The 57,671-nt window shown below is 39.3% G+C and carries 47 protein-coding genes and 1 tRNA gene (2 of these 48 cut by a window edge); 25 read left to right on the top strand and 23 right to left on the bottom strand.

Annotated features, from left to right (window positions below):
• The 3 genes in view from ACXIUD_RS11535 to ACXIUD_RS11525 are tightly spaced (at most 55 nt apart) and all read right to left on the bottom strand, a layout consistent with a single transcriptional unit that may run on beyond the window.
• Positions 1-55, bottom strand: partial view of an ABC transporter ATP-binding protein gene (locus ACXIUD_RS11535; protein ID WP_458052793.1) — the 5' end (the start) only. Its footprint begins 578 nt before the window's first position; the window shows 55 of its 633 coding nt (coding positions 1-55); it begins with the start codon at positions 53-55; its stop codon lies beyond the left edge, outside the window.
• A gap of 2 nt (positions 56-57) precedes the next feature.
• Positions 58-1,236 (bottom strand): ATP-binding protein, encoded by a 1,179-nt coding sequence (locus ACXIUD_RS11530; protein WP_458052792.1) that lies wholly within the window; start codon positions 1,234-1,236, stop codon positions 58-60.
• Positions 1,237-1,291: 55 nt separating this feature from the next.
• Positions 1,292-4,720: an ATP-binding protein gene (locus tag ACXIUD_RS11525; RefSeq protein WP_458052791.1), complete on the bottom strand. Its 3,429-nt coding sequence runs from the start codon at positions 4,718-4,720 to the stop codon at positions 1,292-1,294.
• Positions 4,721-4,851: 131 nt separating this feature from the next.
• On the opposite strand from ACXIUD_RS11525, the gene sucD reads away from it, so the two are divergent.
• From sucD to ACXIUD_RS11505, 4 genes are all read left to right on the top strand, one after another.
• Positions 4,852-5,733, top strand: coding sequence for a succinate--CoA ligase subunit alpha (sucD, locus tag ACXIUD_RS11520; RefSeq protein ID WP_458052790.1), 882 nt, complete (start codon positions 4,852-4,854; stop codon positions 5,731-5,733).
• Between the two features lie 112 nt (positions 5,734-5,845).
• Entirely contained in the window at positions 5,846-6,226 is a 381-nt protein-coding gene (locus ACXIUD_RS11515) for a hypothetical protein (RefSeq protein ID WP_458052789.1), read from the top strand.
• A 71-nt stretch (positions 6,227-6,297) separates the two neighbouring features.
• Positions 6,298-6,837: a menaquinone-dependent protoporphyrinogen IX dehydrogenase gene (gene hemG / locus ACXIUD_RS11510; RefSeq protein ID WP_458052788.1), complete on the top strand. Its 540-nt coding sequence runs from the start codon at positions 6,298-6,300 to the stop codon at positions 6,835-6,837.
• Between the two features lie 79 nt (positions 6,838-6,916).
• Complete coding sequence (locus ACXIUD_RS11505) at positions 6,917-7,315, top strand: hypothetical protein (protein WP_458052787.1); 399 nt, start codon at positions 6,917-6,919, stop codon at positions 7,313-7,315.
• A gap of 59 nt (positions 7,316-7,374) precedes the next feature.
• Here the strand turns inward: ACXIUD_RS11505 and ACXIUD_RS11500 are convergent, their stop codons facing one another.
• The 4 genes from ACXIUD_RS11500 to tsaD all read right to left on the bottom strand — a co-directional run bounded on the left by ACXIUD_RS11500 (position 7,375) and on the right by tsaD (position 11,626).
• Positions 7,375-9,258, bottom strand: coding sequence for an amidophosphoribosyltransferase (locus ACXIUD_RS11500; RefSeq protein ID WP_458052786.1), 1,884 nt, complete (start codon positions 9,256-9,258; stop codon positions 7,375-7,377).
• A 134-nt stretch (positions 9,259-9,392) separates the two neighbouring features.
• A complete protein-coding gene (locus ACXIUD_RS11495; protein ID WP_458052785.1) occupies positions 9,393-9,905 on the bottom strand; it encodes an HNH endonuclease in 513 nt (170 codons plus the stop codon).
• Positions 9,906-9,961: 56 nt separating this feature from the next.
• Entirely contained in the window at positions 9,962-10,429 is a 468-nt protein-coding gene (gene smpB, locus ACXIUD_RS11490) for an SsrA-binding protein (protein WP_458052784.1), read from the bottom strand.
• A 192-nt stretch (positions 10,430-10,621) separates the two neighbouring features.
• Positions 10,622-11,626 carry a tRNA (adenosine(37)-N6)-threonylcarbamoyltransferase complex transferase subunit TsaD gene (gene tsaD / locus ACXIUD_RS11485; RefSeq protein ID WP_458052783.1) on the bottom strand — a complete coding sequence of 335 codons (1,005 nt, stop codon included), beginning with the start codon at positions 11,624-11,626 and terminating at the stop codon, positions 10,622-10,624.
• Between the two features lie 106 nt (positions 11,627-11,732).
• Between tsaD and ACXIUD_RS11480 the strand changes: the two genes are divergently transcribed.
• From ACXIUD_RS11480 to ACXIUD_RS11465, 4 genes are read left to right on the top strand one after another with little or no spacing between them, the layout of a single operon-like run.
• Complete coding sequence (locus ACXIUD_RS11480) at positions 11,733-16,301, top strand: translocation/assembly module TamB domain-containing protein (protein ID WP_458052782.1); 4,569 nt, start codon at positions 11,733-11,735, stop codon at positions 16,299-16,301.
• An 11-nt stretch (positions 16,302-16,312) separates the two neighbouring features.
• Positions 16,313-17,614, top strand: coding sequence for a cryptochrome/photolyase family protein (locus ACXIUD_RS11475; RefSeq protein ID WP_458052781.1), 1,302 nt, complete (start codon positions 16,313-16,315; stop codon positions 17,612-17,614).
• On the top strand, positions 17,611-18,555 hold the full coding sequence (locus ACXIUD_RS11470; protein ID WP_458052780.1) for a Smr/MutS family protein: 945 nt from the start codon (positions 17,611-17,613) through the stop codon (positions 18,553-18,555). Before ACXIUD_RS11475 ends, ACXIUD_RS11470 begins: the two co-directional genes overlap by 4 nt.
• 3 nt (positions 18,556-18,558) lie before the next feature.
• Entirely contained in the window at positions 18,559-19,392 is an 834-nt protein-coding gene (locus tag ACXIUD_RS11465; protein WP_458052779.1) for a hypothetical protein, read from the top strand.
• A gap of 2 nt (positions 19,393-19,394) precedes the next feature.
• Here ACXIUD_RS11465 and ACXIUD_RS11460 read toward each other — a convergent pair whose 3' ends face one another.
• Positions 19,395-20,543, bottom strand: coding sequence for a cystathionine gamma-synthase (locus ACXIUD_RS11460; protein WP_458052778.1), 1,149 nt, complete (start codon positions 20,541-20,543; stop codon positions 19,395-19,397).
• 78 nt (positions 20,544-20,621) lie between these two features.
• On the opposite strand from ACXIUD_RS11460, the gene ACXIUD_RS11455 reads away from it, so the two are divergent.
• Complete coding sequence (locus ACXIUD_RS11455) at positions 20,622-21,317, top strand: VTT domain-containing protein (RefSeq protein WP_458052777.1); 696 nt, start codon at positions 20,622-20,624, stop codon at positions 21,315-21,317.
• A gap of 6 nt (positions 21,318-21,323) precedes the next feature.
• Here ACXIUD_RS11455 and porU2 read toward each other — a convergent pair whose 3' ends face one another.
• Positions 21,324-26,354: a putative type IX secretion system sortase PorU2 gene (gene porU2, locus ACXIUD_RS11450; RefSeq protein ID WP_458052776.1), complete on the bottom strand. Its 5,031-nt coding sequence runs from the start codon at positions 26,352-26,354 to the stop codon at positions 21,324-21,326.
• Between the two features lie 3 nt (positions 26,355-26,357).
• Complete coding sequence (locus ACXIUD_RS11445; RefSeq protein WP_458052775.1) at positions 26,358-27,470, bottom strand: putative type IX sorting system protein PorV2; 1,113 nt, start codon at positions 27,468-27,470, stop codon at positions 26,358-26,360.
• Positions 27,471-27,834: 364 nt separating this feature from the next.
• On the opposite strand from ACXIUD_RS11445, the gene ACXIUD_RS11440 reads away from it, so the two are divergent.
• The 3 genes from ACXIUD_RS11440 (at position 27,835) to ACXIUD_RS11430 (ending at position 31,621) form a co-directional block, all read left to right on the top strand.
• A complete protein-coding gene (locus ACXIUD_RS11440; RefSeq protein ID WP_458052774.1) occupies positions 27,835-28,188 on the top strand; it encodes a PadR family transcriptional regulator in 354 nt (117 codons plus the stop codon).
• Entirely contained in the window at positions 28,185-30,101 is a 1,917-nt protein-coding gene (locus tag ACXIUD_RS11435) for a PspC domain-containing protein (protein WP_458052773.1), read from the top strand. Before ACXIUD_RS11440 ends, ACXIUD_RS11435 begins: the two co-directional genes overlap by 4 nt.
• 119 nt (positions 30,102-30,220) lie before the next feature.
• Positions 30,221-31,621, top strand: coding sequence for an MBL fold metallo-hydrolase RNA specificity domain-containing protein (locus ACXIUD_RS11430; RefSeq protein WP_458052772.1), 1,401 nt, complete (start codon positions 30,221-30,223; stop codon positions 31,619-31,621).
• A 13-nt stretch (positions 31,622-31,634) separates the two neighbouring features.
• Here the strand turns inward: ACXIUD_RS11430 and ACXIUD_RS11425 are convergent, their stop codons facing one another.
• Positions 31,635-32,561 carry a LysR family transcriptional regulator gene (locus tag ACXIUD_RS11425; protein ID WP_458052771.1) on the bottom strand — a complete coding sequence of 309 codons (927 nt, stop codon included), beginning with the start codon at positions 32,559-32,561 and terminating at the stop codon, positions 31,635-31,637.
• A 133-nt stretch (positions 32,562-32,694) separates the two neighbouring features.
• Between ACXIUD_RS11425 and ACXIUD_RS11420 the strand changes: the two genes are divergently transcribed.
• Positions 32,695-33,648 (top strand): sodium-dependent bicarbonate transport family permease, encoded by a 954-nt coding sequence (locus ACXIUD_RS11420; protein ID WP_458052770.1) that lies wholly within the window; start codon positions 32,695-32,697, stop codon positions 33,646-33,648.
• Between the two features lie 107 nt (positions 33,649-33,755).
• Here the strand turns inward: ACXIUD_RS11420 and ACXIUD_RS11415 are convergent, their stop codons facing one another.
• The gene (locus tag ACXIUD_RS11415) at positions 33,756-34,628 is read right to left on the bottom strand and encodes an SDR family oxidoreductase (protein ID WP_458052769.1); all 873 of its coding nucleotides are present in this window, start codon (positions 34,626-34,628) and stop codon (positions 33,756-33,758) included.
• Positions 34,629-34,756: 128 nt separating this feature from the next.
• Between ACXIUD_RS11415 and ACXIUD_RS11410 the strand changes: the two genes are divergently transcribed.
• A complete protein-coding gene (locus ACXIUD_RS11410; RefSeq protein WP_458052768.1) occupies positions 34,757-35,572 on the top strand; it encodes a hypothetical protein in 816 nt (271 codons plus the stop codon).
• A 55-nt stretch (positions 35,573-35,627) separates the two neighbouring features.
• Here the strand turns inward: ACXIUD_RS11410 and ahcY are convergent, their stop codons facing one another.
• Together ahcY and ACXIUD_RS11400 are read right to left on the bottom strand one after the other, a co-directional pair.
• Positions 35,628-36,947: an adenosylhomocysteinase gene (gene ahcY / locus ACXIUD_RS11405; protein WP_458052767.1), complete on the bottom strand. Its 1,320-nt coding sequence runs from the start codon at positions 36,945-36,947 to the stop codon at positions 35,628-35,630.
• 76 nt (positions 36,948-37,023) lie between these two features.
• Positions 37,024-37,782 carry a biotin--[acetyl-CoA-carboxylase] ligase gene (locus tag ACXIUD_RS11400; protein WP_458052766.1) on the bottom strand — a complete coding sequence of 253 codons (759 nt, stop codon included), beginning with the start codon at positions 37,780-37,782 and terminating at the stop codon, positions 37,024-37,026.
• 88 nt (positions 37,783-37,870) lie between these two features.
• Between ACXIUD_RS11400 and rsfS the strand changes: the two genes are divergently transcribed.
• From rsfS to ACXIUD_RS11380, 4 genes are all read left to right on the top strand, one after another.
• Entirely contained in the window at positions 37,871-38,230 is a 360-nt protein-coding gene (rsfS, locus tag ACXIUD_RS11395) for a ribosome silencing factor (protein ID WP_458052765.1), read from the top strand.
• 52 nt (positions 38,231-38,282) lie between these two features.
• Positions 38,283-40,334 (top strand): ATP-dependent zinc metalloprotease FtsH, encoded by a 2,052-nt coding sequence (gene ftsH / locus ACXIUD_RS11390; RefSeq protein WP_458052764.1) that lies wholly within the window; start codon positions 38,283-38,285, stop codon positions 40,332-40,334.
• Positions 40,335-40,431: 97 nt separating this feature from the next.
• Positions 40,432-41,193: a UDP-2,3-diacylglucosamine diphosphatase gene (locus ACXIUD_RS11385; protein WP_458052763.1), complete on the top strand. Its 762-nt coding sequence runs from the start codon at positions 40,432-40,434 to the stop codon at positions 41,191-41,193.
• Positions 41,190-42,029 (top strand): hypothetical protein, encoded by an 840-nt coding sequence (locus ACXIUD_RS11380; RefSeq protein ID WP_458052762.1) that lies wholly within the window; start codon positions 41,190-41,192, stop codon positions 42,027-42,029. Before ACXIUD_RS11385 ends, ACXIUD_RS11380 begins: the two co-directional genes overlap by 4 nt.
• 32 nt (positions 42,030-42,061) lie before the next feature.
• Here the strand turns inward: ACXIUD_RS11380 and ACXIUD_RS11375 are convergent, their stop codons facing one another.
• Positions 42,062-42,490, bottom strand: a complete 429-nt coding sequence (locus ACXIUD_RS11375) for an FKBP-type peptidyl-prolyl cis-trans isomerase (RefSeq protein ID WP_458052761.1) — start codon at positions 42,488-42,490, stop codon at positions 42,062-42,064.
• Positions 42,491-42,705: 215 nt separating this feature from the next.
• Here ACXIUD_RS11375 and ACXIUD_RS11370 point away from each other — a divergent pair, with 215 nt between their 5' ends.
• Both ACXIUD_RS11370 and ACXIUD_RS11365 read left to right on the top strand, forming a co-directional pair.
• The gene (locus ACXIUD_RS11370; protein WP_458052760.1) at positions 42,706-44,088 is read left to right on the top strand and encodes a sigma-54-dependent transcriptional regulator; all 1,383 of its coding nucleotides are present in this window, start codon (positions 42,706-42,708) and stop codon (positions 44,086-44,088) included.
• Positions 44,078-45,421, top strand: a complete 1,344-nt coding sequence (locus tag ACXIUD_RS11365; protein ID WP_458052759.1) for a sensor histidine kinase — start codon at positions 44,078-44,080, stop codon at positions 45,419-45,421. The genes ACXIUD_RS11370 and ACXIUD_RS11365 overlap by 11 nt, the downstream gene beginning before the upstream one ends.
• Here ACXIUD_RS11365 and ACXIUD_RS11360 read toward each other — a convergent pair whose 3' ends face one another.
• Positions 45,422-45,877 (bottom strand): hypothetical protein, encoded by a 456-nt coding sequence (locus ACXIUD_RS11360; RefSeq protein ID WP_458052758.1) that lies wholly within the window; start codon positions 45,875-45,877, stop codon positions 45,422-45,424.
• A gap of 225 nt (positions 45,878-46,102) precedes the next feature.
• On the opposite strand from ACXIUD_RS11360, the gene ACXIUD_RS11355 reads away from it, so the two are divergent.
• The 4 genes from ACXIUD_RS11355 (at position 46,103) to ACXIUD_RS11340 (ending at position 51,442) form a co-directional block, all read left to right on the top strand.
• Positions 46,103-46,966, top strand: a complete 864-nt coding sequence (locus tag ACXIUD_RS11355) for a UDP-2,3-diacylglucosamine diphosphatase (RefSeq protein ID WP_458052757.1) — start codon at positions 46,103-46,105, stop codon at positions 46,964-46,966.
• A gap of 6 nt (positions 46,967-46,972) precedes the next feature.
• The gene (locus ACXIUD_RS11350) at positions 46,973-48,061 is read left to right on the top strand and encodes a glycosyltransferase family protein (protein WP_458052756.1); all 1,089 of its coding nucleotides are present in this window, start codon (positions 46,973-46,975) and stop codon (positions 48,059-48,061) included.
• A 134-nt stretch (positions 48,062-48,195) separates the two neighbouring features.
• Positions 48,196-50,871 carry an MGH1-like glycoside hydrolase domain-containing protein gene (locus ACXIUD_RS11345; protein WP_458052755.1) on the top strand — a complete coding sequence of 892 codons (2,676 nt, stop codon included), beginning with the start codon at positions 48,196-48,198 and terminating at the stop codon, positions 50,869-50,871.
• Entirely contained in the window at positions 50,846-51,442 is a 597-nt protein-coding gene (locus ACXIUD_RS11340) for a ribonuclease HII (RefSeq protein ID WP_458052754.1), read from the top strand. The genes ACXIUD_RS11345 and ACXIUD_RS11340 overlap by 26 nt, the downstream gene beginning before the upstream one ends.
• Here the strand turns inward: ACXIUD_RS11340 and ACXIUD_RS11335 are convergent.
• The 6 genes from ACXIUD_RS11335 to lepA form a co-directional block, all read right to left on the bottom strand.
• Positions 51,439-51,978, bottom strand: a complete 540-nt coding sequence (locus ACXIUD_RS11335) for a DsrE family protein (RefSeq protein ID WP_458052753.1) — start codon at positions 51,976-51,978, stop codon at positions 51,439-51,441. The two genes, ACXIUD_RS11340 and ACXIUD_RS11335, sit on opposite strands and share 4 nt — an antisense overlap.
• Before the next feature lie 42 nt (positions 51,979-52,020).
• A complete protein-coding gene (locus ACXIUD_RS11330) occupies positions 52,021-53,361 on the bottom strand; it encodes a hypothetical protein (protein WP_458052752.1) in 1,341 nt (446 codons plus the stop codon).
• A gap of 73 nt (positions 53,362-53,434) precedes the next feature.
• Positions 53,435-53,518, bottom strand: a tRNA-Leu gene (locus tag ACXIUD_RS11325).
• Between the two features lie 76 nt (positions 53,519-53,594).
• Positions 53,595-54,482, bottom strand: coding sequence for a bifunctional 5,10-methylenetetrahydrofolate dehydrogenase/5,10-methenyltetrahydrofolate cyclohydrolase (locus ACXIUD_RS11320; protein WP_458052751.1), 888 nt, complete (start codon positions 54,480-54,482; stop codon positions 53,595-53,597).
• 132 nt (positions 54,483-54,614) lie between these two features.
• Positions 54,615-54,980, bottom strand: a complete 366-nt coding sequence (locus ACXIUD_RS11315) for a four helix bundle protein (RefSeq protein ID WP_458052750.1) — start codon at positions 54,978-54,980, stop codon at positions 54,615-54,617.
• Between the two features lie 147 nt (positions 54,981-55,127).
• Positions 55,128-56,921 (bottom strand): translation elongation factor 4, encoded by a 1,794-nt coding sequence (gene lepA, locus ACXIUD_RS11310; protein WP_458052749.1) that lies wholly within the window; start codon positions 56,919-56,921, stop codon positions 55,128-55,130.
• 97 nt (positions 56,922-57,018) lie between these two features.
• On the opposite strand from lepA, the gene ACXIUD_RS11305 reads away from it, so the two are divergent.
• On the top strand, positions 57,019-57,549 hold the full coding sequence (locus ACXIUD_RS11305) for a DUF4924 family protein (RefSeq protein ID WP_458052748.1): 531 nt from the start codon (positions 57,019-57,021) through the stop codon (positions 57,547-57,549).
• 76 nt (positions 57,550-57,625) lie between these two features.
• Here the strand turns inward: ACXIUD_RS11305 and ACXIUD_RS11300 are convergent, their stop codons facing one another.
• A protein-coding gene (locus ACXIUD_RS11300; protein WP_458052747.1) for an AAA domain-containing protein crosses the window boundary here: on the bottom strand, positions 57,626-57,671 show its end. 1,880 nt of this gene lie beyond the right edge of the window; 46 of the gene's 1,926 nt are visible here — the last part of the coding sequence; the start codon falls outside the window, past its right edge; its stop codon occupies positions 57,626-57,628.

Raw genomic sequence — 57,671 nt, 5'->3', positions numbered from 1 at the left:
TGTCAAATGGTTGTGATGTGTCGTACTTGAATGCTACATTCTGTAAGTTTAACATGCTTATCGTTTTAATGGCAAGGTCACGAGGAAGGTTGTACCTTGGTTAGTTTTGCTGACAAAAGTAATATCGCCATGCAAAACCTCCACGCATTTTTTGACGATGGACAGCCCAAGCCCAGATCCTTCGATGATCCCAACGTTTTTTGCTCTAAAGAAACGGTCGAATAGCTGACTATGTTCACTTTCAGGGATACCAATTCCTTGATCTTTCACTTCTGCCTTCAAACAATCATCTTCTTGCCAAACATTAAACTCCACAGTTTTACCATCTTTGGAGTATTTTATTGCGTTGGAAAGGAGATTTTCAAAAATCTGATACAATAAGTCCGGGTCAGAAGTAATGGTCTTTGGAAGCTTGGTGAAATTCGTAACTAACTTCACATCATGCTCCGCCCCCGCTTTGACGACATCTACTACCTCATTCAATAAAGCCGCCAAAAACATCTTTTGTGGCTTATAATCAATTTTGTTGGCATCTGCCTTTCCAAAAAACAATACAGATGTTAGTAAGCTATTGAGATTCCTAACGGAGTTTTCAATCTTGTCCGCATGCTTTGTAATTTTCGCCTTAAAGGGATGTTCCTTTTCCGCATACTTCTGCAAAAGCTGGGCAGAACTCAAAATTGAAGTAAGGGGTGTTTTAAAACCATGCGATACATTCAATACTATACGGGATTTCAACTCACCGATTTCTCGTTCCTTTTCTAAGGCTCTCGTCAATTCTTTATTGGCTTCAGCCAGATCTTTGGTACGCTGGCGAACCTTCTCTTCCAACTCGTTATTTAGTTTTTGGAGTTCTTTTTCTTTGCGGTCTTTAAAAATAGCCAATTCAATCACCATGTTGAGTTCACGGATATTGAATGGTTTAATAACATAAGCGGAAGGATTCGTACCTACCACCTTGTTGAGCGTATCTGCATCAGAACTCGCACTGAGATACACTACGGGAATATCGTATTTATCATTGATAATCTCTGTGGTACGAATACCGTCTAATTCTCCCGCCAAGTTGATATCCATCATGACAATATCCGCTTGATTATTTTCCAAAATATCCAACGCATACTCCCCCGTCTCCGAAATGGCGATGATTTGATGGTTATTTTTTTCCAAAGCCTTTTTGAGGAGTAATGCAGATACATGATCATCCTCAACAATTAGTATTTTTAAAGGAAACATAGCGTTGTTCAAATTGAGATGTGCAAATTACAAGTTTTGATGATATTAAAAAACACTAGTCTTTATCTAAAGGAATACTGACTTGCACCCGGGTACCTTCTCCTTTTTTACTTTCAAACTCAATACTTCCTCCCATCAGTGTAATCAAACTCTTGGTTATAGTCAATCCCAAACCGGTGCCTTCGTACTGCCTTAGGTAACCGTCACTTTCTTGTTCAAAGGGTTGAAACATCCGTTTCATATATTCCTCACTCATACCAATCCCTTGATCTTCAACACGTAAGACCAAGAACATATCTTGTTTTGAAACCTTAACAGTAATTAGACCATTATTAGAATATTTGATAGCATTTCCGACTAAATTATTTAGAATCATCTCAACATACCGTTGATCAATCATCCCAACAAAAGGCTGTTGTTCATAGTTAGCCGTTAACAAAACCCCCTTTTTAACTGCTATAGCTTTGAGTGGCATCAGTACTTTCGCAACAAAATCATTGATATTTGTTTTCTGATACTTCACTTCCATCTTGTTTGCCTCAATTTTGGAAAGGTCCAAAATACTGTTGATTGTATGAAGAAGTCGTTCTCCAGACTCTAAGATGATTTCCAATTGATCCACCAATTCTTTTTCATCCGGACGTTGGAGCATGATATGCTCTGCTGTGCCCAAAATACCATTGAGTGGAGTTCTGATTTCATGGCTCATATTGGAAAGGAAACTAGTTTTTAAGCGATTAGCTTCTTCAGCCTTTTCCTTAGCCGCCTGTAGTCTTTGTTCTTGCTCATGTTGCTCTGTGATATCGGTAAAGACTGAAAGAAAAACCTTCTTACCATTAAACTCGGATTTCAATTCCGTTGAAAAATAGTCAATCACTTTCAAGCCTGTATTAAAAGGCATAGCAATCTCCATATTAAAGGTTGTAGAGCCCTGTTTAATAATTAAGCTCTCAATTTCTTTACGCTTTTCTTCGTAGAAATTTGGATCTGAAAACACATCCCACAAATGGATTTCTTCCAAAACTTTTTCTGGTATACCTACCATTTTGGATAAAGCTGGGTTTACTGCAATGATTTTTCCATCTTCTGTACTCAAGGAAAGCCCATCTTTGGAGCTCAGCCACACATTTTTAAATTGATCTTCTGTCACAGAAGCTTCATAAATTTTTTCGTCAATGGCCTGTTTTAAAATACCTTTTTCCTTAAGCTGAGTCATTAGCGTACTCACCAGATACCCAATTAAAAAGAAAATAAGCAAAACTGTCAAAATAAACCATAAGCGAAGATAAACTGGCTTGAGTATCTCAAACTGATTGGAAGAAACCACGGGTGTTTCTATTTGATTGCCCAAACTGACTTTCATATGAAAGCGGTAATTACCCGGCGGAAGATTACTGAATGTAATGGAATTTGTTCTAGGATTGATTATCTGAATCCAGTCGTCATGAAAACCTTCCAAGTAGTAATACACAATGTAATCCAAGCTTTGTAAAAATGATGGGGCCAAATATTTCACCTCTATAAAATTGGTCGTAGAAGACACTTGCAGGATCTCTTGATTATCTTCATCCGAGTTCAGTACCGCAAGCGAAGTGATTTCGATATAGGGGGGAGGTAAGTTGATTATTTCCTCGGCAGGATTATACAAGGTCAAGCCTTTATGAGTACCTATCAGCAGTTGGCCATTCGGCGATTTTTGTAAAGCTCCCCTATTGATCTCTGAACCAGCCACTCCACTTTTTTCGGTGAAATTTTTAATTATCTCGTCATCAATCAAGAATAACCCCTTATCAGTACCTGCCCAAACCCTTCCTTTATCATCGCGGCGCAACGCATATACTGGCCTTGAGATTGTTTGCCCCATACGCTCGTAATCATTCAATTCTCCATTGCTGAATACTTTAAGCCCCTTTTCTGTACCGATAAGAATCTCATTATCTAATTCCAAATAATCAAACCCTACAATAAACAGGTGATGAGGTGTGATTCGAATAGAGTCATCCGTATAAAGATTACCGCCTAGCAACACCATCAAGCGGTCATCTGATAGCTTTCCGATTTTACGTACATAAAACTCTTTTAATCGACTGATATCTCTCCAGTTTTCTGTTAAATCGTACTTAAACAACTCATTTATTGGATCTTGAATACCTGTCAAAAAAACTTTGTTTTTAGCACTGATGTAAAGAGAATCTCCAATTGGAAATACTCCAATGATTTCTTCTTTGGAAGGTGTGTTGAAAAACTGTACAGTTTTATTTTTTATAGTAAACTTCCCCACTCCTTGCTGATTACCTGAAATCCACACTTGACCTAACCTATCCGAAGTAATATTAGTGATTCGGGTTTTCGGTTGACTGAATAAATCGGGAAAATGTTGAATGGTGTGGACTTGATTTCCTTCCCAAAGTTGCAGACCATTATTAAATCCAAGAAGGTATTGATCGTCATCCAGAACATGTATAGCCGTAATTTCATCATCAATAAACTCCCTCCTATTGTAATTGAGAAACATTAATGAAGAGACATTAACAAGCCCTCTTGTGGATGCAATCCAAATGATTCCTTCTCTATCCACCATTGCTGATGATAAACTATAAGAACGTAAATTCTGGATTGCCTCAATTTTTAATCTTTGGCCTGATACAGGATTATATTGCATCAATTGGGAGTTAAAAAAAAAGTAAACCTTCCTGTTATGAACCTGTAAATACGAAAAATCTATATGCGTATACTTTGGCTCTTCAAACCCGTCTGTTAGTATCTCATCTACTTTATTTAAGGCTTTCCCTTTAGCCAAAAAATTCCTGCCGAGAAAAAAATAGGTTTCATTATCCTTAGCAACATGGTAAATCCGACCATTTTCAAAGGGATTTTGTATTTCATAAAAGACAGGAGCTCCATCTTTTATTGAAACGATGCTATTTTCAAAAAACAACAACATTTCCTCTGACTCTTCGAAAAAAGTGAAATACATGCCTACCTCCCGGAGCGGCAGATCGTAAGATAACCACTTAGCTTCTCTTCTTTCTTGAATGTATAACTTTTCTTCGTCCAGAAAAACAAGCTTTTTTTCTTTGCCCTGTCCAAAAACTACTAAACGTTTGTACAATTCACTGGATTGGGCAACAATATCTGATGGCAACTCTAACTCCCTCCAATTCAGTTGATCATAAAAAAATACTTTTGCTGACTTGTTATGGTTAAACAGCCAAATCCAACCATCTCGATCCAAAAACATTCCCACATCATTGCTCAGGACTGATTGAACAGGGGTAGGAATCGGAAAAGTTGTAAAACCATCCGAATAATGAACTCCCATTGAGGTGTTGAACCACATTCTTCCTTTGGTGTCTTGTAGCAAACCTCGGATGGTTTCGGATGGCAAATCTACCCCTCTAATCTGCTGATTAAAGGTAAATGACTGTGCATAGAGCCCAAGACCCCAGAAAATAAAGCAAGAAAATAGAAAATAAAACCGCATGGTTAGCCTGGATTACCGACTAAATTAGAAAAAGTTATGGGAAGTGGAAATTAAATAGATAATGTTTATCATTTCTTTTTGCAGTAGGCGGTATTCTTTTAATTTTGTGGCAAACTAAAAATTAACCGTAGATGAGTGTTTTAGTCAACAAGAATTCAAAAGTGATCGTGCAAGGCTTTACCGGTTCGGAAGGTTCTTTTCACGCACAGCAAATGATAGAATATGGCACCAACTTAGTAGGTGGCGTTACTCCAGGTAAAGGTGGGACTACCCACTTGGAAAAACCTGTGTTTAATTCTGTAGAAGAGGCTGTTCAAAAAACAGGAGCAGACACTTCCATCATTTTTGTTCCACCGGCTTTTGCAGCGGATGCCATCATGGAAGCAGCTGAGGCAGGTATCAAAGTTATCATTGCCATCACTGAAGGTATTCCTGTGGCTGACATGATGAAAGCAAAACCTTACATCAAAGAAAGAGGGGCTACTCTTATCGGACCTAACTGTCCAGGCGTAATCACTCCTGGAGAAGCGAAAGTGGGTATCATGCCAGGTTTTGTGTTCAAGCAAGGAAGAGTAGGAATCGTTTCCAAATCTGGAACGTTGACTTACGAAGCTGCTGACCAAATCGCAAAGGCTGGATTGGGTGTGTCAACAGCAATCGGTATCGGTGGTGACCCTATCATTGGTACATCTACCAAAGATGCTGTACAGCTATTAATGGAAGATCCTGAAACAGATGCTATCGTAATGATCGGTGAGATTGGCGGTAACTACGAAGCGGAAGCTGCGAAATGGATCCGTGAAAATGGTAACAAAAAACCAGTAGTAGGATTTATCGCTGGACAGACCGCGCCTCCAGGACGTAGAATGGGCCATGCCGGTGCAATCATCGGTGGAGCAGACGATACTGCGGCTGCAAAGATGCGTATCATGGCTGAAAACGGAATTCATGTAGCAGAATCTCCAGCTGAGATCGGTGCTGTTATGGCAAAGGTCTTAGGAGTAGAAGCTTAATTGCGTAGCTAATATCCTCAAGGAATCTCCCTGAAAGAATTATATAAAACCCGAGGAATGTCTTCGGGTTTTTTCTTACTAAAAAAATTCACAAATACCCAATACATCCATCATGTTTCAAGAACCTGCTAATTTCAAAGAAAACGACCATTTCTTTTTTCAAGCAAACCAAAAGCTAGAAATTGAATGCAATGCTCCCAAGGACAAAGAAGGCGTATTTAAAATAATCGAATTGCGAAATGGATCTGTTAATCTAGTCTATATTGGTTATACCAAATACAATGGACTTTACGATGAAATTGTCAATGGGCTACATTACACCAAAGAATCTAGAAGCAAAGCATTAAAGACTCAACTAACCAAAGATAGAGCGGACGCAGTGGACATCTATTGGTATGTGACTGACAATAGAGATAATCCTAAAAAACAGGCCGAAGAAATGCTGGAGGATTTTAGTTCATTCACCGGTCAAATGCCAAAATGGAATAAATGATACGGGAGTTCACTTAATGATACTGCCCATTTTGTTTACGATGATGTCAATGTTAAAAAAAAGGTAAAAGCATGCGGACTTCAACTTGCATTATCTATTCATCTGTCGACGGACAAACCAAGAAAATCTGCGACCGTATACATGACATCTTAAAGGATTTGGGAGAATCAACCGTGATTATATCTTCGACTAACTTAGATCAGCCGGAATTTCTCCTTCAACAAGCAGATAAAATCATTTTAGCATCAAGCATCCGATATGGTAAACACCATAAGGAAATTACTGATATCATCCACCATAACTATGATTTGCTTAATTCCAAGACTTCTGCTTTTATTTCCGTGAATTTGGTGGCACGGAAACAAGAAAAGGCAAGCTTCAACACCAATCCTTATGTGTTCAAGTTTCTTCAATCCATCCCTTGGAAACCCTCGATTACGGCTGTTTTTGCGGGTAAATTAAATTACCCAATGTATAATTTCTGGGACCGCTTACTTATCCGAATGATCATGAAACTAACCAAAGGCCCTACAGATCCCAATACTGTTATCGAATACACCGATTGGTCAGCAGTAGAGGATTTTGCGAAAAAGTGGCATCAACTGAAATAAGTGATTAATTTCAACAGGATAGTTTGCGGTTTTGGATACTTTTTATAATTTAGTTTGATACACTATCTTTAAAAAACTTATGCGGACTTTTTATACAGAACATGGTAAAATAGTCTTTGAATCTGATAGAATTTTGATTGAGGATAATGCAAAGAAAGAAAAAATCTCTCAGATGTTTATTGGTTTTACCGGCTTCTTAGTTGGCATCTCTCAAATATACAGTTCTTTTCAAGGTGAAGGTTGGTTTTGGTTTGGAGTTGGAATATGCATTATAAATGGAGGATTGATAATTGCCTATTTTTTCCGCTCAATTGCTCCTGAAATTCCATTTTCCCAAATCAAATCAATAAAAGTAAAAAACAGGCTTGGGATTTATCACCTAGATATCAAGCTGCAAAATATGAAATCTAGGCATGTTAATGGAAGCTTCAGTCACGAGACTTTGCAACAATACATTTCTGAAGTATTTCCAAAATAAAAGCCTTTCTTCCAATTAGATAATAGAAGAAAGGCCATAATTCATACGTGGTAGTGTACTTAATAGGCTCGAACCACTTTTCCTTCCATATAGTTGACAAAAGCACGGTTAACGACTCGCATACCACCGGAAGTAGGGAAGTCACCTGTAAAGTACCAATCGCCCAAATGGTCAGGGATACATTTATTCAAGCTTTCGACGGTCTGATACAAAACCTTAACCTCGGCACGGATTTCAGAAGTTGTGATAATTTCGGCTATTTTATCGGAGATTTCCTGGTCGCTAAATGATTCATAAATCTCCTTCACAAAGTTTTCGTCGGTATTTTGATGCGAAGCACACTTATCGTACACCCGATCCATTATGTCCTCCATTCCACGCTCTTTCAACAAGGCAACTGCCGCTCTGAAAGCAATGAAATCTTTCATTTTGGACATATCAATCCCATAGCAGTCAGGATACCTAATCTGTGGAGCAGATGAAACGATTACAATTCGCTTAGGATTTAATTTATCCAAGGTAGTCAGGATACTTTTTTCAAGTGTTGTACCTCGCACAATAGAATCATCTATGACCACCAAGGTATCAATCCCGGCCCTTACGACCTCATAGGTTGTATCATATACGTTTGCCACCATCGCATCCCGATCTGAATCATTGGTGATGAAGGTTCTCAACTTCACATCCTTGCTGACCAACTTCTCCACGCGTGGGCGAAAATTCAACAATTCTTCCAAATCCTCCAGATGAGGTTTCCCTTCCAATAAAATTTCTTTCCGTTTGGCGGCCAAATAATCCTCCAAGCCTTCTATCATACCCAAAAAAGCTGTTTCAGCTGTATTAGGAATGTAAGAAAACACGGTGTTTTTCAAATCAAAATCAATGGCTTTCAACACCTGTGGGATCAAGGCTTTGCCTAACAGCTTCCGCTCACGGTAAATATCCGGATCTGTTCCTCGGGAGAAATAGATACGCTCAAAACTACAAGACTTACGCTCACGGGCAGGCAAAATCTCATGCTCCCCAAATGACCCATCTTTATTGATTACCAAAGCATGCCCTGGCTGAATTTCTTTAATTTCATTGTAAGCAACATTAAATGCTGACTTGATCGCTGGCTTTTCAGAAGCAACAACCACAAACTCTTCATCAGCAAAGTAATAGGCTGGACGAATACCCGAAGGATCACGCACCACAAAGCTACTGCCATTACCTATCAATCCGGCCATGGCATATCCCCCATCAAAATCCCTACAAGACCTGCGAAGAATTCTAGCTACATCCAATTCATTTTCAATAATATGCGTCAGCTGCTCGTTGGTATATTCGTGTTTGTATTTGTCAAAAATCCGTTGGTTTTCCTCATCCAAAAAGTGTCCGATTTTTTCCATGACTGTCACGGTATCGGTTTTTTCCTTAGGGTGCTGTCCCAATTCTACCAACTTCCCAAAAAGTTCCTCTACATTGGTCATGTTGAAATTTCCAGCCATGACTAAGTTTCTACTTCTCCAGTTATTTTGCTTCAAAAATGGATGGCATGTTTCTATGCTGTTTTCACCGTGAGTTCCGTAGCGAAGATGCCCTAACCAAACTTCTCCTGTAAAAGCAATATTTTCCTTCAACCACGCTGCATCCAAGATGCCTTTCTCCCCTGCCTGCTTTTTCGCTTTTTTATACTTCTTTTGGATTTTTTCGAAGATATCGTTGACTGCTTGAGGCTCGATCGAACGGTAGCGACTGATGTAGCGCGTCCCTGGAGAAGTGTTGATTTTGATATTGGCCACACCTGCACCATCCTGTCCCCGGTTGATTTGCTTTTGCATCAACACGTATAATTTGTTGGGGATAAAAAGGGGCGAACCGTACTTATCTAGGTAATATTGAGGGTCTTTCCTCAATCGAATCATGGCAATACCACACTCATGCTTGATTTGATCACTCATTTGATTTGGGCGAAATATCCTGGAAAGTGCAAAGGTAGCTCTTTTTTAGAAGTTTATAGAAGCTTTAAAAAATTGATTTCACATTTATTTCGCTAAACAAGTGGAATCTACATAAACCCTATTCATACGACAATTTACACCTTGACCACCTTGACATCCAAAAAAGGCATCCACTCTTCCGCATTACGCATGGCATATTCTGCTAAATAAAAGCTCAAGTTTGGTTTAAATGGCTGAGAACGCAATTTCAAACCGGATTGTTCAGGTGATTTATCTCCTTTGTAGACATTACAGCGATTGCAGGCTGTAATCAAGTTCGTCCAACTTGTTTTTCCTCCTTTTGATTTAGGGATGATATGGTCAATAGTCAGGTTTTTGGTGGATCCACAATATTGACACTCGTTTCCATCTCTTTTGAATAAATTATTCCTATTCAACAGAACACTTTTAAATGGAATGTTTTTGTATTCATTCAAGCGAATGACAGCAGGATATTTAAATTCTTGGCTGACAGTACGGATCGATAATTTATCAAAATGGCTTAATGTAGTCACCTTATCCAAAAATGAAAGAACAAGTGCTTTCTGCACCGTGACTACGCCCACGGGACTATGATCTAAATTCAACACCAAAACTCGTTTTTCCATTACCCACTAATATAAAATCTTTGTGTGGAAAAACCTGTTGTTCAAACGGAATGTTTTTAAAACTTCATTCTTTCTAGCTCTCGTTTGGTGTCTTTTGCCTTGATAGACTCGCGTTTGTCATGTATTTTTTTACCTCTTGCCAAGGCGATTTCCATCTTTGCAAGTCCTTTGTCATTGATAAAGATTCGAATGGGAATAATAGACAAGCCTTTTTCCGAAAATTTACCTTCAATTTTATCCAATTCCTGTTTATTGAGTAAAAGTTTGCGTTCGCGTACCGCATCGTGGTTGTAGCTTGCTGCCATGGAATACGGGGCAATGTGCATTTGCTTGATAAACAACTCGCCTCTTCTAAAATAACAATAAGCTTCTGTCAGAGACACCTTACCTTCACGGATGGATTTGATCTCTGTCCCCTTCAACTGAATGCCTGCCACATATTTATCAATAAATTCAAACTCAAAACTGGCTTTCTTATTTTTGATATTGATGATCTTCTCGAATCTATTTTTCTTTGTTGTCATCTGTTCTTATTATCTATTCCCTGAGTTAAAACTCAGGGCTATTCATTTTTTGAATCCTTCCCATGGGCTTGAAACCTTAAACTATCGATTTTACAACTGGATTAAAACCCAGGATATATCTCGATTCTTGTGTCTTGACTCTTGTGTCTTGTGTCTAACTTCTAGTATCTCGTCTCTCGCTTCCCGCATCTATCAAATCTTCATCCTAGCCTCGGGCACTACATCTAACCCCACAAACTCTCCTTTAAGATATTTGTAATGTGCTGCCATCGCAATCATAGCCGCATTATCGGTGCAGTATTCGAATTTTGGCACATAAACTTTCCAATGATGCTTTTGAGCTAAGAATTCTAATTCATTTCGTAAACCACTGTTGGCAGAAACACCACCTGCTATGGCAATTTCCCTGATTTTATACTGATTAGCCGCTTTTTTTAGTTTTTGCATCAGCATTTTGATTAAGGTATATTGGACTGATGCGGCTATATCTGCCAAGTTTTCTTCTATAAACTGCGGATTTTCTTTTAACCGATCTCTGAGAAAGTAAAGCACCGCAGTTTTAATACCTGAAAAAGAAAAATTCAATCCAGGCATATCAGATACAGGAAATTCAAAAGCTCTCGAATTACCTTCTTTGGCGTATTTATCGATCAAAGGACCTCCTGGATAGGGTAGTCCCATAAGTTTGGCTGTCTTATCGAAAGCCTCCCCTACTGCATCATCTGTAGTCTCTCCAATGACCTCCATATCCAAGTAGTCTCTCACTAAGACCAATTGGGTATGCCCACCACTGACCGTCAAACAAATAAATGGGAATTTTGGCTTGGGATCTTCGATAAAATGAGCCAAAATATGCGCTTGCATGTGATTGATGTCAATCAAAGGAATATTTAAAGCAAAAGCCATTGCTTTGGCAAATGAGACTCCTACCATCAGAGACCCCATCAGTCCAGGACCTCTGGTGAAAGCCACAGCAGATAACTCTTCTTTGGCTATACCCGAAGACTCTATAGCTTCATGAATGACTGGAATCAAGTGCTGCTGATGAGCACGGGAAGCCAACTCAGGAACAACCCCACCATATTTTTCATGGACAGATTGCGTTGCGATTATATTATTAAGTACTTTGCCATCAGAAATAATAGCTGCGGACGTTTCATCACAGGATGATTCGATGGCGAGAATAGTTATTTTCATTTGAGATTGACCCTTGGAAAAGAAGCCGAAAGTTACGGAATTTTTATGGAAAGCCTTGAAGCTACTGACAAGGCTAATGGTCTTTTTTGTATTACTGTTAATTCTCATGGCTGGACTTTTACAAATTCCCGCTGTACAAACAAGAATTTCAACGGTACTCACCAATTACTTGAGTGAAAAAACAGGATTTGAAACCAGCATTGACAGGGTAAAAATCCGTTGGTGGGATGCAGTAAGTTTGGAGGAGGTGCGGGTACTTGACCATCACGACAGCTTGATGATTGATCTCCGGGAAGTATATGTTGACTTTTCGGTCAAAGGACTTTTAGATCGCAAAAATCCTGCTGTAGACCAAATAAAAATGCAGGAGGGAAATGTGCGTCTACTTTTTCACCCCGAGGAGTCCTACCTGAACATTGTTGAATTCATCGCAAGAATAAACAATCTGTTCCCAGGTGCTCCACGAGACCCTAAGCAAGAACCTATTCGCTTTAGTATAGAAAATATCAATTTCAAGCAAACATCCCTTGATATTCTAAACTATGGTGCTACACCCGTAACAAGCGGATTTGATTACAATAACCTCAACTTCCGCAGTTTGACAGCTGATGCAGACAATTTTTACAGCAAAGGACCTGAAATTGGATTTCAACTGAATTACCTCCGAGGTTTAGAGACCAACTCAGGCTTGGAGTTTCAGCAATTGAGAACCATTTTCACGTACACTCCTACCTTTATGGAGTTTGAACACCTCTACTTTCGCTCCAACCAAACAGAAATTAAGGAGTACTTGCGGTTTGACTATGAATCCTTGCAGGACCTTTCAGATTTCACTAAAAAAGTTCAATTAACGGCACGTTTGGATGAAAGCATTTTGCACTTGCGGGACTTGAGAGTCTTTGCTCCTACCTTACCCGAAATTGACGATAAAATTACCTTAAGTGGAGAAATTGGAGGTACGGTAGAAAAATTATTCTCCGAACAACTTCTGATTAGATTTGGCCAACGAAGCGCCCTATTTGGTAAGTTTGACATTGATGGACTGCCTTACCTAGACCAAACATTTTTTAAAATGTCCCTGATGAACTCTATCCTGAACAGCGCAGATCTTGCACCCTATATCAGCGAGGAAGGAAGACAAGAGTTAAATAAATTTCGGGATATCAGATTTGACACTGATTTTTCAGGCTATTTGGACTTTTTCACAGCTAACGGAAATTTCCGAACAGCAATAGGAACACTTATCGGCCGCTTGAACTTTAGAAAAGTAAACAATGAACCCACCTATAATGGACGTGTGGAACTTAGAAACCTAGATATGGGAATTCTCTTGGAAGATAGGGAACGGTTTCAAAAAGTAAATCTCACAGGAAATATCAGGGGAAGAGGGCTAACACTTGCCAATGCACTATTGGAAGTAGATGCCAACATCCGCAATGCCGGAATCAATGGATATAACTACGTCAATATTCAAACCGCCGCGACGTATGGACGTGACCTTTTCAAAGGAACTCTCAAAGTAAACGATCCTAATCTTAAGGCCTCTTTTGATGGAGTTCTAGATTTGCGACAACAAAAAGACTCTATACAACTTCAAGTAAAAATAGATACTGCCTATCTGAAAGAGTTAAATTTTGTGGATAAGGAGACTTTTATCAGTGGAGAAATAGAAATGGACACCAAGGGTATTACCTTGGACGACATTGAAGGAATTGCCCGATTCAAAAATGTAAACCTCAGCTATGAAGGGAGAAACCTCTATATCGACAATTTCTTTTTCCAGTCCCTTTTTACAGAATCCTCCCGATTAATATCCCTTAATTCCGATTTATTGGTCGCCAGTATCAATGGTAACTTTAAGGTGGAACAACTCATCGAAGATGTGCAGGATCTGAGCTCGGAGTATTGGGCTATCCTGAGCAATGCTACCGATAAAATTGTGTTTCAAGACAAAAAGGAAATAGATCCTTACAACATTGATATCAACCTTAACTTCATTGATATCAATCCAATCATCAACTTATTAGAACCCAGAATATCGATTTCTAAAAACACCTTGATTGAAGGGGCATTCTATCAAACTCCTGACAATACCATCCTGAATTTCTTCTCCAGTATTGATTCCATTTACTATCAGGAAAATTTCTTTTTCAACAATAATCTAGACTTCAATACTTCCAAATTGGTAAATTCTTCGGATGTCTTGGCATCCTTTTATATTTATTCCAAAACCCAACAGCTACGATCAGGATTAACCTTTGACAACTTAGCTATAGAGGCTATTTGGGATGAAAATCAGGTGGATCTATCCTACAGCCAAGATCAATTGCAGTCTGGAAGTTACATCCGAATCGAGAATGAAATCACCATCTTCCCTGACCACACAGAGATTGTATTTTCCCCATCCGAATTAAAAATTTTAGATAAAATCTGGAGATTTGACCCTAATAATCAGATTTTCATTACTGGAAACAATATCTTAGTAGATAACCTAAAACTCTTTAATCAAGCACAGTTCATTTCCTTGGCTGGACAAATTTCTGCATCCAACCCTGAGGCTGTTTTAGGTCTCGATATTAATCAATTGAATCTGGATTTTTTCAATACCTTGAGCACAAAAGACTTCCAAGGCATTGCCAATGGGCAGTTTGCACTGAGTAATTTTTATCAATCCTTACTTGTAGTGGGTGAGCTCCGAATAGATGAGATGCTTATCAATAATTTCTTGATAGGTGATATCTTGGCTTCCACCTATTCCGCGGAGAACAATATCAATTTAGAGATTGAAAATATCCGAAACGGTCAAAAAGTAATAGAGATCAAGGGATACCTAGGAAACAATGAGGAAAATCAAAACATAGGATTGAATGCGAGTTTAAAAGATGCAAATCTTTCAATCATAGAGCCCTTTCTGTCAGACTATATAACTCAAATTGACGGTACAGTCACCGGGGACTTCAGTATTGAAGGCTCTTTGAACTTTCCTGTAATTAATGGAACAGGAAGAGTGAATGAGGGAAAACTGCTCATCAATTACCTAAATACCTATTATACTATTGACGGGAATTTACTTTCTACCTTAAATGAAATCAGCTTTCGGGAGCTTGTAATTCAAGACGTCAATGGAAACCGAGCACGGATGAGAGGTGGAATTTCTCATGACTATTTTTCAGATTTCATCCTCGATATCCGATCAAATCTTGAAAACTTCCAAGTTTTGAATACCAGTATTCGAGATAATGATCTGTTTTATGGAACTGCCTATGCCACTGGGACCTTGGAGATTTTCGGAGCTGCCAATAACCTGGATATTGTAGCAAGAGCCACCTCACAGCCCAATACGAGAATATTTATTCCATTTGGGACATCATCTACACAAGCACAAGAAGATTTCATCACCATTATCAATGTTCGGGATTCAAGCAGAGTGGCTGCTTCTTTTGAAGATAGCATCGAAAAACTGGCAATTAATAATGTCCGGATGAATTTTGTTTTGGACCTTACCCCGGATGCTTATGCAGAAATATCCATTGACCCAAGAACTGGGGAAAGTATTCAAGGCCGTGGGCGTGGAGTATTGACCTTGAATATTGATACCCAAGGAAACTTCTCCATGAATGGAAATTATGAAATTACTGAAGCACGCTACAATTTTTCACTATATAATATCATCAACAAAGAATTTATCGTGCAGCCTGGCGGTAGAATCTCTTGGTTTGGGGATCCGTTTGAGGGAATCATGGATATCAAAGCCTACTACCAGGAATCTGTCTCCCTTCAAAATCTCCAAAATAATCCCAATGCAACCATCGACGATCCGCAAATGCGCAGAAGATGGCCTTTACGAGTCCTGATGGATTTGCAAGGGAATTTACTTTCTCCGGAGATTACTTTCAACTTTGACTTTGGACAGTTCCCAACTGAGGGTAATATCCAAACCTACATCTCGGCATTTCAAAACCGTATTGCCAATGATGAGCAAGAGAAAAACAGACAGGTGTTCTCTGTCATCATGATGCGCTCCCTCTCTCCAGAAGGGCAATTCTCTGGTGTTTCCAACATTGCCACCTCCAACTTGAGCCAATTACTTTCTTCCCAACTCAACTCATTTATCGCTCAGGTAGATCAAAATCTAGAAGTAGATATTGATTTGGCCAATCTCGATCAAAGCGCTTTGGAAACTTTCCAATTACGGGTAGCTTATACCTTCTTGGATGGTAGACTTCGGGTGACAAGGGATGGAGGATTTACGGATCTTCAGGGAAATGCTGACTTGAATAGCATCGCCGGAGACTGGCAAGCTGAATACTTGCTAACTGAAGACGGACGCTATCGTATGCGCATTTACAACCGCAATAATTTCAATACATTCACCTCACTTTCCCTTGCTAGAAACGTGGCTACTTACGGTGTTTCTCTGTCACAAAACCTTTCATTCAACTCTTTCTCTGAACTGATCAATAGAATCAGAAATAGAAGATCATCCTTAGATTTGATCAATGATTCTGATGATTTCCTGAGAGAGGAATATAGAGAGGGATGGACAGAAATTCCCTTGGAAAACTTAGAGAAAAAACTTCAGGAATCTGAAATAAAAAACACACTTCGTTCAGATTTCTACAGAAAAGAAGATGATCATGCAAACATTTTTGGAAGCTATCATCTTCTACAATGAAAATAGCTATCATGGAAAAAGTAAGCATATTCTGGTTTAGAAGAGACCTTAGATTAGAAGACAACAGAGGCTTATATCATGCCTACACTCAAGAAAAGAATGTATTGCCTCTATTTATTTTTGATCGGGAAATCTTAGACGATTTGGAGGATAAAACCGACGCTCGTGTAAGCTTTATCCACCAACAGATCCACAGACTTTCTAAGGAGCTGAGCACATTCGGAAGCTCCATCCTCGTCAAATATGGTAAGCCTCTTGAGGTTTACAAAGAATTGTTGAAGACATATGATATCGTAAATGTCTATACCAATAGGGATTATGAGCCCTATGGCATCACTAGAGATTTGGAAGTCAAAAAACTGCTGGATACCAAAGGCATTCAATTCTTGGATTTCAAAGACCAAGTCATTTTCGAGAAAGAGGAAATCGTCAATGGGAGCGGTGATTTCTACAAAGTATTCACCCCATATAGCCGGGTATGGTTGGATAAATTCCAAAAGGCCACATTGCAATTAGTGTCCTTAAATCCTTCCAAAAATACCTTTTTTCAAACCTCAACACTACCTATCCCTAGTTTGGAAGATATGGGATTTCAAGCTAGCCCCATTCAAATCCCCCCTTTGGAAATCAATCAGGCTTTGATCCAAAAATATGATCAAGTTAGGAACTTTCCCGCAATCAATGGAACCACTCGGTTGGGCATTCACCTTCGATTTGGTACTATCTCTGTGCGAAAATTAGCTCTTGAAGCAAGTAAATTGAATGCCACCTATCTTAATGAATTGATTTGGAGAGAGTTTTATATGATGATTTTATATCATAACCCCCAAGTGGTGGATAAAGCATTTAAACCTGCTTACGATGAAATTCCTTGGCGAAACAGTGAGGAAGATTTTCAAAAATGGTGTGATGGAAAAACAGGATTTCCCATTGTAGATGCGGGTATGCGCGAATTGAACGCTACAGGATACATGCATAACCGTGTTAGAATGATTGTTGCGAGTTTCCTTACAAAGCATTTACTGATTGATTGGAGATGGGGAGAAGCATATTTTGCAAAAAAACTCTTAGATTTCGAACTCTCTTCCAATAATGGGGGCTGGCAATGGGCTGCTGGTACAGGTACTGATGCCCAACCATACTTCAGAGTTTTTAACCCTGAGTCCCAAACAGAGAAATTTGACAAAGAATTAAAATACATAAAAAAGTGGGTGCCTGAATATGGAACCTCGGCATATCCCAAGCCTATGGTAGATCATAAATTTGCACGTGAACGGGCAATCAGCACATACAAAGAGGCATTAAATTCATGAATATAGGCGATAAAGTCCGCTTACTCCACGGAAACGAAGAAGGGGTAATTACCAAAATATCAGGTTCTAAAGTAGAAATTGAAATTGAAGATGGTTTCAGAATCCCCGCGCTCAAAAATGAGGTGGTGGTAATTTCGGCATCGGAGAGGATTCTTTTTGGCGAAAAAGAAGCAGATATCCCAGTAATTTCTGAAAAGCAGCAAGCAGTCAGTAGCAAAGACTCTGGGGTCTTTTTAAGTTACATACCACTGAATGACCAAGCGCATGCAGTATATATTTCCAATAATTCCTCCAAGAATTACCTAGTAGTGATCTCTGAAGTTTTTGGCAGTAATTCTCAGACTATTGTGGCAGACACGCTCCTACCAACTAAATCTCACAAAATCACCGAAAAAAATATTCGAGACTTTGAAGAATGGCCACATTTGATGATTCAGTTGATTTCAATCAATAAAAAGATTGAGAAAACTGAACCTATAGTATCCAAAACTTACAAATTTAAAGCATCCGCTTTTTTCAAGAGCAAAGGAGTAGCACCCGTCCTGAATAAAACAGGATATGTTTTCAATGTCACCGAACAGGCAAAACCTTTAGATATCCAATCTTTGAATCAGGAATTGCAAACCATTCAACCTAAAGCAGTCCCATCTTTCCCAAGACCTCCAAAAGAGGTGGATTTGCATATTGAAAAACTCACGAAAGACTACGATCTGATGAGTAATTCTGAAATGCTAAAACTGCAACTCGAAGTATTCGAAAAGAATCTAAACTATGCAATCGCAGGAGGGATGGATGAGATTTCCTTCATTCATGGAATCGGAAATGGAGTCCTTCGAAAAGAAATTCACAGATATTTAAGCCAATTGCCAAATATTAAGTACTTTAAGGACGCGCAAAAAAGCCCATTTGGATATGGGGCAACCTTAGTCAGAATTTCATAAGCCATGCAAGGTAAACTTTCCCCGCTGTTTCATCCTTTTCACCAACAGTTTAATGAAGGAAAATCGCTGTTCAATGCACTGAGCAAGCAATTCAGAGGAAAAAAAGCTGTTGAGCTTGAGCAAAAACTCATCTTTCTAGAAATTTATGTGGACCTCTTAGCAAAGATTCACTTCAAAGAAGATCAGCTGAAGTTTCAAGTATTTTCTCCTTACAAGGGGATTTTCAAAGGTCTAAAAAAAGTCAAGCATATTCGGATAATTCTCGCACAATTAGAGGTATATAAAGCAAGCACTGGTCTCACCTTTACCTCCTATGAGAAATTTTTGCTCTCAGAAAAAAATAGACTTTATACCGAAGTCTATGATATGATTGTGGGAGCCCCATTAAAAATTTGGGAAGACCTTTACGAAGAAGCGTATAGGTACAGTCATGGAATCAAGCCTTTAGCAATAAATACAGCCACAACCCAGATTATTGAAGAAGAGCTGGAGTTTTTCAATTTAGAAAATAAACACAAACTGGAATATAAAGGTATCAAAGACATCTATGAAGGCGTACGCGTTATAACAGCCTTGGAAAATATCCGAATTGAGATTGGGTTTAATCCAATTTTCGTCCCTGCAGTGCATGAATACCTGACAACATTTCAAAAAAATCTCCTAAACTGGTATGAAAATCATTTGCTGATGCAACATATGATCAGCTACCTTTCCGATAAGGAAAATGTTTCTAAAAAATATTTAGACTTGCTTTCAAAACTCAAAGAAAACAAAAAAACCTACACACTTCAAGTAGAGAAGGAGTGTAGGTTTTTGTTTGATAAAATTATTCGGTAAGCTTACCCTAGCTTTGCTAAGGCCTGCTTTAAATCTTCTTTCAAATCTTCTGCATCCTCAATCCCCACGCTAAGACGAATCAAGGAATCTACTAAGCCAATTTTTTCCCGCTCTTCTTTGGGAATAGATGCATGAGTCATGGTAGCTGGATGTCCACATAAAGACTCTACACCACCTAATGACTCTGCTAGCGCGAAGTAATGTAAATTTTCCATTACCTTATTCGCATCCTCTATGCGATTACCTTTGATGGTAAAAGAAATCATGCCTCCGAAATCTCTCATCTGTGATTGAGCCACCAGATGATTTGGATGATCTTCAAATCCTGGCCAATATACCTTATCTACTATAGGGTGTGTTCGTAAGAAGGCAGCTATGGTCTTCCCATTTTGACAGTGGCGCTCCATACGGATATGCAAGGTCTTAATACCTCTCAATACTAAGAAACAATCCTGAGGCCCTGGGATTGCACCACAGGCATTTTGGATAAAGGCCAATCGTTTTGCCAATTCATCGTCATTGACAATGACCGCACCCATAACTACATCCGAATGGCCTGCCAAATACTTGGTAACTGAATGCATGACGATATCAGCACCTAAATCTAACGGATTCTGTAAAAATGGAGTAGCAAAGGTATTATCTACAGCTAACAACACTCCATGCTTTTTAGCTATGGCTGCAATTTTGCTGATATCCACAATATTCATCATGGGATTAGTAGGGGTCTCTGCCCAAATCAGCTTGGTGTTTTCATTGATGGAAGCCTTAATAGAAGAAGGATCTTCCATGGAAACGAAATGGAATTTGATTCCATAGCGCTGGAAAACCTTAGTGAAAATTCGGTAAGAACCACCGTACAAATCACTCGTGGAGATTACTTCATCCCCTGGATTCAACAATTTGATAATCGCATCAATCGCTCCTAAACCCGAGGAAAAACAAAGACCATATTTACCATTTTCCAAGGCTGCCAAATTATTCTGCAAAGCTGTACGCGTAGGATTATGGGTTCTGGAATATTCATAACCCTGATGATCTCCCGGAGAACGCTGTACATAGGTGGATGTTTGAAAGATTGGAGTCATGATCGCACCTGTACTTGGATCTGGCTCTACACCAGCATGTATGGTTTTTGTTCCGAATTTCATAAATCAACTGTAAAAGTTTATGGGGTTACTTCTTTTTTTTTTATTTTCTTGCGTCTTGGCAGCTCAAAGATGACAAAAATGAGAAGTATTATCAAGGAATTTAAAACTGGCATCCAAGAGAATTTGTTTTTGAGTCTTGCGTTCCTATGGGTCAGTATCATGCCAAGTTTGGGGACCTTAATAGCTACACCATTGGTCTTGACAAGGAGCAACTACATAACGGAATTCCCATGGCTGAATCCTTTTTCCCTCTTGATTACCTGTTTATGTCTTACATTCCTAATGGGACTTGCCTTGCTACCTACTACAATGGTTGCTGTATTTTCAGGTTTTCTTTTTGGTTGGAAAATCTTCCCTTTATTGGTAGCTTCCTATGCAGCAGCATCGCTCCTAGGCTATTTTTGGGGTCAAATGGTAACCAAAGGTGGATTGGTTTTTCTAATCAAGCGCTATCCCAAAGTAGGAACAGCTATTGAAGAACGCTCTCATAGCATCCCTCAATTAATTTTTTTCATACGAATAAGTCCAGTAATCCCTTTTGCCTTATCCAATCTCCTATTTGCATTTCTCCAAACTGGATGGAAGAAGTTACTTATTTGGGGGACAATCGGCATGTTGCCCCGCACCTTAATAGCTTTTTACACAGGCACCATTGCTAATGACCTTTACGATGCCATCAATCAAGGGGATGACACATTAAAAGTTTGGATTTTTATTGGATTCCTAGTCGTGAGTACCTGGGGAATCTGGAAAGTAATCCGCTCCAAAGACTAGACTAGCTTATCGTAATAAATACATTTTGCCATATCCTTGCCTAAAGGCCCTGTCTCCGGCAGTATTTCTCAATTCTACAAAAGCTCCATTTTTACGAACCAATACTCGGTAGATGTACACGCCATTTGCCAATTGGTCACCAAACTCATCCCGGCCATCCCAAGCATATTCGGTCAGGTTATTACCAATTCGAAGTGGCCCCAATTCATCCTGTAAAATCTCCCGGACCACCCTTCCTGTTACTGTCATAATTTGGATTTTGATTTGATCAGGCACCTCATTCCCCGTAACTGTAAATACAAAGCGTACACTGGTACTGAATGGATTAGGATAAGGATAGAAATTGGTAATAGTAGCTTCATTAATGACTTCAAAATTGATCTCGTACGGTCTATCTACACCTAAATCTTCGGTAACCACTCGTAGGGTATATATGCCGTCTTCCAATGGCCCAGGTCGCATTTCAATTCTAAAACCAGAATTTTCTGTAGCTTCTGTCCAGAAAACTCGAGGATCTGAGAAGTTTATTCTGGCAAACTGGCAACCTTCACATTGCTTACGTAAGAACATTTCTAGACCAACGGTATCCCTTTTCAAAATCAAGCTTTGTTCATTTTTAAGTAAAGTGGTGATCATGACGGAAGGGGATACGATATCGCCATCCATGATATACACTCCATCAAAACTCACATCCAAGATAGCCGTTGTATTATCAGGTATTACCGTGATATACTCGCCAAGATCAATCAAGTTATTACGGAAAGTCTGTTCCATTTGAATTCTTGGATTGGCAAAGACCTCAATTTCATTTTCTCCAGGTCTCCCAATAGAATTAAATAGTAAATCAAATTCAAATTTTTCTCCTGCCTTCAAAGCAGGAAACTTCCGTGTAAAATTCTGGACTGCTCTCGAGGTAGTATTCCTAATTTTCCAATCTACCTGAATAGAGTCTAAGAAATCATATTTAGAAATATTCAAAAACTCAAACTTCAATACAGCCTCCTGCCCTTCTTGGAGGGTGATTTTTTCATCTCTATTTTTAAACAGCAATACACCCTCGGGTACGCCCGTAAAGTTCACCTGCCATTTATTCAATTGAGATGGTGCGGTGGAATTAGGGTCATCCATGGCATATCGCAAGCGTAAGAATGGATACGTAGCTGGATTAATCAAGCTCAAATCTGCTAAACTTTCATTGACATTGGATAGAAGCACCTGTTCTTCACCCGAAGCCCTCACGCCAATTACATCGAAATGGGAGAGTTCTTCATTAAACCAATCTCTGCGATTGATACGGTTAAAAAATAGTTTCCAATCAGATGCCGGTCCGATTCGAGGAGTTATAATAGAGCCTGATGTAAAATATCCTTCAACTGAGGTTTCAAACTCAATGATTTGCTCATTCGTTTCCAATTCTATTCCTCGTTGTGCTACTATTTCAATTGCCTCTCCAGGGCTCATCCCTTTTTGTCCATAGAGAATGTATGGATCCCCATTTTTCAGGTTTCTCAAAACGGCCTCATTCGCTCCTACTTCTCTCAATTTTTGAAAAGCAATATCTGGCCATTGTTCATAATTGACATTACCAACGGAGAAAATCACCACAAAATCTCCATCCCTCAACCCATTGATGTAATCAATCAAGAAGGTTTGTCCCGGATTGCTGATTTGAGCATTCCGGATACTTTGAATCACCTGAGGCACCCTCCCACAACTACGACCATCTAATATATCAAACCCAGGAACAGGAATCACTAGATAGGGTGTCAAAGACTTTTGCTCAAATGCTACTAGTCCAAGGGAACCATCGGGACATAGACGAGAGTTGGCATTATTGACATTATCTATAATGTACGGTACCCCATCTAGATAAAATTGGGTATTTCTAAATGTAAGCGAGTCCGCCTGATTACCAAAGGTAAATACCCCAATATCTAAAGAATTGGTCTGATAATTCCATCTACGTTGGTTGGCGTCAAAGACCACATTATCCAAGATATTGGTCTGTAATTCGGCAACTTCTCGCTGCGTCCAGCCTTCCGGGCCATTTCGAATGTAAGAGAAACTACTGCTTGTCCATTCATTGCTTTCTCCATCACGCGGCTGAAGGAATCGCGTTCGCCAAAAGAAAGTCAAAGAGTCTCTCGCTTGTATATTTTGGAACAAGTCCAGTTTCCAACTCAAAATATTGGTAGTCGTAATCCTATTCTCCCGACGGTTGGAGCTATTAAATGTAGGAGATGTATCAATCTGTACTACGATCGTTCGCTGATCAATGGATTTTCCAGGTATCTGGGCAATCAATTCTACTTCCCGTTCATTGACAATTCCAAAAGAACTTGGCAACAAATGAATAGTACCGCTTAAAGGAATAAAACGACTGACGGTGATCGAATTATTCATGAATGTCATTTCAGGAATAGCACGATCGGTATTGATTTCTATGCTGAATGTATTTTCACCAAAAGCTGGTATACCAGTATTCGGAACAGCAAAACTTATCGTATCTTTTCGGAATACGCCAGCAATTTTCTTTAATGGATAAGTAATATCTGTTCCATCTGGAAGACGTCTACTGATTTTAAAATTTACAGAATCCGTATTGACGATGCCTAGATTTCTCAAAACAAACTTCAGCTCCAGGGAATCTGATAATGCATTAAACTGATCTCCTTCAAATGCGCCTAAAAAAACTTCTGATTCTTCCACGGAATAGTCTGCCTTATTTGCCGGAAACATTCGAACAGCTGGGTCTCCCAACATCACCAACTGTTCTCCATGGGAGCGATTCACTGCCGAAGTTCCAAATTGTCTGTAAAATATTCGTTCAGTCTCTCTTTTTACAATACCAATTGGTCTATGAATCATCGTAGAATCGGCAAATGCTTTTGTATAAAAAGTTTCTGAATACCTACGCAAAAATACATCCACCCCTAAACTGGCATGCGCTAAGAAATTGGATGCTCCTTTCTTAGGTGTAACAATCCAATCCTCACCGAAGGTATAGGCATTACCAAAAGCATTCCCTGCATCACAGCCATTCAAGAGTAAAACTGGATACTTCCCTTGGTTATTGTAGCCGACCGTAGGATCTGAGGCAAACCCAATTTCAATATCGATCACAGTAGGTGCTCCATGACCAAAGAAAGTAATCAAACCTACTCCTTTGTTTACGTCACCAGAGATGTCGATCAATTCAATGGTCGAATTTGAGCGCTTTCTGTAAGTAGTTACATTACCACCCAAATATTTATCCTCGGCAATGTCTTTAAATCCATTCAGGAAGTTGAAAAATCGCTGCAACTCAAAGGCACTGATCCCTCCACTCAAATGTACAATTTCTTTGAGCCAGGAAGCATTGTGTCCTAAGGCATCCTTCTCTTTTATTTTATCCAGATAATCCGCCACTTGTTGGGAATTACGAACAGGTAATCGTCCAATAGCTACCTCTCCCACATAAGGATCCGCAGGGTTTAGACCCATAGAATAATTATTATCAGCATAAGGATACCCTGCTGGAGGGATCATATCCTGAAAACTGAAAATAGACGGGCGCTGACGATAGAAAAAGTTGGTATTTCCCTCCCGGGCAGTTGCAAAAATCCCAACCGATCTACCAACCAATAGAAGGTGTTCTGGTTTATGTCGAGGATAATATTCTCTGAGGAATTTGAAGATTGCCAAAGGGGTTTTCTCTCCAAATGTAAACTGATCGTATAATTCATCCACATTGACAATCAAGGTGTCATAGCTGCCACCTGCTGGGGATGCCCGGTGTGCTGCATAGGCAACTACAGGATCAGCGTAGGTCTGTGTTGGCCTACGAAGCGAACGGTGTGTTAGCAAAATGTAATCTGCTGGTCTTGATAAAAAATCTCTAAAACGAGTTGGTATCAACGTACCTACCGGGACTATATCCGCCGCACTTTGCAACAAAATTTTACTGGATTTAGAGGGAGACTGTGCCTGTAGACGAATCGTCTGCCCCTCTCTACGAATAGCTATACGCTCAGGATTTAATGGGTCAGCTACATCGTATGCATAATAATTCCCCAACATCTGGGACAATTCAACCGCCCCATCTCCTTGTTCAGTAATGATATATTCCCGTGCACGTTCTCCTGAAACCACATTTTTTGGATAAGTCACACGGATGTAAGCGATGGAAACGTTGTCTGTACCTTGAGGACCCTGACTCGCTATCTGCACCCGAAGTACACCATTTCGATCAAAATCACTGGCGCTGATTTCTATAGTTCGGTTTATAGCTTGAAAATCCACATATTCAAATCTTCCAACTTCCCGCAAATTCCCTAAAGTTGGTCCTACACTGATCACGGATACGTGTGGGTTTTCAGAACGCCCAGTGAGTCCAATCTCTAAAATTGCCCTGCCCGATTCAGGTATTTGCCCCAAATCTGTCAAATTGAGATTTAAAGGGGCAGTTCTAGTGATAGGAGCACTCATCCAGCCTTGTCCTTCTTCAAACTCCGCAACTCTCACGCCAGGGTTATACACTCTACCCAAGTTGTATTGTGCTGCAAATACTTGAAAGTACTCATCTTGATAACTCGTCAAGGTAGGAGTAGTAGGAGCAGGCTGAGGGCGTTGAGGCATCCTACGCCCATTCACACCCGGAGTTACCGCTAAATAAAATGCTGTGGAATCATTATGGGTATTATAAGCAATATTCCCTACATGATTTGGGTCTCTGTAGAGCTTTGCATCCAGGGTTCCATCATTCCTGCGACCGAAAAAATCTATGTAATCGGTAGGATCAAAAGAACCATCCTGACTACCCTCAATGTGAATAGCAACCTCTTCCCCACGGAAATACATGCGGATATGGTTGGGATTGATGACAGATGGATTAATCCCTGCTGAAGCTAAGGCTGCAAAATTGATCCGATGAATTCCGTCACTCGAAGTGGGGATTTTATAATATGTTTTGGAAAAATCAATCCAATCACTTTGCGCTACTAGCACCTGCGACAGCAACCATCCGAATACAAACGCTATGACAAACTTTCTGCTCATATGTTAATCTTTCCAACCTTTATTGATTCTGTAGCGCCCATCCAGTTCTTTCAAGCTAACTTTTACTGATACGATATGAGAATAGGGTGTCTGTGAGATTCCTCCAATATCGGAAAGGGCATAATCAATAAAAAACTTTTCACTCAGAAAAACACCCAATCCAAAACTTGGCTTCCATGACGTGTAAAACGAGCCATCAAAATCCTTGATGCGCTGCACATTACTTCCTCCACCTCTAAGGAAAAACTTATTGCTGTAATTTACCTCAAAACCCATTCTAGGATCAAAGGAAACCAAACTTGTCCTTAAAACTGTATTTCTTCGTCCGTCAAAGGTAAAATCTAAATCAATTACTCCCTGAACACCGATTTCATCTGTAATCTGTACATCTCTTGTGACCGAAAAGATCGCCCTTGGTAAGGTGAGCTCAATGGAATTGACAGGGATTTCATTATTCGTTTGAGAATAAATATCTCTCACCATATCGGCATTGTGAAACCAGGCATTGAAAGTACTCGTAACATCCTTCAACATTACCCCAAATCTCCAATCGTCTAATAAATAAATCCCACCTAGATCCATCCCAAAGCCCCAAGCTTGGGCAAATCTTCCTACATTTCTATGAATGATTTTGGCGTTGACCCCAAACTTGAATTCATCGCTGACATCCTTGGCAAACGATAACAGCAAAGCATAATCTGCAGCATTAAAAAACTGAATGTTGTTATAATTTAGGGCGCCATTCGCATCATAAAGGAAGCGAGTATCCGGTATATCGTCTACACCAAAACGGATTAAGGAAACGGCGATCTGATTATCATAATCCAAACTCGTGCTGTACCCGAGATAGTCAAACTTTGCAATCCCTGCAAAGTACTCCGCATGCATCAAGGTAAACTCGTGCTTATTTTTAATCCCCAATAAACCTGCAGGATTCCAAAAAGCAGCAGTAACATCCCGTACGGAAGATACCTGTGCCCCCCCCATAGCTAGGGCACGAGCACCTACTCCAATATTCAAAAATTCATTAGAATATTTGGGGGCGATAGTTTGAGCATACAATCCTCCTACCAATAGGAAGAAAAGGTGAAATAAAAGGAGCCCCGATCTGGACATGTACAACTTGAAATTCTCCTATGCAAAGTAAAAATAAATGAGAAACAAAAAGATAAGAATCCAATTTTTCGCAAAAATATTTTAATAATGTGTACGAAATCGGTCAATTAACTGTCCAATTTTTTGAATTCTCTGGCAGTTTGTACACAAATATTTTTTGGGGTAGATTTTTTTCTCGCATGATTCTACCGAACTGCCCTTGGGTAAATCTTTAAATTTGAGCTAATTTGGGAGAAATATAAGTCATCTGCCCAATAATTGAATACTTGAGAAGGTATTGATGAAGTCATAAAAAAAGTTTTGGTATAATTTTTCTCTCATATCAGACAGAGAGAGACGGAAAATCCGCTCAATCTGCCCTTGAATGAAAAAGAAACCAACAGATATGAACACTTCAATCACCCAACTACGCAGAAAAATTCTGGAGCTCTGCACCTTAGAAATCTTATCCAGAGGAGAGGTGTATACCTCTGATATGCTTGAAGAGCTAAAAGATGCTGAACTAATTTTAGCAGAGGGAACATTATACCCGCTGCTTTACAAGTTCAGAAAAGCAAATTTGGTACATGTCCGATCTGATGCTACAGAACCAGGACCTCCTAGGAAGTACTACTCTTTAACGGACGAAGGATTGGAGTCCTTAAAAAAGCTTCAAGAAACATGGCAATCACTCGTATCATCACTTGCTTACATCACATCTAAACACCCAGCACTATGAAAAAGACACTTAGTATCAACATCAGTGGCATACTCTTTCATATCGAGGAAGATGGGTACAGCACGCTGAAAAAGTATTTGGACTCCATCAACAAGCACTTCTCAGCCTACACAGACAACCAAGAGATTATTGCCGATATAGAAAACCGTATTGCAGAAATATTCCTTTCAAACCTAAAAAACAACAAACAGGTAATAACGGAGGAAAATGTCACGGCCCTGATAGAAAAAATGGGGACCATTGCAGACTTCAAAGCTGCTGAAGCCGATTTGTCAGAAGATCAGGACAAGGAAGAAAGGTATGATACCCAACAAGATTTTTACAAGTATGTAACACCGCCTGAGAATAATGGCAAAGGGTATAAAAAATTGACCCGACTCGAGAGCAGGAAAATCCTTGGAGGAGTTTGTGCCGGAATTGCTCACTACTTGGCGATTGATGCACTTTGGGTACGATTAGTCGCAATCTTATTGTTTTTCAGCGGTAAGTTAAACTTCAATCCAGATTGGGACATACTTCCTTGGAATATGAAAATTGGATTCTCCATTGGGATTTGGGCAGTACTTGCATATGTGGTCATGTGGATCATGCTACCAACATCCTTTGAAGAGCCAGAAGATAAAAATGTCAAAAAACTCTACCGAAATCCAGACGATAGAACCTTAGGAGGGGTAGCTTCAGGGGTGGCTGCCTACTTTGGAATCGAAGTGATTTGGGCACGATTGATTTTCATAGCCTTGATATTTGCGGGAGGTTCGGGATTAGTCATTTACATTATTCTTTGGATCATCACTCCTCAAGCTACATCTATTACCCAACGAATTCAGATGAAGGGAGGGGCAATCACCTTGGATAATATCGATTATACGATCAAAGAAAATATGAATCCAGGAGTAGTAACTGAAGAAAGTCCAGGGAAAAAAGTGCTTCTAGCACCATTTAGGTTTCTTGGAAAGGTCATTAATGGTTTAGGGGAGGCTTTAGGACCAATTGGCATGGTAATCCTTGCTATTTTCCGCATCTTATTCGGGATTTTTGTCTTTCTCTTTGGCTTGATTCTGATGTTAACACCAATCCTGATGTTGGGGGTTTACTTTGCCGTACTTCCTGAAACAGTCTTAGGTAATGGTGTGAATTTGGGAGATATCCCAATGGAATGGATTACAGATATTGCACCTTCTTGGCTAGCCATTGCAGTGGCAAGTTTGATAGCTATTCCTGGTTTGGTAATTGTCCTCCTTGGAGTATCCGTATTAGCTAAAAGAAATATCATTAAAGGACATTATGGATTGGTTTTATTAGGACTGTGGCTAATTTCTTTAGGTCTGAGTGTTTTCCAAGTACCAAAAGTTTTGAAAAACTTTAGCACAGAAGTCACACATCAGGAGTCTCATCCAATTAATTCTACCAACAATGTCCTTGTTTTGAAAGGCGCAGATGGATGGACAGAAGATGGCTTTTTGGAAGGGGTTACTATCCAACTTAAGGGAGTCCCTTCCGACCAAACCACGCTTATTATGGACTACAAAGCAAGAGGTAAGAACAAAGAAGATGCCCGTACGCATGCAAAGTCTATACAGTACAATTATCAATTTCAGGACTCCATACTTACCTTGCCGACATACTGGAATCTAAGTGAGTTGGCAGTCTTTAGAGCCCAGAAGCTTCAAATGAGCTTGGAAATCCCTTATGATAAAGCCTTTATCATGGACCCTTCCCTTGCTCCTATCATTCGAAATACCTTGTATAAAAATGGGTACAAAGTCCGGGATTTATCCCCAGACAATTATTTTGTCTTCAACGAACGCGGATTACTCTGCATCACCTGTGATAGTAATGCACGGCTAACCTCAGCTGATAGTGTTTCCATTGCTAAATTCAAGGAAAAATATCCATTTTTAACAAAAGATTAATTCTGTAATTATAAAAGAAACGCCATTTTCTACTCCAAGAAAAAGGCGTTTTCTTTTATGGAAGACTCTATAATTTCAATTTTTTTCAACTAACTTGGCTAAACAAGTAAACCCAGACCATGAAAGTAAAAATTAAATTTTTGGGCGGTGCCAAAACAGTAACCGGCTCTCGATATCTTTTAGAAATCGACCATACTAAAATACTGATTGATTGTGGTCTTTTTCAAGGATTAAAGGAATTACGAAATAGAAACTGGGATTCATTTCCTATAAGCCCATCGGAAATTGACGCTGTGGTTCTTACACATGCCCATATAGACCATACGGGTTACTTACCGAAATTTGTCAAAGAAGGATTCAAAGGTCCAATCTACTGTACTAAGCCGACCATTGAATTAACAAAAATTTTACTACTAGACTCAGGTAAGTTACAAGAAGAAGAAGCGTCTTTTGCCCAGAAAAAAGGATATTCTAGACACCAAAAACCGGAACCACTCTATAAAGCAGAAGATGCGGAGCGGGTCTTTCCGCTTCTCCAAGGTGTGGAAATGGAAGAACGTACACAGATTTTCCCTAATGTAAAAATAACCTTCTTCCCGGCTGGTCATATTTTAGGGGCAGCGATTCTAAAAATCACCATTCAGGGAAAAAATCAAGAAAAAAAAATCGTATTCTCAGGCGATTTAGGAAGGTATCAAGACCCTCTTTTCAATCCTCCGTGCAGAGTACCTTTTGCGGATGTACTGATTCTAGAATCTACCTATGGCAACCGGCTACAAAAAAATCATAGACCGGAAGACGAATTAGCAAGAGCAATTCGGGAAACTTATCGCAAAGGAGGAGTCTCCATCATACCTGCTTTTGCAGTAGGACGTACGCAGCTCATTTTGTATTACCTGCATTACCTGATTCAAAAAGAGAAAATCCCTTCCATTCCTATCTATGTGGACAGCCCAATGGCTATCGATGTAACCAAACTGTATAAAGAGTTTGCTCACTATCATAGATTAGGCGCCATGATTGAAGAATCAGGAGCAAACCCATTTTTTCACAAGCTTTTACACTATTATAGTTCTCAAGAGGCGTCTATTTCTCTCAATCAAATCCGAGGAGATGCTATCATTATTTCTGCTAGTGGCATGGCTACTGGAGGTAGGATTGTACATCATTTATACAATAGGCTACCCAACGAGCAGGATAGCTTCATCTTTGTGGGTTATCAGGCGGAAGGGACTCGAGGAAGAAAACTTTTGGATGGAGATACTACTTCCCGAATGTATGGAATAGAAGTACCAGTAAAAGCATCAATTTATTATATTGACGGAATGTCTGCACATGCAGATCAAAATGAATTGATAGAATGGTGTGAGGGTTTTGTCAGCAAGCCTAAAGTTACATTTCTAGTACATGGGGAGGAAGAGGCCTCTCGAGTACTTTCGGAGAAACTCAAGGACGAAATGCAATGGAACACAGTTGTGCCTGAATACTTGGAAAGTTTCGAGTTATTTGACGGTATCTAATGTGATACCGTCATTATTTGAAATGTCTATACCACTGAAAATGCTCATCGATGATTTGTTCCTTGTTTTGAATTATAAAATCCAAAAAGGCTAATGCAACCGGCGAAAAGCGCTTATTCTTCAAATGAATCAAATGCCAATCGGTTACAATTGGTAAACCTTTGATAGGAATAATTTTCAAATCTCCATTTCTTAATTCATTTTTAATCCCAATCAGGGGCATAATCGAACATCCTAAGCCTGCCAAAACTGCTTGTTTGACGGCTTCATTGGATGTAAGTTCCAACTTCCGTTGCACATGAATATCGTGGTCTTTCAGAAAGCGCTCCATCACCAATCGCGTTCCAGAGCCTGCTTCTCGAAAAATCAATACCATTTTCTCCAGCATATGCGGATCTAAAGTTCCCGTACTCAGTTGAAAATCCTTCCCTGCCACCAAGTATAAATTATTTTCCATCAAGGGAACACGCTCCACCTGAAAAGCTTCCGGCAATATGGAAACCAAGGCAAAATCAATCTCATTGTCATCCAAGCTATTGATCACCATCGCCTTATTAGTCACATCCAATTTCAAATCTACATCAGGATTTCTTCTCAGAAACTCTGATAAAAAATACGGAATCACATATTTTCCCGTAGACACTACCGATATTTTCAATTTACCCGCCAATCTTCCTTTGTAAACTGCCGTACGGGATTGAATCACATCGATCTGTTCTAAAATCTTTTGGGCATAATCAGCTATTTCTTTTCCAAAATCAGTAACATACAACTTCCTTCCTACCACCTCTGTCAAAGGAATCTCAAATTGATCTTGAAAATTTTTAAGTTGCACAGAAACAGCCGGTTGAGAAAGATGCAAATCCTCCGCAGCCTTGGTAATGCTTTCACGTTGTACAACTTTCATAAATATCTGTAACTGATGCAAAGTATAATTCATAAGAGTTCTTTATGATAGATTTTTCTCGGATAAATAAAAATATATGTATTATACATACTTAACTTGCGAAAAGTTTCTTGACTAAGGTTTTTAGGCAAGAAATATTAATGAACTTCATCTCTCTTCTAAACCTATGGATCTTCAATTATTAATAGACAATTTTACGAATCCAGCATTTCTATTCTTCGTTTTGGGGATTATTGCAGTCCGGGTCAAAAGCGATCTGGAAATACCCCCCAACTCATCCAAATTCATTTCCTTGTACCTCTTGTTTGCCATTGGATTCAAGGGGGGACAAGAATTAGCTCATAGCGAATTTAGCATGTCCATTATTTGGGCTGTATTATTTGGGATAGTTACAGCCTTAGTGATTCCACTTTACACTTTTTTTATACTGAAGAAGCGATTTAGTGTAGAAAATGCAGGAGCGATAGCGGCAGCCTATGGTTCTGTTTCTGCGGTCACATTTGTGACAGCAGTTTCTTTCTTGGAAATACAGCAGCAAAGCTTCAGTGGTTACATGGTGGCCATCATGGCTTTGATGGAGGCACCTGCTATTATTCTAGGGGTTTTATTGATCAGAAAATATGGGGAAGGCAGTAACACCAAACTCAAACACGTGGCAGGACATGCATTCACCAACGGTTCTGTTTTATTGATTCTTGGTAGCTTGGTGATTGGTTTATTAGCCAGTGAGCAGGAAGCCAGGGGAATCGAGCCGTTTACAACGGACCTCTTCAAAGGTTTCTTGGCGATTTTCCTATTGGATATGGGGATTACTAGCGGGAAAAAACTGAAGGACTTTATTGCTTCTGGTAAGTTCACTACCTTCTTCGCATTAATCGTCCCCTTAATTAATGGCATCATAGTAGCTTATGCGAGCCAGCTTGTGACTTCCAGTACAGGTGACCGTTTTATGTTTGCTATTTTAGCTGCTTCTGCCTCTTACATTGCCGTACCGGCAGCGATGAAAATTGCCGTACCTAAAGCAAATCCAGGGATTTTCTTACCTATGGCTTTGGCAGTAACTTTCCCGCTGAATATCACCATAGGGTTACCCCTTTATTATTGGGTAGCTAGCTTATAAAAAAACTGTCCTCAGAATATGTTTTTGAACAATAGTTCTGAGGACAATTACTTACAAATTTCTAATCTTCCATTTGGCTCTTAGATAGCCCCAAAGGATTTTGGGGCTCATCCCTTTTTTCCGCGAGATGCCTCCAGCATATCCCACATTTCCTGTGGTATCAAGTCTAGATTATTGAATTCACCTGCTCCCATCAACCATTCACCTCCATCAATCGTCACCACTTCCCCGTTGACATAAGCAGAGAAATCGGAAACCAGATAGGCTGCCAAATTGGCTAATTCCTGATGCTCGCCCACTCTACCTACGGGTACTTTCTTGGCAGGATCAAATTTTTTCACCAAATCTCCCGGAAGTAATCTACTCCAAGCTCCTTCGGTAGGAAATGGGCCAGGTGCGATAGCATTACTGCGGATACCATATTTGGCCCACTCTACAGCCAAGGAACGAGTCATTGCTAAAACCCCCGCTTTTGCAGCTGCAGATGGAACAACATAACCGGAACCCGTCCATGCATAAGTAGTAACAATATTCAAAAATGTACCCTTTTGCTTAGCCGCAATCCATCGTTTACCAGCAGTAAGCGTCACATTTGACGTACCCTTTAATACAATATCAATAACGGTATTGAAAGCATTAGAAGAAAGTCTTTCGGTGGGACTGATAAAGTTCCCGGCTGCATTATTTAAGACGACATCTACGCAACCAAACATAGAGTCTGCTTCATCAAATAAAGCTTCAACCTGCTCAATATCACGAACATCGCAAGCAACAGGTAGCACTTTCCCTCTTGTCATTTGTTGAATTTCAGTAGCAGTAGCCTGCAAGACATCTAATTTGCGACTCGTAATGATCAAATTGGCACCAAGTTTGGAAAAATAAATTCCCATGGACTTGCCTAAACCAGTTCCACCACCAGTAATGAGTATATTCTTACCTTTTAATGCACCCTCTTTCAGCATGCCTTCTGTATGTATCATATCGTTAGTAGGTTATTTTGTCGTTGAAGATAGAAATTCAGTTAATGAAAAAAAAGTATGCATGCATACTTTTTTTTCATTTTCAAAATCATCAAAAAGAATCTAGCTTTACAATCATTTCCACTTCTATGAAAAATTTTAGCGCACTGTTAGTTGGACTTCTGACCTTATGGGCCTGCGATTCTGATGTAGAACGCACGCTGAGTACTGATTTACAGGTAGAGGCAACCGAACTATTCAATATCTCTTTGGCCTTCGAAGAAAGCTTATATTTTGCACTGTTAACTTTAGAAGACTACAGAGTAGCCAAAAGAGATAGTTTACTTTTACCTGGTTGTCCAACGCTTTCGGTAGATCTGGAAACTAGTCAAGTGAAATTGACTTTTGAAACTAATCCTACCTGTGACAGTAGGAAGCTCGATAGAAAAGGTACGATTGTCATAGATTTTACAAGAAACACACCAACTGAATCACGCCGAATTTTAAGCTATGATCAATACTCTTTCAAAAACCTGATATTAAATGGAGAACGGACATTCTTGACTACAAGAAATGGAAGTCCAAATTCCATTCAGGAAAGCTTTGAAAGTATACAACTCACTAATGCCCGTGGCTCCAATTCTCGCATTTCAGGTACATTTTCCCATCAGTTACAATTAAGTAACAGAGAGCTATTGGGGTTCACGAGTACCGGACAATTGACAGGCATTAATACGGTTGGTAGGAACTTCATTATGGAGCAAACTACCCCTCGACAATATTTGGTGAGTTGTTTGCAGGCGGGTCATATTCTGTCACAGCAAGGAGTAGAGCGTTGGACCATTTCTAGAGGTCAAAATAGCCCCGCCGTCAATCATAATATGGTCTTTGAATTCGTGGAAACCTGTGTAAGCCGAGTCAATGTGTCTCTTTCGGATGGAAGGGTGCTGGTTTTCAGTCTGTAGCAACAAAAAAGGCCTTGAAAGTGATTTCAAGGCCTAAAACTTTATTTTCGATAGATTAATATCTGTAATACTCTGGCTTAAACGGTCCTTCCGGAGTTACTCCGATATAAGCAGCCTGATCATCAGACAAGATATCTAATTCAACTCCCAATTTCGCCAAATGCAATGCTGCAACTTTTTCATCCAAATGCTTAGGAAGCACATATACTCCCGGCTCATATTTATCTGTGTTCATCCATAGTTCCAACTGAGCCAAGGTTTGGTTGGTGAAACTGTTGGACATCACAAAAGAAGGATGACCTGTCGCACAACCTAGATTCACCAAGCGCCCTTCAGCCAATATGATGATCTGTTTTCCATCAATTTCATATAAATCAACCTGAGGTTTGATAACATCCTTGGTATGTCCATAATTTTTGTTCAACCAAGCCATATCGATTTCATTGTCAAAATGGCCGATGTTACATACGATTGCTTTGTCTTTCATGGCTCGGAAGTGAACTTCAGAGATAATATCTTTATTACCGGTTGCAGTCACCACAATGTCTGCCTCTTTCACAGCATCAACCATTCTTTTCACTGCAAAACCGTCCATAGCAGCTTGCAATGCACAGATTGGATCGATTTCAGTCACGATCACACGAGCACCTGCACCTCTTAAAGAGGCCGCAGAGCCTTTCCCAACATCACCATAACCTGCCACAACAGCAACTTTACCTGCCATCATGACATCGGTAGCTCTTCTGATGGCGTCTACCAATGATTCTTTACATCCGTATTTGTTATCAAACTTGGATTTGGTAACAGAGTCGTTAACATTGATAGCAGGCATTGGAAGCGTACCGTTTTTCATACGCTCGTACAATCTGTGTACACCTGTGGTAGTTTCTTCTGAAAGACCCTTGATACCAGCAACTAACTCAGGATAGTTGTCCAATACCATATTAGTCAAGTCACCTCCATCATCCAAAATCATATTTAGAGGCTGTCTGTCTTCTCCGAAGAAAATGGTCTGTTCAATGCACCAGTCAAACTCTTCAGCCGTCATCCCTTTCCAAGCATATACGGAAATCCCAGCTGCTGCAATTGCTGCTGCTGCATGATCTTGTGTAGAAAAAATATTGCAAGAAGACCAAGTAACCTCAGCCCCTAAAGCTACCAACGTTTCTATCAAAACAGCCGTTTGGATAGTCATGTGAAGGCATCCTGCAATTCTAGCTCCTTTCAATGGCTGAGATGGGCCATATTCCGCTCTCAAAGCCATCAATCCTGGCATTTCTGCTTCTGCCAAGGTAATTTCTTTTCTTCCCCACTCTGCAAGTGAAATATCCTTCACTTTGTACTGAATGAATTTGTCAGATTTAATTTCAGACATATCTTTATTATATGATTAATGAATTGATTTTCAAAATTAAAGCGCAAAACTACGCATTTTTATCCGTATTCGAAAGTTACAAACCGAGGTACTGAATTTCTTTGAAACCGTAAGCATGAATGCTTCCAGCCTTATCTACCAAGAGTTTACCATCCTCTCCCACTCCGATAATCACCCCTTCAAATACTTCTCCATCTGAAAACAGTTGTTTCTGCTGATAGTTCAATAAATTTTTTAGATAACTATTTCTAAGCAATCTAATTTCTCCTCGTTTAAGCCGAATATAGTTCCATTCGATGCGTTGTACCAATTTTTCTAAGATTACCCAAAGATCATAGGTCTCACCTGTCAAATTGAATAAAGAAAGAGCTCTCGGTATTATCTGCATGTCCTGATTGACATTAAGTCCAATACCAACGACGGAAGACTCCATCCATTGGCTCTGTAATGAGTTCTCTATTAAAACTCCAGCAATTTTTCCATGCTTTTTATGTATAATATCATTTGGCCACTTGATCACAAAATCAGCATCATATTGATTTAAAAGCTCCCAAAGAGATAAACAGACCACCATATTTAAGTCAAATTGCTGATTGGAGCGCAAAAATTTAGGTTCCAAAATAAGGGAAAATGTGAGATTCATTCCAGGTTCTGTCCACCAACGATTGCCTCGTTGTCCCTTCCCTTTTGTCTGCATATCTGTGAAAATGATCATGCCCTCGCCCGCTTCCTTTTGCTTCAGTAGTTGTTGAGCATATTCATTGGTGGAGTGACACTCTGTCAGATAAATGATTTCTTTCCCTAAAAAAACTGTATTGGCAAGGATTTTATACATTAATAGTAGTTAAATTATATAGGATTCAGGCTATATTTATCGCTTGGTTAAAAATAGCCAATCGAATAGCAAAGTTAAACTTTAAATTATGACAGCAGAAGAGCTGAGCAAAGTAATTATTCAGGGAATGGAAGAAAAAAAGGCCAGCAATATTGTATTGATGGACTTGAGAGGAGTAAAAAATGCGTTTACAGACTTTTTTGTCATTTGTTCTGGAAATTCAGATACACAACTGGAAGCAATTTCAGAGTCAATAGAAGAGTTTGTTTTCAAGGCTAGTAAAGAATGGCCGGCAGTATCGGAAGGAAAAAGTAATCGTCAATGGATATTGATTGATTATGTGAATGTGGTAGCCCATATTTTCCTTAAAGAAAAAAGAGAATATTATGGACTGGAAGACCTCTGGGGAGATGCCAAAATCACACGGATTGAAAAATCTTTTTCATGAACTTTAACTGCCCAAAATCGTTTTATCAACAGTTTGCACAAATAACAGTAGCATGAGCGAAAATAAAAATAATAAAGGTTTTGTCCCGAAGCCTCCACAGAAGCCAAATCTTCAACTTTGGTTGATCATCACGGCTGTTGTTGTGTTGATTGGGATTACGTTTATTAATCAACGTAGTACGGTGGTCAACATCACCAAGAGCAAGTTTGAAGAAATGTATCTGGCCAATGATGTAGCCAAAGTTACCATCATTCGAAATGAAAACAGAGTAGATATTTCCCTCAAGGAATCTTCCCTTCAAAATCAAAAATACAGCACAGAACTTGACACGAGCAGTCCTTTCTTTAATCCTTTAGGCCCTCATTATTCTATTGAAGTACCTACCGCAGAAAAATTTGCTACCGACTTTGAAGAACTTGAAAGCCGTATGCCTGAAGACCAAAGAATCGGTTACAGCGTCAAAAATGAGCAAAATTGGAGTAATTGGTTTTCAAGCTTCGGTTTCTTAATCCTTTTATTTGTTTTCTTCTGGTTGATGATGAGAAGAATGGCAGGTCCCAGCGGCCCAGGAGGTCAGATCTTCAATGTAGGGAAATCCAAAGCACAGCTATTTGATGCTGAAAACAAAGTCAAAATCACCTTTGACAATGTGGCAGGCTTGGATGAGGCCAAAGAAGAGATTCAAGAAATCGTTGAATTTTTGAAAAATCCTTCAAAATACACCAAACTAGGAGGTAAAATCCCTAAAGGAGCATTACTTGTAGGCCCTCCAGGAACTGGGAAGACCTTGCTTGCAAAAGCAGTAGCGGGTGAAGCGGGTGTTCCATTCTTTACTCTATCAGGTTCTGATTTCGTGGAAATGTTTGTGGGTGTTGGTGCTGCCAGAGTAAGGGACCTATTTAAGCAAGCGAAAGAAAAAGCCCCTTGTATCATATTCATTGATGAGATTGATGCCATTGGACGATCTAGAGGAAAAGGACAAATGCCAGGATCCAATGATGAGCGAGAAAATACCCTAAACTCTCTATTGGTAGAAATGGATGGATTCGGTACCGATACAGGAGTAATCGTACTAGCCGCAACCAACAGACCTGATGTTTTGGATTCCGCTTTATTAAGACCCGGTCGATTTGACAGACAAATCAGTATCGATAAACCGGATATCGTAGGTAGAGAAGCTATTTTCAAAGTTCACTTGAAACCGATCAAAATAGATTCAAGTATCGACGCTAAAAAATTAGCTGCTCAAACCCCAGGCTTTGCTGGTGCTGAAATCGCTAACGTTTGTAATGAAGCTGCTTTGATTGCTGCTAGAAGGAATAAAACAGAAGTAGATATGCAAGACTTCCAAGATGCTGTTGACAGGGTCATTGGAGGATTGGAGAAAAAGAATAAAATCATTTCCCCTGAGGAAAAGAAAATTGTTGCTTACCATGAAGCAGGACACGCAGTAGCAGGATGGTTCTTGGAGCATGCGGACCCATTGGTAAAAGTGAGTATTGTACCTAGAGGAGTAGCAGCCTTGGGATATGCTCAGTATTTACCAAAGGAGCAGTTTCTTTACCAAACAGAGCAGCTCTTGGATGAGATGTGTATGACCTTAGGTGGTAGAGCAGCAGAAGAAATTGTATTTGGTAAAATCTCTACGGGTGCCTTGAGTGACTTGGAGAGGGTAACCAAAATGGCGTATTCTATGGTTTCTGTGTATGGTATGAACGACATCATCGGAAACGTATCCTTCTACGATAGCAAATCCAGTGACTACAGAATGACCAAACCTTATTCTGAAACTACTGCTGAAACCATAGATTCCGAGGTTAGGAAATTAATTTCTGCAGCGTACGAACGGACCAAAGAATTATTGTCAAGTAGAAGAACTGAATTAGAAACTTTAGCCAAAGAGCTTTTAGAAAAAGAAATTCTATTCCAATCAGATTTGGAGAAATTGATTGGTAAAAGACCTTTCGGTAAAGAGACAACTTACGAAGCATTCACAAAAAAGATTGATGCGAAAGAAGCTGCTGCCGCAGCCGCTCAGGAAAAGTCTGCTTCTGAGACTTCAGAAAAGCCAATTGAGCCAGTGAATGAGGAGGAATCTAAATAATTGGTTCTAATAACAAATACAAAAAAGCCTTCACAGAAATGAAGGCTTTTTTATTTCAAAAACATGTTTGCGTATATTTGGGGCATCTCTAAAATCCATGAAAATAAACCTCCACAACAAAAAAGTTTTTTTCGCATCCGATTTTCACCTCGGAGCACCTACCAAAGAAGGCAGCAAAGCAAGAGAGGCGAAAATCATCCGTTGGTTGAATGAAATAGAAGAGGAAGCTGCTGCCATTTTTTTGGTTGGAGATATTTTTGACTTTTGGTTTGAATACGATACAGTGGTACCGAAAGGTTTTATCCGTTTCTTGGGGAAAATTGCAGATCTAAGAGATAAGAACATTCCCGTGTGCTTCTTTACAGGAAATCATGACCTTTGGATGAAGGACTATTTTATAAATGAGTTGGGTATACCTGTACATCATCATCCAATAGAAGCTGACATTCATGGAAAACAATTTCTGATCGGCCATGGAGATGGATTAGGCCCCGGTGACAACACCTACAAGCTCTTGAAGAAAGTATTTACTAATCCTGCTTGTAAGTGGCTTTTCAAATGGTTACACCCAGATATAGGAGTGAAAATCGCCCTTAAATGGAGCTCTAATAGCCGTGCAAGTAATATTGCCAAAGATGATAATGATTTTAAAGGTGAGGATGAATGGCTATGGCAATATGCCAAACAGCTTTATGCTTCCAAGCCTTTAGACTACTTTGTTTTTGGACATCGACATCTCCCTCTCGAACTGCCCGTTGGGAAAACGGGGAAATATATTAACTTAGGAGAATGGGTCAGTCAGTACACGTATGGTGTTTTTGATGGTGAAACATTTGAATTAAAAAAATATTCCTCTTGAGAATTCTCATATTTATCTGCTGCTTACTGTTAGCCTTGCCTTTACATCCTAGTCATGCGCAAGAGGTGGAATGGGAACCTGTTTCAGCCATTCATGTTCCACGAATGGACTTAGTTTCTTTGGATAACCAAGGCTTTATTTTTGTGGTTGACCTAGAAGGCAATCTATACCAATATCAAGCAGACAAAGCTGAGTGGATTAATAACTTTTCTCCTCCCAGACAAGCGCGCGTATCTACCCTAGAAGCTTTTTGGACAGTAAATATTTTCACTTTTTCAGTAGACCTTCAGGAATACCGGATTCTTGACCGCTTCATCAATCCCATCGCAGAAAATAGAATCCCAAGTCATTTGATTTCTTTAGCTAAAGTAGCCACCTTGGGGAATAACAACATTATCTGGGTGTTGGACGAGACGGATCTTTCCCTCAAGCAATTTGATTACAGAAGGAATCGCATAATTCAGCATCAGCCCTTGAATTTGATTTTGGGTGAATCTGCCCTTTTTGTTACCGATATGCGGGAATATGGCAATCTGTTATTTGTGAATATAGAAGACGAAGGTATCTTCATATTTGATAATCAAGGAAACTACATCCGAAAACATGACATGATAATCGATCAAAAACTGTCTTTTTGGAAAAATAACTTAGTATTTACTGAAGGAGATTACTTGATATTGATGGATTTCCAAACAGGGCAACGGTCAACTTATCTACTCCCCAAGGAAGTGAAAAATATGTCTGTGATGATGGGACCTAGACACTTGGTTTGCTATGGCAACAATCAATTGCGGATATATGACATACAGCAAAGTCTAGGAATTCTAGAAGAATAAAAAAGACCGCCCTAGCAGCGGCCTTTCAAATATTATCCGATAGATACCAAGGTAATATCAAAAATCAAATCTTCACCTGCCAAAGGATGATTGGCATCCAATGTGATTTTTGCCTCATCCATGTGTACTACCTTTACTGGTACAGGCTGACCTGCTTGGTTTTGAAGGGATAGCTCCATGCCCAATTCAGGTTTGATATGTGGAGGAACCTGATCCAATGGAATATCCAACATCATATCCTCTCTTTTTTCTCCATAAGCTTCTACTGAAGGAATAGTCACGGTGATTTCTTGTCCGATTTCCATTCCGTGAACTGCCGCATCAAAGCCTTTGATCATATTTCCATCACCTAATGTGAAAGATAATGGCTCTCTATTAGCAGAGCTATCAAATACAGTCCCATTTTGCAATCTCCCAGTGTAATGCACACTGACAGAATCGCCTTTACTTGCTATTGACATAAAATACTTTATTGGTTAAAGGTCAAAGGTACGGATTTATGATAACCTAAAAAAATGTACGGAAACAAGGCAAATCTGTACATATTTGAAAAATAACTGTTCGATATCGAACACAACTTTCATGAAAAGTACCTATATTGGGCTGTATGCTGTGATTTTAGTCTTTGGCATTATTTTGTCATGATATCTTTGAATCAATACAAACGATGAACGTTATGGACGCTACCCAACTAGGTAAAATTCTTATCATAGATGACAATGAGGATTTGCTATTCGCTGCTAAAATGCTTTTGAAAAAATATGCGAAAGAAGTGAGTATAGAAAAAGATCCTCGAAGAATTCCATTCTTGGTCAGTAACAATAGCTATGATGTCATCCTATTGGACATGAACTTTACAGAAGATACCACTTCGGGTAAGGAAGGTTTTTTCTGGTTGAAAAAAATCAAAGAAATCGATCCTCAGGCAGTAGTTATTCTGATTACTGCTTTTGGAGATGTGGAAATGGCTGTGCAGGCATTGAAAGAAGGAGCCACAGACTTTATCCTTAAACCTTGGCAGAATGAAAAGTTATTAGCTACACTTACTGCTGCGAGTCGCTTGAAAGAAAGTTATGATCAAGTAGATAAACTTTCTAAGAAACAAAAGCAGTTGCAATCTGATTTAAAGAAACCTTACGAAGATATCATAGGCACTTCTGCCTCTATGAAAAACATTTTTTCCATCATCGACAAAGTTGCACAAACAGATGCTAATGTATTGATTCTGGGAGAAAATGGAACGGGGAAGGAGTTGATAGCCCGTGCTATACATGATCGTTCCTTGAGAAAAGATGAGATATTTGTAGGTGTTGATATGGGGGCCATTACCGAAACCTTATTTGAGAGTGAATTATTCGGGCATAAGCGAGGAGCTTTTACCGATGCCAAAGAAGACCGGGCAGGACGTTTTGAAATTGCTGACAAAGGCTCCCTATTTTTGGATGAAATCGGCAATTTAAGCATGCCCCTTCAGTCCAAACTTTTGACAGTAATCCAAAAAAGGGAGGTAACGCGTATAGGAACCAATAAGTCTATTCCTGTGGATATCCGACTAATTTGTGCAACCAATATGCCCTTACACGAAATGGTATTGGACAATTCCTTCCGTCAGGATTTATTGTACAGAATCAATACGGTAGAAATCTTTCTTCCTCCTTTACGAGAGCGATTAGATGATATTCCCCTCTTGGCCAATCACTTTCTGAAAATTTACTGCAACAAGTACCGCAAACAATTTGATGGTTTTTCGGCCTCTGCTATGCAATTATTGCAACGGTACAGCTGGCCTGGAAATATCCGTGAATTGCAGCATGCCATCGAACGTGCAATCATCATGGCGGATGGTACCGAGCTGGATGCAAGGGACTTCTTCTTCCTTTCCGCAAAGCCTGTCAATGACCGAATGCCTTCTCAGGCTACCTTTAATTTGGATGAGGTAGAAAAGACCACCATACAAAAAGTGATCGATAAAAACGGAGGCAATATTTCCAAAGCTGCCAAAGAATTGGGATTGACGCGTGCCTCCCTCTACAGAAGACTAGAAAAATATGGACTATAAAATCGGATTATTAGGCAGGATCGTCTTACTTGCCATCTCCATATTTTTCCTAAGCCTTTTCATCACAAACGGAGCAGGTGTCTTTGGCATATCTTTATTTATCATCGTGGTAATCGCTCAGGTGATTTTCCTGATGAAATATGCCGAGAGCTCTTTTCAGAAGGTTCGTCTATTCCTGAATAATATCAAACAAGATAATTATACGAACGTCTACCCCGTCAAATTTGATGGAACTGAAACGGATGACCTTCATATTGAATTTAATGCAATCCTAGCCAAGTTGAAGGAAGACCAAGCAGAAAAAGAAGCCAATTACCAATATTTTCGCTCTGTATTCCAGCATCTTAGTATAGGATTGATGACTTTCGATGAATCAGGTAAGGTTCAAATCATCAATACTGCTGCCAAAAGACTATTGAATATCGAACAGCTCAACCACATCGGTGAAATTGAAAACATCAATAAGGAGCTCAATCAGGCAATTAGCAACTTACGTACAGGAGGCTCTGAACTAATTAAAATTGCTCATCCTGATGGAATTCTTCAGCTCTCTGTATATGTCATTGAGCTCGTCATGCGAGGGAATAAGTTTAAATTAGTTTCTCTTCAAAATATTCAAAGTGAACTGGAAGAAAAAGAAATGGAAGCCTGGCAGGGGCTTATCAAAGTATTGACCCATGAAATCATGAACAGCATGTCCCCTATTTCTTCCTTAGCATCCACAATCAAGTCAGATATTGAGTCCAAACTCGATCATGAGCAAGATGCAAGCACTTCAGAGTTGGAAGATTATCAAATGGCATTAAATACCATTGAAAAACGCAGTGAGGGTCTGATCAATTTTGTATCAGACTTCCGAAATTTAGCTCATATTCCTACTCCTAAATTTCAGACTATACAACTTTCCTTACTATTCGATCAATTAACCACTCTTCTTCAGCACACTTTAGAAGGAAATCAAATTCAAGTTTTAAAGCGAGTAGAACCATCGGAATTGATTTTATTTGCGGACCCCACGCTTATTGAACAGGTTTTGATCAATCTTATTCAAAACGCCATTCAAGCAATGGAGGAGTCGATAACACGAGTACTCACGCTTGGAGCATTTATCGATGAAAACGGCAAAATCATTTTGGAAATCTCAGATACCGGAAAGGGAATTGAAGAAGAAGCATTGGCGAAAATCTTTATTCCTTTTTTCACCACAAAAAAGAAGGGTTCAGGGATCGGCTTGAGTTTATCAAAGCAAATCATCAGAAGACATAAGGGAAATATTCAGGTAAAATCTGAGCTTGGAAAAGGCAGTACCTTCAAATTGATATTTAACGGCTAATCATTTCCGTGTATAAATCAATACAGGACCATCGCAAGCTGCCCAAGCCAAGTTTTTTAACTTTCTGGCGTTGTCAAAAACCAAAAATTCCATCTCAGGCAAGCAAGACCCTGCGATCTGAGGATTCGTTTCGTAAATCAATTCTACTTGGAATAGCTCTTGCAAAGAAGCATCAGGAGTACCCATAAAGGCATATTTACCAAAAGATTGCAAGGGTAATTCCCCATTTCTTAAGTCCCCTCCAAGTCGGGTGGAAAACTTGATAAAAGTCCCGTCATCATTAAAAATATAGCGTTCCTGGAAAGTCGGCGTATCCATGGTGGTTACTTCCAGGGGATTTTCCAGCACAGCAAGATTCCAATAGCCCAAAATACTAAATTCTGGCTCCTTATCATCCTGACTGCACGCAAAGCAACATGCTAACAGTAATAATGCAACTACTCTAAAAACTTTCATGCTATCCCTTTTAATACTTAACCGATTCTTTGAACTACAAGTTTGAAATAAAGACGTAATAAGCCAAACATTCGTTTAAAAAAGTTTGAAGAAACAGTGGATTCACACGCTGATAACACCTAGTTCACAAACAACTCACTCTCTCCTTAAATAATAGCTATTCATTAATATTACTTTCATCATTAGTTGATATTGGGAAATTACCTTTATGCAAACTTAGAAGCATTGAAAACTCAATTCAAAACCATTGTTGTCTCGGACATACATCTAGGAACAAAAGGCTCCAAAGCTAAAGAAATCGCCCGCTTTTTGAAATTGTATTCCTGCGAAAATCTCATTCTCAATGGAGATATCATTGACGGTTGGCAGTTGAAAAAATCAGGTTCTTGGAAGCGCAAACACACTCGGTTCTTCAATCGAATGTTGAAGATGATTGAGCAAGACAATACAAAAGTTTATTATTTACGAGGAAACCATGATGATTTTTTAGATCAAATTCTTCCGCTGACCATTGGTAACCTATCCATTCAGCAGGATATGATTTATGAAAGTTGTGGTAAAAAGTATTTCATTACACATGGGGACGTTTTCGATTCTGTAACCTCACATTTCAGATGGATAGCCTATTTAGGAGATATTGGCTATACTTTTTTATTATGGCTCAATAGACAGGTGAATTATTACAGAAGAAAAAAAGGTCTCCCCTATTATTCCCTCAGTCAATATGTAAAAGGAAAAGTAAAAAAGGCTGTTTCCTATATCGATAACTTTGAGAAAGAACTAGCAAAGTTTGCCCAATCAAAAGGTTGTGATGGAATCATTTGCGGTCATATTCATAAAGCTGAAAACAGAGTTATTGATGGCGTGGAATATCTCAATTCTGGAGATTGGGTGGAGACGATGAGTGCACTTGCTGAAGACCATGAAGGCAATTGGCAGTTGATTTATTATAATGAAATTGATTTTAAGAGGAAATCTCCAGAAACTGATGAAATAGCTAAAGCCACTAAATTAATCCCCAGAGAGAATTACAAGATTGCGGCATTTAAGCCTTTTTCTCCGGATTCCGATTTCAAACAAATGCATTAGAAAGTTATGAAATTTTTATTTCTAGTCCAAGGAGAAGGAAGAGGTCACATGACCCAAGCCATAAGTTTTGCAGAAATTCTTAACGAATTGGGACATGAATTGGTCGCAGTAGGAGTGGGTAGCAGCAAGAGAAGAAGGATTCCTGACTTTTTTATGAAAGGAATTAATTGCCCAATACTCACTTTTGAAAGTCCAAACTTTGAATGCGACAAAGACCAGAAAAAAATCATTCTAAGCCAGACCATCTTTAAAAATCTAGGAAAACTACCCACCTTTTTCAAAAGTTTACAAACTATCCAAAAACTAATCGAAGAGCATCAACCAGACGTGATCCTCAATTTTTATGAACTTTTAGGAGGACTCCATCAATTGATCTTCAGGCCTTCCCAAAAATATTGGGTTATCGGACATCAGTATCTGATTGCACATAAAGCTTTTCCATTTGCCAAAGGAAAACCAATCCAAAAATTCCTTTTCAAAGCAAACACTCAATTGACGGCCATAGGTGCTGAAAAATGGTTAGCATTATCTTTTCGTCCATTAGAACCATCAGAGAACCTAAAATTGACTGTACTTCCTCCTTTACTTCGGAAGCAATTGTTTGAATTAATGTCAGAAGAAGGGGATTTCATCTTAGCTTATATGGTCAATCAAGGGTATGCCAATGAACTAATTGCACAAGCAAAAAAACATCCTGACCTTAAAATTGAAGCTTTTTGGGACAATAAATCTCATCCTGAGGCTTTTCAAATACTCCCTAACTTAGTTTTCCATCCCATAAATGATCGCCTGTTTCTAGAAAAAATGAGCACTTGCAAAGCCTACATTAGTACAGCAGGTTTCGAGTCTATCTGTGAAGCCATGTACTTCCAAAAACCAGTGTTGATGATCCCAGTGGAAGGGCAATACGAACAGGAATGTAATGCCATTGATGCGGAGATTGCAGGGGCTGGTATTGCTCATAAATCCTTTGATTTAGGAGTATTAAAGGCATATTTAAGCAATCAGGACAACAATAACCATGCTTGGGTAATCCAATCCAGAAATACCTTAGTAAGACTTGTATTCCACCCAATTGAAACTTATGCCAACTAGTAGCTGAAAAATTGCATGACATGCAATTGCCATTTTTTGAATATTTTTTTGATTTTATTGAAATTACTCAAAGCGCTCACACAAATTCCTTTCAACTTTGTTAAATTCGTGCAAACGTTAGCATATAATCGTTCATGAATATAGAAAAAGAAAGGCTTAGAGAAGACCGAGAACGACTTAAGCATTGGAAAAAGTGGGGGCCTTATTTGACAGAAAGACAATGGGGTACTGTCAGAGAAGATTATAGCCCCAATGGGGATGCTTGGAATAATGTCACCCATGATGAAGCCCGGAGCAAAGCCTATCGCTGGGGAGAAGAAGGGATAGGAGGTGTATCGGACAATAGACAACGCTTATGTGTTGCATGGGCATTTTGGAATGGCAAAGACCCATTTATTAAAGAAAGACTTTTTGGACTTACTGGACCACAAGGGAATCATGGAGAAGATGTCAAGGAGTTATACTATTACCTAGACTCAACTCCTACACATAGCTACATGAAGATGCTGTATAAGTATCCTCAAAATGAATTCCCATACAAAAAACTATATGAAGTCAATTCCAAACGGGGAAAATTAGATCCTGAATTTGAATTGATGGACACAGGTATATTCGATAAAGATGAATATTTCGACATCTTTCTAGAATATGCTAAAGAAGACATTGAAGATATTTCTTTTTTTGCAACAATCCACAATCGAGGTTCTGAAGACGCCCCCTTGGTAGTAATGCCTACTATTTGGTTTAGGAAGACTTGGTTTACAGGACATGAGCCATTCATGCCTAAAATCTCAAAGATTAGCGATACCGAGCTCAAAGCATTTAGCCCTAAAAATGGGAACTATTTTTTCACATTTGAAGGCGAACCTGAATTCAAATTTTGTGATAATGAGACCAATCGCATGCGTCTCTATAACATCCCAAATGAAAAAAAATACCTCAAAGATGCCATCAATGACTATGTAGTGAAAGGCTATGTTCAGCATCTCAATCCAAAGGATTACGGTACCAAAGCTGCTGCAATTTATCGATTGAATATTCCTGCTGGAGGAAGTGTCAGGGTTAAATTCCGAATGACGCATCAAATGCAGGCACATTGTCTGGAAGATTGTGAAAGGATCCTGCAAGATAGAATTAAAGAAGCAGACTCCTTTTATGGAGAAGTCCAGTCCAGAGTCAAATTAGCAGACCATCAATTGATCCAAAGGCAGGCATTTGCAGGCATGATGTGGGGAAAACAATTTTACTACTACAATGTAGAAAGATGGTTGGAAGGGGATCCAGGAAGATACTCTCCTCCAAAGGAGCGTAAAAAAGGAAGAAATACCAGTTGGAGACACATGCATAACTATGACATCATCTCCATGCCTGATAAATGGGAATACCCTTGGTATGCGGTATGGGATTCTGCCTTTCATTGCATCCCCATATCAAGAATTGACCCAGACTTTGCAAAAGATCAATTAACATTATTTCTTAATGATTGGTATCTGCATCCCAATGGACAAATTCCTGCCTATGAATGGAATTTCTCGGATGTAAATCCACCCGTACATGCCTATGCTGTATCGAGAGTCTTTCATATCGATAAAAAAATGAATGATGGCAAAGGTGATTTTGAATTTTTGGAGCGCTGCTTTCACAAATTGATGATCAATTTCACCTGGTGGGTCAATCAAAAGGACTCTGATGGAAAGAATATTTTCCAAGGAGGTTTCCTAGGATTGGATAATATATCAGTCATCGACAGAAGTCATGCAGATAAGTTTGGAGGGAAATTAGAACAAGCAGATGCAACCTCTTGGATGGCTATGTTCAGTCTGAATATGCTGAGAATATCACTCGACCTTTGCGAATTCAATAAGACCTACCAATACTCCTCCATCAAGTTTTTAGAGCATTTCCTACACATTGCAGGAGCGATGAACAACATCTCTGGAGAAAGTATCAGCCTTTGGGATGATGAAGAGCAGTTTTTCTTTGATTTATTTCATTTGCCGGGAAAAGAACCAAAGGTCATGAAGCTCAAGTCAATTGTAGGAATTATTCCATTATTTGCAGTGGAATCTATCCGTATTGATTTGTTTGATGATTTACCTGACTTCAAAAAGAGACTGGAATTTTTCCTGAAAGAAAAACCCAAGCTTGCTTCACTCGTATCCAGTTGGATTCAGCCGGGGCACGAAAAACGACGATTGTTTGCTTTGCTCCGTGGGCATCGGATGAAGAGTATTTTAAATAAAATGTTGGACACAGAAGAGTTTTTGAGTGATTATGGGATTCGTTCCATGTCCAAATACCATGAAAAACACCCTTTTTCACTTAAGATCAATAAAGATGTTCAAACGGTGAGGTATACACCCGGTGAATCCGACACTTTAATGTTTGGTGGCAACAGTAATTGGCGTGGTCCGATATGGTTCCCAATCAACCATTTGATCATAGAATCTTTAAGAAAATTTGACCACTATTATGGGGGCGAGTTTTCCATAGAATACCCAACAGGCTCTGGAAAATACCTTACGATGGATTTGATCGCAAGAGAGTTATCACTCCGTTGCATTAAAATCTTTGAAAGAAACGAGGAAGGACATAGACCTGTCTATGGGGGACATAAAAAATTTCAGGAAGATCCACATTTCAGGGATTACATCTTATTCTATGAGTATTTCCATGGCGATAATGGGATGGGCCTAGGTGCATCCCATCAAACAGGATGGACGGGATTGGTCGCAGAAATGATCCATAAATATTACAAATCCGATAAGAAGAAAGAAGAAGAAAATGCTGAAACCATTTTTAGACTCTAACAGAATAGAAGCAGGCTGTGATGAAGTGGGTAGAGGGTGCCTCTGCGGTCCTGTAGTGGCTGCTGCGGTAATTCTCCCATTGGATTATGCCAATGAGTTTATCAACGATTCCAAAAAGCTCAGTAAACGTAATCGAGAAGATTTAGTAACTGAAATCAAGGCTGAAGCCATTGCATGGTCAGTGGCCGAGGCTTCGGTTGCTGAAATAGATAGTATCAATATTTTGAACGCGTCTTTTTTGGCCATGAATAGAGCTATTGCCTCGCTTCATTCAAAACCAGAGTTTTTGCTGATCGATGGTAACCGATTTAAGACTACACTAGACATCCCCTTTGCTTGCATTGTAAAAGGAGATGCTACTTATGCAAGTATAGCTGCTGCTTCTATCTTGGCTAAAGTTTACCGGGACAACCTCATGGTTGCTTTGGCCAAGGAATTTCCAGGATTTGATTGGGAAAATAATGCAGGCTATCCAACTCCTAAACATCGGGCTGGAATACGATCCCTCGGCTTGACACCTTGGCACAGAAAAAGTTTCAAGCACTTACCCGAACAGTTACCACTTTTTTAAAAGCGCATCAACATATAGCCCTGAGGTACATATTTAGTCAGCGTGGTCAACATAGAAAGAGACATCTCTGCTCCCTGCCACATATCACTTGGCTGCATTCCTCTTGCTATCAGAGACTGCCCGCATATAGAAAACTCCACTCCCGCCCTTTTCAATGCTTCGTAGGTAGACAGATTAGGATTATCGACGCCATACAACTTTTGATAGTAAGCATTGTTAAGAATACTATAAATAGCTCCTCCATGAACGGCTACTTTGACTTTCAGTTGTTCTTTTTTCACTCCTCCTACCCCATGCAGATTCATCATCCGGGCAATGTTATCCACCATGCGATTAACCTGTAATGGATTATCTGCAGCCGATACCAAATCAATGATGATTTTAAACTCTTGATCAGGATCTGGAACTTCAGTCGCTTCAGGAATTTGAAAAACCATCCCGAATCCCGGAACTATTGGATCTAAACCAATATGTTGAGCCGATAAACTGGTTTGAAAGAAAATGATGAGAATAAATATGGATGCGAAGACTTTCATAGCTGATGATTTTTTCCCAATCTAGAAAAAATCAGGGCTTCCTCAAACCTCAATTACTTCTACGACAAAAACGAATTCTGATGTCCCCGCAACTTCAGGTGGGATTACACCATATACAAGGAACTTATTCCCATACCAATATTTGTATTTTGGATCTTTCAGCAAATTTGCATAAGAGTCCTCCTTGTAAAGCTTTTGCACTTGATTTACAGCACGTAACTCCCCATTTTCAAGCACATAGACCTTTTCTCCAGGTGGGTTTTTCCTATTTTCATTGCCCCTAAATAAGAAATAAACATCCGTAGCTTGATTCGCTAATTGATAGGTTCCTGAATAAATCGCATTAGTGAAATAAAGTTTGATGGATTTGTCAAAAGATTTTTTACCCTCACCATCTAAAGTTAGAAAATGCAAAAACTTCTTATTGGTTTTGACTGGCTGTGCCGCCAAGGTGATGAACTCACCATCAGTCACTGCTTCAATCAATTTCATCTCTCGGTGAAAGTGTTTACGTTTTTTATTGGAATTTCGCTGATAAGCATAAAATCCATTCAATTCCGCAAAAGGGTATTTAGTAAAAGTCTGCTCCAAAAACTCATTTACATCTATTTGAAAATACCCCGAGAACCATTCACCTGGTTTGAAACTATATGTACCCACAATTTTATGCTCCTCATATGGCCCATATAGTAACTGAGCTCTTCGAATGAAGAGTTTTTTATCTTTAGGTATATTTACCGGAATTCTAAGTGTTCGATTACCTTCCTTATCAAAAGAATAAATCTGAAGTTCTTGATAGCGCTTTTTCCCTTGGGTATAGACTAATAAATCTACCTGATCATCCACTACTTGCAAATCCCACACCCGTGTATCTTTATCAAAAAAATCTGTGATAGAGTAGAGCTCTTGTTTTTCATAATTGAATATCTCCAAAAAATCCCCTTCCAATCGCGAACCAAGCATCACTATTCCATCTTTAATGGGGCGTATGGCTAGGGGGAAGACCATATTCGACATTATCGGATACCTAACAACATCTCCTGTCTCAAAACTAATTCTCACCAGGACTTTTCTATATCCAAGCCGTTCACCGAAAGAAACAAAAAAGTAGGCAAATTCAAGATCTTCTTCGTAGGTGAATCTATAAATATTTGGCCCAAGTCTTTCTTTTTTAGTAAAAAGGGTTTGCAATTGGTCATCTTTAATGGTGAAATCAAGCTCTCCTTTTACTTGGTCAAATTTGTAAGAAAGCATCTTACCTTGAATGGTGATTACACCATATTCTGTTTTTCCAAACTGCGGATCAAAGGAAATAAATTGGGCCTCTGCTAGTAAGGATATCAAGACAAAGAAAAAAGTGTAAAGTAGTGGTTTAGTTTTCATACTCATAGACAAACTAACGATACTCACCAAATATTGTTTCAAAAAAAAAGCTCTGAATAAAATCAGAGCTAAGTGCGCACGAGAAGATTCGAACTTCCACACCCGAACGGGCACTACCCCCTCAAAGTAGCGTGTCTACCAGTTTCACCACGTGCGCTTAGAAGGTCTGCAAAAGTAGAAATCAAAGTGTATCTCTGCAAATCTGAAACAAGGATTTTGAAAGAAATCTAATTTTATTTAGAATAAACTTTGCCTTCGGCTGCTAAAAGGGTATTGTACAATAAAGAGGCTATTGTCATAGGTCCTACTCCGCCAGGGACAGGTGTAATAGCTGATGCTTTTTGAGATACTTCATCAAATTTCACATCTCCGATCAAGCGGAATCCTGACTTCTTACTGACATCATTTATGCGGTGAATTCCTACATCAATAACCACCGCACCTTCTTTGACCATGTCTGCAGTCACAAACTCGGGTTTACCCAAAGCTACTATCAAAATATCAGCTGTTTTGGCAATCTCAGGTAAGTTTTTGGTCCTACTGTGAGTCAAAGTAACCGTACAATTTCCAGGATACTCATTTCTTGCCATCAAGATACTCATGGGAGAACCTACAATATGACTTCTACCGATGACTACACAATGCTTTCCAGAAGTTTCAATTTGGTATCGCTTCAATAACTCTACAATCCCATAAGGTGTAGCTGCAACATATGCAGGCCACCCTAAGGTCATTCTCCCAACATTTGCAGGTGTAAAACCATCGACGTCTTTTTCGGGCTTGATTTTATTAGTTACTTTTTCTACAGAAATATGCTTTGGTAAAGGTAGCTGAACGATCAAGCCGTCTATAGAAGAGTTTTGGTTGATATCTTCTACTACTTTCAGCAATTCCTCCTCTGATATGCTTTCTTCTAAGCGTACTAAAGTCGAATCAAACCCAACTTGTTCACAGGCTTTCACCTTCGCCCCTACATAGGTTTGACTCGCCCCATCATTGCCGACTAAAATCGCGGCAAGATGTGGCTTTTTCGCTCCCAATGAAACGATTTCCTTAACTCGCGCAGCTATTTCTGATTTGATTTCTTCCGAGGTTTTTTTTCCGTCGATGAGGGTGGGCATAGTGATGGGGGATTAGTGAATAGTTATTAGTTATTAGTTGATCGAGTGATTAGTGAATAGTGATTAGTGAATAGTGAATGGTGATTAGTTGATTGTGTTTAGTGAGTGGTTTAGGTAGCTGATTTTGTAATTTTATTTGAACTGATTTTTCTGTGCTGTTTCTAAACTCTTGACAAAGATAGCTATTAATTCATTTGACTCTTTGAATAAGAAGTTTAACACTTGGGTATCACATTCTAACTGAGCTTTACGAATGATTTTAATACTAATCAAAGACTCCCTTAATTCTTTAAGAATCACACGAAACTTATGAATGAAATCTTTTCTAGACTTGCTACTTTGAGCTTCCCCATAATTCAAAGCTGGAGAAGTGCCAGACCTTAAAAGTTGTCCTCCCAAATGTCCGCCTGCTTTAGTTTTTGGCAAAGAATCGGACAAATGTATTATTGACACAGCAAAGTCAATCAGTCTTTCTTCAAGATTATATTCTTTCGACATTGTTGTTATAGTAAGAATACGTTTGTTTATAGGTAGATTTAAACTTCATTATTCGACATTAGACATTCATCATTCGACATTTTAATGCCGAATGATGAATGCCGAATTTAGAATTTCGATACCTAAATTCTCCTAAGAAAAACAATTCTAGTCAAGCTTCAACACAGCCATAAATGCCTCTTGCGGTACTTCTACGTTACCGACTTGACGCATACGCTTCTTACCTTTTTTCTGCTTTTCGAGGAGTTTACGCTTACGGGAGATATCCCCACCGTAACATTTCGCCAATACATTTTTACGAAGGGCTTTTACTGTTTCACGGGCGATAATTTTCGTTCCAATTGCTGCTTGAATCGCTATCTCAAACATTTGTCTTGGCACCAATTCCTTAAGCTTTTCACACAGTCTTTTACCCCATTCATAAGCTTTGTCTCTGTGCACAATAGCTGAAAGGGCATCAACTACTTCCCCATTCAGCATCACATCCAAACGCACCATATGGGAAGCTTGCGCACCTATCAATTCGTAGTCTAAGGAAGCATATCCTCTTGAAATTGTCTTTAATTTATCAAAGAAATCAAATACAATCTCAGCCAAAGGCATATCGAAAGAGAGTTCAACACGCTCAGAAGTCAAATACACCTGATTTTTGATCTGACCTCTCTTCTCCATACACAATTGGATTACAGGCCCTACATACTCAGCCGCAGTAATGATTGTCGCTTTTACAAATGGCTCTTCAATATGTTTGAACAAGTTAGGATCAGGCATATCAGAGGGAGCATTGATGATTTTATATTCACCATTGTTCATTAAGGCTCTGAACTGAACCGAAGGAACAGTGGTGATGACAGTCATGTCAAACTCTCGCTCCAAGCGCTCTTGGATGATTTCCATATGCAACATCCCCAAGAATCCACAACGGAAGCCAAAGCCCAAAGCAGCAGAAGTTTCTGGTTCCCACACAAGAGAAGCATCATTCAATTGCAACTTCTCCATAGAAGCTCTCAATTCTTCAAACTCAGTAGTATCTACAGGATAAATCCCTGCGAAAACCATGGGTTTAACGTTTTCAAAACCTTTGATGGCTGTCTGGCAAGGATTCTTCACATGCGTGATGGTATCCCCGACTTTCACTTCTTTGGCAACTTTGATCCCGGAAATCAAGTATCCAACATTTCCGGCTGCCAATGTTTGTTGAGGTATTTGATTAATACCTAAAATACCAATTTCATCAGCATCATATTCCTTACCGGTATTGACAAATTTGATTTTATCTCCTTTGTTGATGGTACCGTTGAAAATCCGGAAAATTACCTCCACTCCACGGAATGGATTATACACCGAATCAAAAATCATCGCTTGTAAAGGAGCGTCAACATTCCCCTTAGGAGCAGGAACACGCTCTACTACAGCATTTAAGATATCTTCGATACCCAAGCCCTCTTTACCGGAAGCAAGGATGATGTCTTCTCTATCGCAACCAATCAAGTCAATTACCTCATCAGCCACCACTTCCGGATCAGCTCCAGGAAGATCGATTTTATTCAAAACAGGAATAATTTCCAAGTCTTGACCTATAGCCAAGTATAAATTGGAAATAGTCTGGGCTTCAATTCCTTGAGAAGCATCTACAATCAATAAGGCACCTTCACAGGCAGCAATTGAACGAGAAACTTCGTAAGAAAAATCCACGTGTCCCGGAGTATCAATCAAGTTGAGGGTATATTCCTCTCCTTTGTAGTTATACTTCATCTGTATGGCGTGGGATTTGATGGTAATTCCCCGCTCTCGCTCCAGATCCATGTTGTCCAACAACTGATCTTGCATCTCTCTGTCGCTTACAGTATTTGTAAATTGAAGTAAGCGGTCCGCCAACGTACTCTTCCCATGATCAATATGGGCGATAATACAGAAATTTCTAATTTTTTGCATAGTCATATCAGAACGCAAAAATAGATAAAAATGTGGCAATTTTGGGAATTAAAACTGTACCAGACAGAATTTTATTTTCTTTGCATGTTTAATCGAATTTCTCATGAAAAGCATCGCAGAAAAGAAGCAGCAACAAAACATTGGTGAATATATCATTTATATGTATCAAATGGAAGATTTATTACGCGCCTATAGTTTTGTATTAGAAGACATTGAGCAGTATGTGATCAGTCACTATCCTATCGAAATAGCCGAAAAAAAAGAAACAGCATCCTGGTTTGCTGACTTAGCAACTCAAATGCATCAAGAAAAAATAACTCAAAAGGGACACTTAAAATCCGTTCAAACCATCGTCGATGAATTGGCTCAAATCCATTGGTCTTTACTGAAAGCAGATAAAAACTACTATGAGCACTATCAACAAGCCAAGCCCTATGTGCTGCAAATGATGCTGGAAGAGGGGGCTGCTGAAATATCTCATGAAATACAATTATTCTTTAATGCCATTTATGGTCGCTTACTAGCCAGGCTTCAGGGCAGGGAAATTCCTTCTGAAATCTTGGAAGCTACAGAGGCCTTTGGTAGCTTACTGAGTTATTTGAACGAGGTATATTTGAGTTCAAAGAACTTGTAAAAAAAATGCTCCCCAAAGTAAACCCTACGTGATTAAATATTTAGACACTATCAGTTTTTGCTTCCGAAAAGAGACACTAGCTCTCTAGAAACTCATACACGCTCCTATAACATCCCTTTTCC

Source organism: Mongoliitalea sp., assembly GCF_054166905.1.
The sequence above is the reverse complement of the archived record's forward strand: the minus strand, read 5'-3'. Positions and strand labels throughout refer to the sequence as shown.

Coding starts and splice junctions, on each gene's coding strand:
- ACXIUD_RS11410 (WP_458052768.1), top strand. CDS start 34,757: ATGAAAAATTTTAGCGCACTGTTAGTTGGACTTCTGACCTTATGGGCC.
- ACXIUD_RS11475 (WP_458052781.1), top strand. CDS start 16,313: ATGGAAAAAGTAAGCATATTCTGGTTTAGAAGAGACCTTAGATTAGAA.
- ACXIUD_RS11360 (WP_458052758.1), bottom strand. CDS start 45,877: ATGAAAGTTTTTAGAGTAGTTGCATTATTACTGTTAGCATGTTGCTTT.
- ACXIUD_RS11335 (WP_458052753.1), bottom strand. CDS start 51,978: ATGAAAGTCTTCGCATCCATATTTATTCTCATCATTTTCTTTCAAACC.
- ACXIUD_RS11385 (WP_458052763.1), top strand. CDS start 40,432: ATGAAAATAAACCTCCACAACAAAAAAGTTTTTTTCGCATCCGATTTT.
- ACXIUD_RS11430 (WP_458052772.1), top strand. CDS start 30,221: ATGAAAGTAAAAATTAAATTTTTGGGCGGTGCCAAAACAGTAACCGGC.
- ACXIUD_RS11500 (WP_458052786.1), bottom strand. CDS start 9,258: ATGAGTGATCAAATCAAGCATGAGTGTGGTATTGCCATGATTCGATTG.
- ACXIUD_RS11515 (WP_458052789.1), top strand. CDS start 5,846: ATGTTTCAAGAACCTGCTAATTTCAAAGAAAACGACCATTTCTTTTTT.
- ACXIUD_RS11435 (WP_458052773.1), top strand. CDS start 28,185: ATGAAAAAGACACTTAGTATCAACATCAGTGGCATACTCTTTCATATC.
- lepA (WP_458052749.1), bottom strand. CDS start 56,921: ATGACTATGCAAAAAATTAGAAATTTCTGTATTATCGCCCATATTGAT.
- ACXIUD_RS11425 (WP_458052771.1), bottom strand. CDS start 32,561: ATGAATTATACTTTGCATCAGTTACAGATATTTATGAAAGTTGTACAA.
- ACXIUD_RS11455 (WP_458052777.1), top strand. CDS start 20,622: ATGAGAAGTATTATCAAGGAATTTAAAACTGGCATCCAAGAGAATTTG.
- ACXIUD_RS11350 (WP_458052756.1), top strand. CDS start 46,973: ATGAAATTTTTATTTCTAGTCCAAGGAGAAGGAAGAGGTCACATGACC.
- ACXIUD_RS11340 (WP_458052754.1), top strand. CDS start 50,846: ATGCTGAAACCATTTTTAGACTCTAACAGAATAGAAGCAGGCTGTGAT.
- rsfS (WP_458052765.1), top strand. CDS start 37,871: ATGACAGCAGAAGAGCTGAGCAAAGTAATTATTCAGGGAATGGAAGAA.
- ahcY (WP_458052767.1), bottom strand. CDS start 36,947: ATGTCTGAAATTAAATCTGACAAATTCATTCAGTACAAAGTGAAGGAT.
- ACXIUD_RS11470 (WP_458052780.1), top strand. CDS start 17,611: ATGAATATAGGCGATAAAGTCCGCTTACTCCACGGAAACGAAGAAGGG.
- ACXIUD_RS11370 (WP_458052760.1), top strand. CDS start 42,706: ATGGACGCTACCCAACTAGGTAAAATTCTTATCATAGATGACAATGAG.
- ACXIUD_RS11495 (WP_458052785.1), bottom strand. CDS start 9,905: ATGGAAAAACGAGTTTTGGTGTTGAATTTAGATCATAGTCCCGTGGGC.
- ACXIUD_RS11480 (WP_458052782.1), top strand. CDS start 11,733: ATGGCTGGACTTTTACAAATTCCCGCTGTACAAACAAGAATTTCAACG.
- ACXIUD_RS11530 (WP_458052792.1), bottom strand. CDS start 1,236: ATGTTTCCTTTAAAAATACTAATTGTTGAGGATGATCATGTATCTGCA.
- ACXIUD_RS11465 (WP_458052779.1), top strand. CDS start 18,559: ATGCAAGGTAAACTTTCCCCGCTGTTTCATCCTTTTCACCAACAGTTT.
- ftsH (WP_458052764.1), top strand. CDS start 38,283: ATGAGCGAAAATAAAAATAATAAAGGTTTTGTCCCGAAGCCTCCACAG.
- ACXIUD_RS11525 (WP_458052791.1), bottom strand. CDS start 4,720: ATGCGGTTTTATTTTCTATTTTCTTGCTTTATTTTCTGGGGTCTTGGG.
- ACXIUD_RS11305 (WP_458052748.1), top strand. CDS start 57,019: ATGAAAAGCATCGCAGAAAAGAAGCAGCAACAAAACATTGGTGAATAT.
- ACXIUD_RS11365 (WP_458052759.1), top strand. CDS start 44,078: ATGGACTATAAAATCGGATTATTAGGCAGGATCGTCTTACTTGCCATC.
- ACXIUD_RS11375 (WP_458052761.1), bottom strand. CDS start 42,490: ATGTCAATAGCAAGTAAAGGCGATTCTGTCAGTGTGCATTACACTGGG.
- ACXIUD_RS11320 (WP_458052751.1), bottom strand. CDS start 54,482: ATGCCCACCCTCATCGACGGAAAAAAAACCTCGGAAGAAATCAAATCA.
- ACXIUD_RS11445 (WP_458052775.1), bottom strand. CDS start 27,470: ATGTCCAGATCGGGGCTCCTTTTATTTCACCTTTTCTTCCTATTGGTA.
- hemG (WP_458052788.1), top strand. CDS start 6,298: ATGCGGACTTCAACTTGCATTATCTATTCATCTGTCGACGGACAAACC.
- ACXIUD_RS11400 (WP_458052766.1), bottom strand. CDS start 37,782: ATGTATAAAATCCTTGCCAATACAGTTTTTTTAGGGAAAGAAATCATT.
- tsaD (WP_458052783.1), bottom strand. CDS start 11,626: ATGAAAATAACTATTCTCGCCATCGAATCATCCTGTGATGAAACGTCC.
- ACXIUD_RS11415 (WP_458052769.1), bottom strand. CDS start 34,628: ATGATACATACAGAAGGCATGCTGAAAGAGGGTGCATTAAAAGGTAAG.
- ACXIUD_RS11315 (WP_458052750.1), bottom strand. CDS start 54,980: ATGTCGAAAGAATATAATCTTGAAGAAAGACTGATTGACTTTGCTGTG.
- porU2 (WP_458052776.1), bottom strand. CDS start 26,354: ATGAGCAGAAAGTTTGTCATAGCGTTTGTATTCGGATGGTTGCTGTCG.
- ACXIUD_RS11345 (WP_458052755.1), top strand. CDS start 48,196: ATGAATATAGAAAAAGAAAGGCTTAGAGAAGACCGAGAACGACTTAAG.
- ACXIUD_RS11440 (WP_458052774.1), top strand. CDS start 27,835: ATGAAAAAGAAACCAACAGATATGAACACTTCAATCACCCAACTACGC.
- smpB (WP_458052784.1), bottom strand. CDS start 10,429: ATGACAACAAAGAAAAATAGATTCGAGAAGATCATCAATATCAAAAAT.
- ACXIUD_RS11460 (WP_458052778.1), bottom strand. CDS start 20,543: ATGAAATTCGGAACAAAAACCATACATGCTGGTGTAGAGCCAGATCCA.
- ACXIUD_RS11420 (WP_458052770.1), top strand. CDS start 32,695: ATGGATCTTCAATTATTAATAGACAATTTTACGAATCCAGCATTTCTA.
- sucD (WP_458052790.1), top strand. CDS start 4,852: ATGAGTGTTTTAGTCAACAAGAATTCAAAAGTGATCGTGCAAGGCTTT.
- ACXIUD_RS11505 (WP_458052787.1), top strand. CDS start 6,917: ATGCGGACTTTTTATACAGAACATGGTAAAATAGTCTTTGAATCTGAT.
- ACXIUD_RS11330 (WP_458052752.1), bottom strand. CDS start 53,361: ATGAAAACTAAACCACTACTTTACACTTTTTTCTTTGTCTTGATATCC.